51 protein-coding genes and 1 pseudogene are annotated in these 57,671 nt (G+C 42.0%); 32 read left to right on the top strand and 20 right to left on the bottom strand.

Going from position 1 to position 57,671, the window contains the following annotated elements:
• The first annotated feature begins 37 nt into the window (after positions 1-37).
• The 3 genes from HMPREF9447_RS02650 to HMPREF9447_RS02640 all read left to right on the top strand — a co-directional run bounded on the left by HMPREF9447_RS02650 (position 38) and on the right by HMPREF9447_RS02640 (position 2,847).
• Positions 38-736 carry a dihydrofolate reductase family protein gene (locus tag HMPREF9447_RS02650; RefSeq protein WP_009127815.1) on the top strand — a complete coding sequence of 233 codons (699 nt, stop codon included), beginning with the start codon at positions 38-40 and terminating at the stop codon, positions 734-736.
• A 792-nt stretch (positions 737-1,528) separates the two neighbouring features.
• Positions 1,529-2,389: a phage integrase SAM-like domain-containing protein gene (locus HMPREF9447_RS02645; RefSeq protein WP_009127813.1), complete on the top strand. Its 861-nt coding sequence runs from the start codon at positions 1,529-1,531 to the stop codon at positions 2,387-2,389.
• Positions 2,362-2,847, top strand: a complete 486-nt coding sequence (locus HMPREF9447_RS02640) for a site-specific integrase (protein WP_009127812.1) — start codon at positions 2,362-2,364, stop codon at positions 2,845-2,847. Before HMPREF9447_RS02645 ends, HMPREF9447_RS02640 begins: the two co-directional genes overlap by 28 nt.
• A 100-nt stretch (positions 2,848-2,947) precedes the next feature.
• On the opposite strand, the gene HMPREF9447_RS02635 is transcribed toward HMPREF9447_RS02640, so the two are convergent.
• Positions 2,948-3,805 carry a helix-turn-helix domain-containing protein gene (locus HMPREF9447_RS02635; RefSeq protein ID WP_044137354.1) on the bottom strand — a complete coding sequence of 286 codons (858 nt, stop codon included), beginning with the start codon at positions 3,803-3,805 and terminating at the stop codon, positions 2,948-2,950.
• 293 nt (positions 3,806-4,098) lie between these two features.
• On the opposite strand from HMPREF9447_RS02635, the gene HMPREF9447_RS02630 reads away from it, so the two are divergent.
• On the top strand, positions 4,099-4,986 hold the full coding sequence (locus tag HMPREF9447_RS02630; RefSeq protein WP_244267571.1) for a hypothetical protein: 888 nt from the start codon (positions 4,099-4,101) through the stop codon (positions 4,984-4,986).
• An 8-nt stretch (positions 4,987-4,994) separates the two neighbouring features.
• The gene (locus tag HMPREF9447_RS02625) at positions 4,995-5,258 is read left to right on the top strand and encodes an HU family DNA-binding protein (RefSeq protein WP_009127807.1); all 264 of its coding nucleotides are present in this window, start codon (positions 4,995-4,997) and stop codon (positions 5,256-5,258) included.
• 17 nt (positions 5,259-5,275) lie between these two features.
• Here the strand turns inward: HMPREF9447_RS02625 and HMPREF9447_RS02620 are convergent, their stop codons facing one another.
• A complete protein-coding gene (locus tag HMPREF9447_RS02620; protein WP_009127805.1) occupies positions 5,276-6,142 on the bottom strand; it encodes a helix-turn-helix domain-containing protein in 867 nt (288 codons plus the stop codon).
• Positions 6,143-7,016: 874 nt separating this feature from the next.
• On the opposite strand from HMPREF9447_RS02620, the gene HMPREF9447_RS02610 reads away from it, so the two are divergent.
• The 5 genes from HMPREF9447_RS02610 (at position 7,017) to HMPREF9447_RS02590 (ending at position 9,987) form a co-directional block, all read left to right on the top strand.
• Positions 7,017-7,394, top strand: coding sequence for a hypothetical protein (locus HMPREF9447_RS02610; protein ID WP_009127800.1), 378 nt, complete (start codon positions 7,017-7,019; stop codon positions 7,392-7,394).
• A gap of 99 nt (positions 7,395-7,493) precedes the next feature.
• The gene (locus HMPREF9447_RS02605) at positions 7,494-7,670 is read left to right on the top strand and encodes a hypothetical protein (RefSeq protein WP_009127799.1); all 177 of its coding nucleotides are present in this window, start codon (positions 7,494-7,496) and stop codon (positions 7,668-7,670) included.
• Between the two features lie 93 nt (positions 7,671-7,763).
• Positions 7,764-8,090 (top strand): YbaK/EbsC family protein, encoded by a 327-nt coding sequence (locus HMPREF9447_RS02600; protein WP_009127798.1) that lies wholly within the window; start codon positions 7,764-7,766, stop codon positions 8,088-8,090.
• A gap of 493 nt (positions 8,091-8,583) precedes the next feature.
• Positions 8,584-9,006 carry a GNAT family N-acetyltransferase gene (locus HMPREF9447_RS02595; RefSeq protein WP_044137654.1) on the top strand — a complete coding sequence of 141 codons (423 nt, stop codon included), beginning with the start codon at positions 8,584-8,586 and terminating at the stop codon, positions 9,004-9,006.
• A gap of 249 nt (positions 9,007-9,255) precedes the next feature.
• Positions 9,256-9,987, top strand: coding sequence for a DUF5036 family protein (locus HMPREF9447_RS02590; protein WP_009127795.1), 732 nt, complete (start codon positions 9,256-9,258; stop codon positions 9,985-9,987).
• A 97-nt stretch (positions 9,988-10,084) separates the two neighbouring features.
• On the opposite strand, the gene HMPREF9447_RS02585 is transcribed toward HMPREF9447_RS02590, so the two are convergent.
• Both HMPREF9447_RS02585 and HMPREF9447_RS02580 read right to left on the bottom strand, forming a co-directional pair.
• Complete coding sequence (locus HMPREF9447_RS02585; RefSeq protein ID WP_009127794.1) at positions 10,085-10,405, bottom strand: hypothetical protein; 321 nt, start codon at positions 10,403-10,405, stop codon at positions 10,085-10,087.
• Positions 10,406-10,548: 143 nt separating this feature from the next.
• Positions 10,549-11,406, bottom strand: a complete 858-nt coding sequence (locus tag HMPREF9447_RS02580; protein ID WP_009127792.1) for an alpha/beta hydrolase — start codon at positions 11,404-11,406, stop codon at positions 10,549-10,551.
• 222 nt (positions 11,407-11,628) lie between these two features.
• Here HMPREF9447_RS02580 and HMPREF9447_RS02575 point away from each other — a divergent pair, with 222 nt between their 5' ends.
• From HMPREF9447_RS02575 to HMPREF9447_RS02560, 4 genes are read left to right on the top strand one after another with little or no spacing between them, the layout of a single operon-like run.
• Positions 11,629-12,465 carry a hypothetical protein gene (locus HMPREF9447_RS02575; RefSeq protein ID WP_244267570.1) on the top strand — a complete coding sequence of 279 codons (837 nt, stop codon included), beginning with the start codon at positions 11,629-11,631 and terminating at the stop codon, positions 12,463-12,465.
• A gap of 44 nt (positions 12,466-12,509) precedes the next feature.
• Positions 12,510-13,595 carry a FimB/Mfa2 family fimbrial subunit gene (locus HMPREF9447_RS02570; protein ID WP_009127789.1) on the top strand — a complete coding sequence of 362 codons (1,086 nt, stop codon included), beginning with the start codon at positions 12,510-12,512 and terminating at the stop codon, positions 13,593-13,595.
• 27 nt (positions 13,596-13,622) lie between these two features.
• On the top strand, positions 13,623-14,654 hold the full coding sequence (locus HMPREF9447_RS02565) for a hypothetical protein (RefSeq protein WP_081589740.1): 1,032 nt from the start codon (positions 13,623-13,625) through the stop codon (positions 14,652-14,654).
• Positions 14,655-14,667: 13 nt separating this feature from the next.
• On the top strand, positions 14,668-16,200 hold the full coding sequence (locus HMPREF9447_RS02560) for a FimB/Mfa2 family fimbrial subunit (protein WP_044137652.1): 1,533 nt from the start codon (positions 14,668-14,670) through the stop codon (positions 16,198-16,200).
• Between the two features lie 132 nt (positions 16,201-16,332).
• Here HMPREF9447_RS02560 and HMPREF9447_RS02555 read toward each other — a convergent pair whose 3' ends face one another.
• Genes HMPREF9447_RS02555 through HMPREF9447_RS02525 form a run of 7 tightly spaced genes read right to left on the bottom strand, consistent with a single transcriptional unit; the run spans position 16,333 to position 26,111 of the window.
• Complete coding sequence (locus HMPREF9447_RS02555; RefSeq protein ID WP_009127780.1) at positions 16,333-17,775, bottom strand: DUF3868 domain-containing protein; 1,443 nt, start codon at positions 17,773-17,775, stop codon at positions 16,333-16,335.
• A 7-nt stretch (positions 17,776-17,782) separates the two neighbouring features.
• Entirely contained in the window at positions 17,783-18,364 is a 582-nt protein-coding gene (locus HMPREF9447_RS02550; protein ID WP_009127779.1) for a DUF3575 domain-containing protein, read from the bottom strand.
• A gap of 16 nt (positions 18,365-18,380) precedes the next feature.
• Positions 18,381-20,534: a hypothetical protein gene (locus HMPREF9447_RS02545; protein ID WP_009127777.1), complete on the bottom strand. Its 2,154-nt coding sequence runs from the start codon at positions 20,532-20,534 to the stop codon at positions 18,381-18,383.
• 30 nt (positions 20,535-20,564) lie between these two features.
• Positions 20,565-22,532 carry a fimbrial tip adhesin FimD gene (gene fimD, locus HMPREF9447_RS02540; RefSeq protein WP_009127775.1) on the bottom strand — a complete coding sequence of 656 codons (1,968 nt, stop codon included), beginning with the start codon at positions 22,530-22,532 and terminating at the stop codon, positions 20,565-20,567.
• Between the two features lie 8 nt (positions 22,533-22,540).
• Entirely contained in the window at positions 22,541-23,992 is a 1,452-nt protein-coding gene (locus HMPREF9447_RS02535; protein WP_009127773.1) for a DUF4906 domain-containing protein, read from the bottom strand.
• Between the two features lie 13 nt (positions 23,993-24,005).
• Positions 24,006-24,881, bottom strand: a complete 876-nt coding sequence (locus tag HMPREF9447_RS02530; RefSeq protein WP_044137650.1) for a FimB/Mfa2 family fimbrial subunit — start codon at positions 24,879-24,881, stop codon at positions 24,006-24,008.
• A 27-nt stretch (positions 24,882-24,908) separates the two neighbouring features.
• On the bottom strand, positions 24,909-26,111 hold the full coding sequence (locus tag HMPREF9447_RS02525) for a hypothetical protein (RefSeq protein WP_009127768.1): 1,203 nt from the start codon (positions 26,109-26,111) through the stop codon (positions 24,909-24,911).
• Positions 26,112-27,025: 914 nt separating this feature from the next.
• Between HMPREF9447_RS02525 and HMPREF9447_RS02520 the strand changes: the two genes are divergently transcribed.
• The 5 genes from HMPREF9447_RS02520 to HMPREF9447_RS02500 all read left to right on the top strand — a co-directional run bounded on the left by HMPREF9447_RS02520 (position 27,026) and on the right by HMPREF9447_RS02500 (position 31,513).
• A complete protein-coding gene (locus HMPREF9447_RS02520; RefSeq protein WP_009127767.1) occupies positions 27,026-27,421 on the top strand; it encodes a hypothetical protein in 396 nt (131 codons plus the stop codon).
• 2 nt (positions 27,422-27,423) lie between these two features.
• Positions 27,424-28,716, top strand: coding sequence for a DUF3440 domain-containing protein (locus HMPREF9447_RS02515; RefSeq protein ID WP_009127765.1), 1,293 nt, complete (start codon positions 27,424-27,426; stop codon positions 28,714-28,716).
• Positions 28,713-29,246: an IbrB-like domain-containing protein gene (locus HMPREF9447_RS02510; protein ID WP_009127763.1), complete on the top strand. Its 534-nt coding sequence runs from the start codon at positions 28,713-28,715 to the stop codon at positions 29,244-29,246. The genes HMPREF9447_RS02515 and HMPREF9447_RS02510 overlap by 4 nt, the downstream gene beginning before the upstream one ends.
• Before the next feature lie 163 nt (positions 29,247-29,409).
• Complete coding sequence (locus HMPREF9447_RS02505; RefSeq protein WP_009127760.1) at positions 29,410-30,354, top strand: UDP-glucuronic acid decarboxylase family protein; 945 nt, start codon at positions 29,410-29,412, stop codon at positions 30,352-30,354.
• Between the two features lie 31 nt (positions 30,355-30,385).
• Complete coding sequence (locus tag HMPREF9447_RS02500) at positions 30,386-31,513, top strand: ATP-binding response regulator (protein WP_009127759.1); 1,128 nt, start codon at positions 30,386-30,388, stop codon at positions 31,511-31,513.
• Positions 31,514-31,612: 99 nt separating this feature from the next.
• On the opposite strand, the gene HMPREF9447_RS02495 is transcribed toward HMPREF9447_RS02500, so the two are convergent.
• From HMPREF9447_RS02495 to uvrB, 3 genes are all read right to left on the bottom strand, one after another.
• Positions 31,613-34,516, bottom strand: a complete 2,904-nt coding sequence (locus HMPREF9447_RS02495; protein WP_009127758.1) for a PD-(D/E)XK nuclease family protein — start codon at positions 34,514-34,516, stop codon at positions 31,613-31,615.
• A 44-nt stretch (positions 34,517-34,560) separates the two neighbouring features.
• A complete protein-coding gene (locus HMPREF9447_RS02490; RefSeq protein ID WP_009127757.1) occupies positions 34,561-37,785 on the bottom strand; it encodes a UvrD-helicase domain-containing protein in 3,225 nt (1,074 codons plus the stop codon).
• Between the two features lie 424 nt (positions 37,786-38,209).
• Positions 38,210-40,258 carry an excinuclease ABC subunit UvrB gene (uvrB, locus tag HMPREF9447_RS02485; RefSeq protein ID WP_009127756.1) on the bottom strand — a complete coding sequence of 683 codons (2,049 nt, stop codon included), beginning with the start codon at positions 40,256-40,258 and terminating at the stop codon, positions 38,210-38,212.
• 115 nt (positions 40,259-40,373) lie between these two features.
• On the opposite strand from uvrB, the gene HMPREF9447_RS02480 reads away from it, so the two are divergent.
• From HMPREF9447_RS02480 to HMPREF9447_RS02460, 5 genes are all read left to right on the top strand, one after another.
• Positions 40,374-41,672, top strand: coding sequence for a phenylacetate--CoA ligase family protein (locus tag HMPREF9447_RS02480; RefSeq protein WP_009127755.1), 1,299 nt, complete (start codon positions 40,374-40,376; stop codon positions 41,670-41,672).
• Positions 41,673-41,789: 117 nt separating this feature from the next.
• On the top strand, positions 41,790-42,215 hold the full coding sequence (locus tag HMPREF9447_RS02475) for an amino acid-binding protein (RefSeq protein ID WP_007663046.1): 426 nt from the start codon (positions 41,790-41,792) through the stop codon (positions 42,213-42,215).
• A 150-nt stretch (positions 42,216-42,365) separates the two neighbouring features.
• The gene (locus HMPREF9447_RS02470; protein ID WP_044137348.1) at positions 42,366-43,196 is read left to right on the top strand and encodes an outer membrane protein assembly factor BamD; all 831 of its coding nucleotides are present in this window, start codon (positions 42,366-42,368) and stop codon (positions 43,194-43,196) included.
• Between the two features lie 22 nt (positions 43,197-43,218).
• Positions 43,219-43,554, top strand: a complete 336-nt coding sequence (locus tag HMPREF9447_RS02465; protein WP_009127753.1) for a DNA-directed RNA polymerase subunit omega — start codon at positions 43,219-43,221, stop codon at positions 43,552-43,554.
• Between the two features lie 77 nt (positions 43,555-43,631).
• Positions 43,632-44,099, top strand: a complete 468-nt coding sequence (locus tag HMPREF9447_RS02460) for a DUF4293 domain-containing protein (protein WP_009127752.1) — start codon at positions 43,632-43,634, stop codon at positions 44,097-44,099.
• A gap of 87 nt (positions 44,100-44,186) precedes the next feature.
• Here HMPREF9447_RS02460 and HMPREF9447_RS02455 read toward each other — a convergent pair whose 3' ends face one another.
• On the bottom strand, positions 44,187-44,873 hold the full coding sequence (locus HMPREF9447_RS02455; RefSeq protein ID WP_009127751.1) for a porin family protein: 687 nt from the start codon (positions 44,871-44,873) through the stop codon (positions 44,187-44,189).
• Positions 44,874-44,900: 27 nt separating this feature from the next.
• Positions 44,901-46,679, bottom strand: coding sequence for a muramidase family protein (locus HMPREF9447_RS02450; protein WP_009127750.1), 1,779 nt, complete (start codon positions 46,677-46,679; stop codon positions 44,901-44,903).
• A 98-nt stretch (positions 46,680-46,777) separates the two neighbouring features.
• Here HMPREF9447_RS02450 and HMPREF9447_RS02445 point away from each other — a divergent pair, with 98 nt between their 5' ends.
• From HMPREF9447_RS02445 to HMPREF9447_RS02430, 4 genes are all read left to right on the top strand, one after another.
• A complete protein-coding gene (locus HMPREF9447_RS02445) occupies positions 46,778-47,572 on the top strand; it encodes a gliding motility-associated C-terminal domain-containing protein (RefSeq protein WP_009127749.1) in 795 nt (264 codons plus the stop codon).
• Entirely contained in the window at positions 47,573-50,401 is a 2,829-nt protein-coding gene (uvrA, locus tag HMPREF9447_RS02440) for an excinuclease ABC subunit UvrA (protein WP_009127748.1), read from the top strand.
• Positions 50,402-50,404: 3 nt separating this feature from the next.
• Positions 50,405-50,884: a Cys-tRNA(Pro) deacylase gene (gene ybaK, locus HMPREF9447_RS02435; RefSeq protein ID WP_009127747.1), complete on the top strand. Its 480-nt coding sequence runs from the start codon at positions 50,405-50,407 to the stop codon at positions 50,882-50,884.
• A gap of 93 nt (positions 50,885-50,977) precedes the next feature.
• Positions 50,978-52,540: a peptide MFS transporter gene (locus HMPREF9447_RS02430; protein WP_009127746.1), complete on the top strand. Its 1,563-nt coding sequence runs from the start codon at positions 50,978-50,980 to the stop codon at positions 52,538-52,540.
• Between the two features lie 66 nt (positions 52,541-52,606).
• Here the strand turns inward: HMPREF9447_RS02430 and HMPREF9447_RS02425 are convergent, their stop codons facing one another.
• Positions 52,607-53,107: a GNAT family N-acetyltransferase gene (locus tag HMPREF9447_RS02425; protein WP_009127745.1), complete on the bottom strand. Its 501-nt coding sequence runs from the start codon at positions 53,105-53,107 to the stop codon at positions 52,607-52,609.
• A gap of 259 nt (positions 53,108-53,366) precedes the next feature.
• Here HMPREF9447_RS02425 and HMPREF9447_RS02420 point away from each other — a divergent pair, with 259 nt between their 5' ends.
• Genes HMPREF9447_RS02420 through HMPREF9447_RS02410 form a run of 3 tightly spaced genes read left to right on the top strand, consistent with a single transcriptional unit; the run spans position 53,367 to position 55,945 of the window.
• Entirely contained in the window at positions 53,367-53,693 is a 327-nt protein-coding gene (locus HMPREF9447_RS02420; RefSeq protein WP_007218263.1) for a PadR family transcriptional regulator, read from the top strand.
• A 51-nt stretch (positions 53,694-53,744) separates the two neighbouring features.
• Positions 53,745-54,851: a PspC domain-containing protein gene (locus tag HMPREF9447_RS02415; RefSeq protein WP_009127742.1), complete on the top strand. Its 1,107-nt coding sequence runs from the start codon at positions 53,745-53,747 to the stop codon at positions 54,849-54,851.
• A gap of 26 nt (positions 54,852-54,877) precedes the next feature.
• Positions 54,878-55,945, top strand: coding sequence for an acyltransferase family protein (locus tag HMPREF9447_RS02410; RefSeq protein ID WP_009127741.1), 1,068 nt, complete (start codon positions 54,878-54,880; stop codon positions 55,943-55,945).
• Positions 55,946-56,009: 64 nt separating this feature from the next.
• On the opposite strand, the gene HMPREF9447_RS28300 is transcribed toward HMPREF9447_RS02410, so the two are convergent.
• Together HMPREF9447_RS28300 and HMPREF9447_RS02405 are read right to left on the bottom strand one after the other, a co-directional pair.
• Positions 56,010-56,105 carry a smalltalk protein gene (locus HMPREF9447_RS28300; RefSeq protein ID WP_009127739.1) on the bottom strand — a complete coding sequence of 32 codons (96 nt, stop codon included), beginning with the start codon at positions 56,103-56,105 and terminating at the stop codon, positions 56,010-56,012.
• Positions 56,106-56,161: 56 nt separating this feature from the next.
• Positions 56,162-56,662, bottom strand: a complete 501-nt coding sequence (locus HMPREF9447_RS02405; RefSeq protein ID WP_009127737.1) for an HU family DNA-binding protein — start codon at positions 56,660-56,662, stop codon at positions 56,162-56,164.
• A 243-nt stretch (positions 56,663-56,905) separates the two neighbouring features.
• On the opposite strand from HMPREF9447_RS02405, the gene HMPREF9447_RS02400 reads away from it, so the two are divergent.
• On the top strand, positions 56,906-57,142 hold the full coding sequence (locus HMPREF9447_RS02400) for a DUF4248 domain-containing protein (RefSeq protein ID WP_009127735.1): 237 nt from the start codon (positions 56,906-56,908) through the stop codon (positions 57,140-57,142).
• Positions 57,143-57,255: 113 nt separating this feature from the next.
• Here HMPREF9447_RS02400 and HMPREF9447_RS02395 read toward each other — a convergent pair.
• Positions 57,256-57,671: pseudogene (locus HMPREF9447_RS02395) on the bottom strand (VapE domain-containing protein); the annotation flags it as partial.

The following is a 57,671-nucleotide window of genomic DNA, read 5'->3' as shown; positions in this document are numbered from 1 at the left end:
AATTAGAAATGACAAGTATGCTAATAACAATTATAAAATGAACAATATTAGAAAAATAAAACCAATTACCACACTCTTTATGTTGATGTCTGTTGATGGTAAAATCAGTACAGGTGCCGTAGATGAATTGGATGTTGACAGAGACTATCCTCGTATTGAAGGTGTGAAGGAAGGGTTATACCAATATTACGAAATAGAGAAAACCACTGACCTTTGGTCACTTAATTCTGGTCGTGTTCAGGAAAAAGTGGGTGTGAATCAATGCCCTTTACCGACAAAACGATCAATGGTCAGTTTTGTTCTTTTAGATAATAATCATCTGACTTTGCATGGGATTGAATACTTTGTCCAGTATTCTAAAAACTTTGTTCTTGTAACATCGAATAGTGAACATCCAGCTTTCTCAATGAATGCAGATAACTTGCATATTCTGTATTATGAGAATCTTGACTTGCATGAGATGATGAAAGATCTCTATCAAAAATTCGGATGCAATAGAATTACGATACAGACAGGTGGTACATTGAATGGAATGTTTCTTCGAGAAAAATTATTTGATTACGTTGATATTATTGTGGCTCCTATTCTTGTAGGAGGGGGTGATACGCCTACTCTTATTGATGGGGAATCCATCAGAACATCTGCCGACTTGTATAAACTAGGAGTGTTACAGTTGGAAAAGGCAGAAACACTAATGAACTCTTATATACGTTTGAGTTATAAAGTCATTAAGTAAAAGCATCTTTTATATATTATATTTCGTAATGGTGAATAATCGTCATTTTTTGTAGTCGAAATTGTTGTTGGGGTAAACGTGTAAATCAGAGTATTGAAAAGCCCGCTAAATCTTCTTGCTAACTGAACCAAAGTAACGGGATAGTAACGTAACTTTGGCTTCACTAGTTTTTTTATAGTTTTATCTGACCGTTTACTACTCAATCATTGCTTATCGCTTATTTATTACTTTATTTCTACATTTAGCATTCGGTCTCATTTTCATTTTCTATCTTTGTCATTTAGCAAACCGTTTTAATCACATAACGGCAATGAACAATTTATGAGAACTGTGATAGTTTTTCTTTGATAGATACTTATTTAGGCAATAGAGAATTATAAGCATATAAAATTGACACAACAAACTCTTATAATATGGAAATAAGATATAATAATTACCCAACTCTTCTTTTTACATCCTTTCTAAAAGATGGTGCCCTGTGATAGAACTACCTTTTGAAGTTGTATCTGAAGATGTAAGAAACTTCCTTGCAGGTTGCAAGGGGTTTTCTGATATGTTTGCTTTAATTGCGGTAATGAATACTGTGAAAAATAGTAATTCCGGACGATTTTCCAACTCCAATAAAGTCAAAATCCACATAGACTAAAACAACTACATATCAACAGGTTAATTGATTCGTCGGGTAACGGATTACTTCCGTTCCCACCCGAATACGGTGGATAGTTCTATTCTTATGTAGGCTCCCATGTAGGGAACCGGCAGGAATACATGAGCCACTAAAAAATTAACGATATGTATTGTTCGATCACATTCAAAGGTCGCAAAGGCCCCCAGGACCCCAAGATGGTCAAACTGGAAATGATTTTCTACAAGACCGGTTACACCCGCATTCCCCGGGTCGTCAGCATCACCGGAGCTTACAAATGCTGGAACAACGAAACCCAGAGTTTTGAATCCGCCTCCAGCGAGTACCTCAAGAAAAACCAGCTGTTGCTTGAACTCAAAGAGAAGTACATGTCCGTCGTCGAACGGTGGGAAAAGGAAGGCCGTAACTTCTCCGTGCTGCAATGGGCCGATTGCCTCAAACCCAAAGAAGAGGAAAAGGCAAAGCAGGAATCGAAAGTGCTGACCGTTCTCCAGCTCATCAACGCCAGAATTGAATACTTCGAGAACCACGAAAAATTCAAGAACGGCAAGCTCGTCAAGAGTGTCGGCACCGCCAGCATGTACAAGCAACTCCGTACTTCACTCTCGGCTTTCACCCAGAAGCAGTACAACAAAGACCTGTCCCGCTTTTACTTCACCGACATTACCCAGAAATTCCTTCTGGAATACATCGTCTATCTGGAGCGGCGCGGTATCGAAAACGGAAACCGTGCCGGCTTGCGCCAGCTCCTTCGCATCTTCCGTGCATTAGTAAACTACGCCAAAGACGAACTCCACATGTACGGAGCCAACCCCACAATCTTCGAGGCGGCTACGGAAAAGATGGCGTGGGGACAATTCGAGTCCAAAGCCGTCAATCCGAACATCATCCGCCGGATGGAGTTCATGGACCGCAGCCTCTTCTCCGAGCAGGAACAGCTCTGTCTCACCTTTTCCTATTCAGCTTTTACAGCGGTGGTATGGCTAACGTCGATGTCGTCAATCTGACATGGGACATGATTAACGAAAAGGAAGGCATGATTGTCTATGAGCGTACCAAATTCCCCAAGCTGGCCAAGCCCCTGCTTATCGACCGTCTCATCGTAATTCTGGAAAAATACAGAGGCAAGGGTGTCGGTGATTATGTTTTTCCGGTCTATACCGAGAAACACGTGACTGACAAACAGAAAATGGGACGTCGCAGCAGCTTCTCAACCCTCGTCAGCGAAACTCTGGACAAGGTTTGCGAGATTCTGGGAATCGACGAGAAAATGACATGGTACACGGCACGAGGTACATTTATTTCCAGCGAGCTTGATGCTGGCACACCGATCACCCACGTTGCTGAAATGGCTGGCAACAGTGCCCGAACCATCGAAAAGCACTACTACAAAAACACCAAGCAGGAGGAGCTGCGCCAGCGGATGAATGCCAGGTACGGGAGCTGGGGGCAACAGAGCATATAATTTTATTTGTTAATTCAAGAGTAAAGGATCGTTCGCAACCCAAGCCGGATTCATTTCGCATATTTCAATCTGCCGACCGCACAGTTGAATATCAATCGTCTTATTTATCCCTATATTCTTTGGGTGAAAACCCAGTCATTCTTTTGAAAAATTTCCCGAAGAATGACTGCGATGGGAAACCAAGTTCATGGCTTATTTGTTGCACGGTGAGGTTTGTGTTTTTTAATAAAGCACAAGCCTCTTTTGCTACAAAATCATCAATCCATTCCAATGGAGATTTTCCACTGACATTCTTAATTACAGTAGAAAGGTAACCGGTTGAAAAGTGTAAGCGGTCAGCATAGAACAACACCCTGCGTTGCGTGTGGTAGTGCTCTTTTACCTCGGTCATAAAACGTTTCATTATAAATTCTTCATTGGAGGGCGGCCTGCTTTCCGACATTTGGAAATAAGAACTGAAACCATAAAAGAATGCACAAGTCAGATGACGTAAGGTTTCCATTTGATATGGGCGTTCCTTGGCAAGTAACCTTTGTACCATCGAGCAGTAAGAAAGCATAGATTGGAGAATCGCCGGCTTTAGTTCCAATATCGGAGCATTACGAAGCATCCTATCCAGATAAAAGTTATAAGGAAGTCCGAGACTGCTGACAAATTCTCTGCTCATGGTGATGCCGATAGCCCGGAAATCTTTACTCATGGCGTATTGTTCCAACAATTGTCCCGGCACATTGACAGCCAAAGAAGAAGGCTTCAGACAGAACGGAGACAGGTCTATAGCACCTTTTGATTCACCTTCCAAACAAATATAACAGCTATACTCACTTATTTTGAACGGATATTCAAGCAGTGGATGATAAGAGATTTCGTATATGCAGAAGTCATCTCCGATATGATTCATGGCTCCTCCAGCCATCTTGTTTTGCTCTATTAAATTAAGGAGCTTGAAATTTTCCATATATGATACTTTGGCAACAAAGATAATGCTAAAAGGCAATAATCAGCAACAAAATATAAAAAATAGTCCAATACTCGCAAAGGGCAGACCTTGCATAATGAAACAGCACCTGTTATGTTTGCAACTTAAAAATTTGATTGAATAATATGTTTCTCGATACCATATTTACAGCCTCCATCTTTCATGGGATGTGTGTCCCTGATAAATTAAGATTAAAGAGTAGTATAACATTTCTCCTTTTGTTCTTTTGGGGAATAACCATACCTTGTAAAGCACAAACCGCAACCGATTCATTGGCAAATGACTTTCGTTCTGTTGTTGCCAAAAACTTTTCCCGCTACCGCACTGTCAATCTGTACTGGGAAATGAAAGGCAGCCACCATTATACCTTCGCTTCGGGAGGAACTGAAATGGAGAAAGCACGGAAAAGAGACCTGCATACTATCCGTTTTTCCACGATGATACCGGTAGTGAAGAAAAAACGGTTTTCATTGTATGGCAACCTGCAATATTCGAACTATCATTTTCAAATTCAGGGGGAACCGTCCGACATCTTCGGCCAGGACGATTACAGTCATTATCAAGGAGGATTAAGCGCGTCATACTTTGCCAGTTTGCTCGGTCGCCCGTTTCTTTTGTCGGCAGATGTGTCCGTAGACGGATGGAATGAAGGTTGGGGTAAATTGCAAGGGCGTTTTGTCGCCGCTATGATCTTCAAGAGAGGAAATAAAACAGGCATCAGTGTCGGACTTGCGGCCATGGCATTGGGGAAAATTCCGGTTATGCCGGTTTTCTCTTATTGGCATCGTTTCGACAATCCGGATTGGAGCGTGGATATAACTCTGCCAAGTCAACTGTATCTCCGTTACCAGATAAAAAATCAACGTATTTCAGTCGGCAGTTCGATGACAGGAGACAATTTTTACCTGCATACCGACTTATCTGAATTACCATCAGTCTGTTATTACAGCGAAGTCGTGATAAAGCCGGAGGTATTATATGAATACATCATCAACAAGCATTTTTATCTTTCGGCTCGAACCGGAATTTCCGTTCCTTTGAAAAGTGGACTTTATACAAAAGGCAGGAAAGAAATAAAACTGACAGGAGAACATTTAGAACAAGACCGTTCGCTGATACCGTTCTTCCATGTGGGAATCTCGTATAGTTTATTTCGATAAATGCGGGTATGAATAAGAAAGAACTGATACGCGCCATATCCCGGGAACTCAATCCGCCCATGTCTCAGGATAAAATTACCTTGATACTCGACAAAGCCGTCGAGATTACCAAGCGTACCCTTGCGACAGGCGAACCTGTGAAATGGGCCGGATTTGGTTCTTTTGTATTGAAGGACGTTCCGCCTCGATACTATTATTCAACAAAACAAAAGAAATATACTACATCCAAAGGCTCGAAACGAATTACTTTCGTGCCATCAAGAGCAAAATAATCAAGTCGAAAATTCATTCAACTGTTCCCTGTATTGAGTTGCTTTCTATATCTGGATGGCGACATCCCTATTATACTTGTAAAGACTCGCACGAAATGCGGCAGGTCGTTGAAGCCTACAAGATAGCATATCTCAGACACAGATTTTTGCGAATGTTTCAGCAAATCGCAAGCCGTGTTCAAACGATATTGGGTGACGAATTGCGAAAATGTCATTCCCTTGCACCGCTTGAAATAAGAGCAGAACGCCGAACGGTTCATGCCCACTTCTGCCGCAATATCATCCAGCGCAATGGAATGAACGTAATGCTTCATCACGTATGCGCAGATTTGCTGCATCCGCCGCACGTCCCGCTCGATGCGCATCGGTTTTCCAGCAAACGTGCGGTCGGACGTAGTATAAATAACCGGTAGCAGTCGGAACATCGCACTCAAACGCCCTAATTCGTCCATTCCGTTCATTTCTGACAATACTTTACGAATCGTCCGAGAACTTTCCGGACCGAATTTCAAGGCATCGGTCGGAAACGAAACTCCGAATAGGCGATTGCGTAATTCGGGAAATACTTCCATGCACCGCTCCACCAAAGAATGGCTGAAAGCCACCATCAGATAACGGACACAACCGTCCTCGTCCGCACTGTCGGCTACGTATTCCCAGCGATGAAGCATCGACGGAGGAATCAACGCCACATCGCCCGCCGCAAAAGGCTGTAATGTGTCGCCCGCCATCCGGTTGCCCCGTCCATGAACAACGTAGTACAGCTCCCACGCATCGTGCCGATGGAGCTTGGCTTCGAGACTCGGCTCCACCCGCTGGTCGATGAAGAAAAACGAATGATTCTCCACTTCGGGCAATTCGTATGGTATGGCGGTATCCTCCATAAATAATTGCTTAAATTTATATGATTGCAAATTTACAACAATTATATAAAACAATAAAACAAATGTAGAACAATAAAGCGGCATAACTTTGCAATCGTAAACAAGAACATAACTTAAAAACGTATTAATATGAAATTCTACGAAGTATTGGAGAAACGCCGCACTCAAAAAAGCGGAAATCTTTCTCAAAGCGATGGCCTCCGAAATCGACAAAATCGAAGTGCTCCACTGGGACAATTCCCTTTGGGGCGAGACGCCCGCTGATTTCGGCGAGAAATAACAATTCAACCTCCGTGACTTATGGCAAGACTCAAAAAAGACCTTCACAAATACGTCGAGATTCGGGAAGAAGACTACCTCCAATTAGTTGAAAACACGATGATAGTTGAGGCCATGAAACTGGCCGGAGTAGAAAAACTTCCCCTATGGAAAGCCGTCCGCCGAATCTTGGACGACAGACGTATCGAGATACACGTCAAACCCGTCAATCGCTGATACGCCGATTGACCCCAAACAACCGGTTCCCTTCAAAAATGGACAGGTCCGTAAAACATCAAAAGCCCTCGAAAACAACGTTTTTTCGGGGGCTTTTATCGTCCATGTATCTTGTAATGAATTCGATACTCCTTTCACTTTTGTCGGAAAGTGAAAACCGACACAAAAATCTGACAATTAACGTCTTATATTGAATAACTCTGTATATTTTTGTACTCGGAACAAATTCTAATATTAATCGGCTCATGTACGGCTGTATGTTAGGAATAGCACACCTCCACACAATTAACATCTGATAAACAGTGAGTTGATATTAAAGTTGAATAGTCTAATAGATATTATTATTTGAATGATAGTCTGTTTAAGGATGTAGACAGTAATGACTATTTTAGGAATAGGTACGTATTTTGCTGACTTCTTCACTGAAAATATAAAGCCGAAACATGGAGTTATTTTATTCAAAGACTCTGGTCAATATGTTTATATGCTTTTGGGAGGACATGAAACGAAGAAGTTAAAGGGAGTAAACGGCAGATATATAGCGGTTGCATTATTTCGTGAGAATATCTTTATCGGTTTCGAGGAAGGGTATATAAAAGAAGACGGCATTCAAGTTGAGTCTACTGGAAATTACGGAAATGGTATGGATGTAGGAGGATACATTTCTTTTATATTAATAGCACTTAGTTATGCTGGAGATAAATCTCATCCATTAGTTGAAACTAATACTAAAGAAGATATCTATCTGCTATCTTAATAAATAAATTATCTGAATACACTAAATTACAGAGTTTTGCTGATTGCATTTTATCTCAAATAATGTATATTTGCGGCGTTTTACAAAAAATAAATAAAGATGAAAGAACTAGTAGCAAAAATTCAGGAGTCTTTTCAAGCATTTGAGAAAGATGCAAAAGCTCAGATTGAGAGTGGAAACAAAGCAGCCGGTACTCGTGCTCGTAAAGTTTCATTAGAAATAGAAAAAGCAATGAAAGAGTTTAGAAAAGCATCGCTTGAAGAAAGTAAGAAGTGATTTTCTTTTCTATTCCTAAAAACTAAGAAGCTATCCATTATGGGTAGCTTCTATTGTTAAAAAGGGGATTTTTCTCTATAAAACGCTATTGATATGGATATAAATAAGAAAGAGTATATTTACGTTGTACTTAAAAAAATAGGGATCAGCTATGAAAGGTCATCGCATGCTTCCATTATGACAGTGGTAGAAGGAACTGAAATTGCAAAAGAGTTAGATGTAACTCCATGTAATAATTTATTTTTAGTGAACAAGCAAAAAGAATACTTTCTATATCTACTTCTTGGTGACAAAAAATTATCTGCCAAATTGCTTGCAGAACAAGTGGATAGTTCACACTTATCATTTACATCCCGTGAAGAGAGGAGTAGCTACTTTTCACTCCTCCTGATGCAGTTGTGTTCTTGGATTGATCAATGATAAGGAAAACAACGTTCAATTAGTCATACCAACTTTAAGGTCATATGTAATAGAGTTATTGAGGCTTAGCAGATTATTATATCTCTTGCATGCTATAGGTGATATCACTATTTAGGTATAGTTGAGTAGAGTATGCTTTTGGGAGGCATGTATTTTGCTTTCAAACCCTTAGAAGTGGTATACAGTGTAGGAAAAATAAAGGAAAAAAGAAACCTCAGGAATTTGTAATTTGAAGAAAAATAATTAATTTTGTACAGCCAAAATGAAGAACTGTTTGGCAAAGCGATGATATTGAAAGGTTGCCGATTCAGGGTCTTTTTAAAACCCATTTTGTAAATAATTGATAATCAGATAGTTGTCCGGTTAGTTCGAGTCCCGTACGCACCGCGAAAAAAGAAAATAAAATGAGGAGAAGCCTTTGATTATCAATATAATCAGAGGCTTTTTTATGTGTTATGCAGGGGAGGGTGTTGCCCGCTCTAAATTTACCATTATGATTAGAAAAATAAAAGAAACGGATTATCCGCGTTTGATAGAGATATGGGAGAGTGCAGTGCTGAATACGCATGGATTTCTAAAAGAAGAGGACTTCTTATATTTCAAAAAACAACTTCCTGTATATTTTAAATATGTTGCCCTGTTAGGGTTTGAGCAAGAGGGGGTCTTAGTAGGATTTATGGGAATTGCGGATGGAAACCTTGAAATGCTATTTGTTGATAATGATTGTCGGGGCACAGGAATAGGGAAAAAGCTAATTGCATATGCGATAGCTAATCTGCAAGTAACTAAAGTTGATGTGAATGAGCAAAATACTCAGGCTGTCGGCTTTTACAAATATATGGGATTCAACATAGTGGGAAGATCGGAATTGGACGCAGAAGGTAAGGAATACCCTATCTTACACATGCAGTTGTAGTTTGTTACTAATGGCAAGGATTTATCTTAAACTATAAAATGATCTCTGTTCTTGATAAACTGGCGTGTTAATTATCATATATATTAGCAATTCTATCTATTAAAATACTACTTTTGTCGTGAGACAAAAGTACAAGACCTGCCTGTGATATTCAGATTATAGAATCGGCTACTATTGGAGGTTTGAAGCACTTGGCGAAAGTATTGGATTAGACGAAACTTAAACTATATAATTAAATTTTAGTCAGTTATGAAAACAAAACAATTAATCGGAATACTACTATTCCTCTGTTCAATCGGCTTTGTAAGCTGTGGCGATGATGATGACAAAGACCCGGAAGGAAGCGTTACACTAAACATGATGAATGAAGGGAACGGGAAAACCTTGTTAGGCACATCGGATGTATATATCAATAACTCAAATAATTTTAAAACCTCTACTTGTTATATTGCCGATATGGGAGAGGCTTCCGGCCTTGGAGCACCCGTAAAACTTTCATTGGATAACCTTGCTAAAGAAATGGCTGCCGTCCCCGGACATTTATATCATATCTATGATAAAGATGTTTTCCTGGATTTCCCTTCGAGAAAAAGAGCTGTAATAATTGAGTCAGGTTATTATAAAGCCTATGTTATAGCTCCCATAACAGTGAATGGTACTACAACGGGAGTGACACTGAAATATGTATTAGCCTATCCCGAAACAAATGGCTTACCCGAATATGAAACCGTTATAGGAAATGTGGATAATGTTGGAGATGAGATAGAATATACATTACCGAAAGATGCAGAATTGCGTTTTAGCGATTATTTGGATGGGGAAAAAGAATCATTTGATATACAATTTGTAAACGGGAAACTGAAGGTTAAATTGCTGGAAAGTATCAATCATATCTCCGGCCCTTATGGAGATTATGGGATATTTGTCCGTTCGGGGGCTGCATATACTTATGTAATGTTTAAGGCGGGTCTGAAGAAATAAGATTATGCGTTTGGCGACGGAATATTGGAATAGATAAATAAAGCTCTGCAAATTTGTTTGCAGAGCTTTATTTCCATATCATTTAAAATGCTTGTTTCTATATATTCTTTTTCCAATGGATAAACGAACTCTTATCGACTTTATTCTTTCCTACCAATTGCAGGTTGTAGGAATTCAGACCGGCGTAGCGGTAGTCACCATAGTTAATATCCCCCAATAAGTCTATATTCAGAAATGCGCGGACAAGCATTAATCCGCATTTCTCTATTTTCTCGACAATGCATTTACCCCCTAAAAGGTTCATTAGCAGATAAGCTGAGACTTCGTAAGCACACCAGCCACATTCTTCCAGATACAGATTAATACAGCAATCATTGGATTGCTCTTTTGCAAATACTTCAGAAACTTCTTTTTTCATGATAATCAATTTTACTCGGTTTTAGGATTCGGGCAAAACTTATTCCCCCATACTTAAAACAAATGTTTTGGCGTTACTGTTTTACGCTACTATCAAACTATCTAGTTTATTAACAGTATAAAAGAGATCGTAACAAAGAGCACTCACTGACGGAGTTGGCGCCGAAATAAAGACTTTATTCCATCAAATATTCCGGGAAGTGCAACGGTGCCATGCATTTCTTCCGGGAACTTTTTATAAATGACATGCAAATGTTGTTTCTCCATGTCCGGGATAATTTTTGCCTTTAAACTATCCGCCAATGAGAATTGGTTTAATTTCACATTGGGGCGTTGTTGGGTGGCAAATGCAACATATAGCTGTTTGCCTGCAAAATCCTTTTTATGCATTTCTTGCTTCGCCTGTTTCAGATATATCCCTTGGTCCCACCACAGGCTGGGATCTATTGCCATGAATGTATCGAATGCCTCGGGATGATCGAGAAGGACCTGTAAAGTGAATAATCCTGCATATGAATGTCCTACTAAGAGGCTCTGACTACCGGTGGATACTCTTTTTCTTATTTCCGGGCGCAGTTCTTCTGTCAGAAAGCGGTAAAACTTCTCAGCACCTCCGCCTTGCGGTTTATCTTCGGAGTGAACGGTTCCATCTCGGTGGGCGGCAGAACAGCTTGGAGTAAAGTCTCTTGTGCGGTCTGTGTTCAATACGGCTACAACAATGCATGGAGGGAAAGCGGAAGCCCTGGACGAAGAAAAGAAACGGGTAAAACCTACTACGGAGTGAAAGAACACATCTCCGTCTAGCAGATAGAGAACAGGGTAATTCTTGTCAGCTTCTCCTGCCTGTTTCTCGGGCTGATAAATCCAATAAGCTCTTTCTTCATTTAATATTTGTGAGAACATGGTGTGACGGGTTCCTATATGAATGGAATCCTGTCCCGATGCAGGGATTGAAATAATCCCTCCCATTATAATAAGTAATAGTATATGAAGACTTTTCATTTTAATCTGGTTTTTACTGCAAAGTTCGGAGAAAATGTTGGATTGGTCAATCCCTACTTTTGGGTATTTATTTTCCTCTTTCTGATCTTTTCACTGATTTAACTATAAATAGACTCGCTGCGTGAAAACAAATTTGAAAATAGTTATGTTGATAAGATATTAATTCTATTTTCTCTCTAAACCTTGATAACTATGAATGTGCGGCTTATACACTACTTATATATGGTAGTCTTACTGGGATTTACCAGTTCCTGCATCTCCGATGATCTTTCAGATTGTCCTACTACCCAATATGTAGTGCAGATATCCGTAAAAGATAAAAATTACAAGAATATTGGTAGTTTCCCACAGCTTGAACCTAAAGAAGAGAATACGCCGTTCCGTAGTTTTGAAGGGACTATTTATTATACTTTAAGTGAGTCGACTACCCGTGCCCGTATCAGAGAATCTGCTGTGATGGTGGTAAATGGAGAAGATCAGATGTATTCCATTACCTTTAATAATATTCCGGAAGGAGAATATATCCTGACTGTATGGGGAAATATGACACAGGAATATCCTGTTGGTATCTTGCATCAGGATAATAAAGAGCATACAGATATTTATATGACTAGCCGTAAACTCCGGTTCGACAGTTCCTATCAGACCACGGAACTCTCATTAGAACGAACCAAAGGACTACTTTTACTACTCTGTTCCAATTTCCCGGCTGTAGTGACAAGTCTAAAGCAGAATATCAGTCATTTATATCAGTCGGTGGATGCAAATTTCAATTATACAGGTACTACGAATGTGGAAAAACGTGTACCATTGCAGGCAACTGTAACCACATTTCTTGCTCCAAATGCAGAAGAAGACTCAAGTTTGAAACTTAGTTTTTATACGGATGCTACGAAGTCGACCACTCCTTTCCTTGAGTTGCCTGATATAAATCTCACTATTAAACGTAATGAAATATCAGCTATAGCTATAGATTATAAAGCAACAGATGACGTATATGAAATTTGGATGTTTATTCAAGAACAATGGACTATGATACATCGTCTGGATATAAAATAAAGACTTTTTTCCCTTACTTATTTTTTAACTAAACTTTTACAATTATGAAAAAATGGATGTTTTTTGTTGTAGCAGGTCTGTTTGTATTTGCTGCATGTTCTAATGAAGATGATCCGTCAGTTCAATCTGAACCTAAGGATGGTACTGTTACTTTTGAGCTTTCAGCAGTGAACAAACTCAGTGATGGGATTTCTACTCGTACTCCGGTATATAGCCAGGAAGCTTCCCAGCATGTCACCCGGGTTAGTATCTATGCTTTTCAATATACCTCTGCCAGTTCCAGTTATTTGCATTATAAAACATATACAGTAACAGGTTGGAGTGATGGGACTACTTTTAAACGTTTTGCTATACCTGATGGTGACAAGCTTCCGGCTGGTACTTACAAATTCTTGGCTGTCGGGCGCGATGCTTCAGACCAATTTAGCGTGACGACTCCTACATCTTCTACTACTTATGGTGATATGTTGGCTACGATTATGAGTACAGGGCAAGAGTCTGAAATCTTCTCTGGTTCGGCTGATGCTACTGTTACCGACCAAGGCGCACGTGTGAGTATTGAAATGACCCGTAAAGTTGCGGGTATTCTCGGATATTTTAAGAATGTTCCTCAACAGTTGAATGGTAGCACTGTGCAATATTTACGCTTGACGGTAAGCAATTCTAATCAACAGGTGAATCTAACCACGGGGACAGGTATTAATACGGCTCCCGCTTCTTATAAAGTTATAGATATTGATTTGTCCGGACAAGCAGTTTCGGATGGTGTGTTTATAGGAAATGATCTTTCCTCACAGGGAGTTGTAAAAGTTGCTAATTCACAGTTGGGTGGTGCTTTCTATATGCCGGTTAGTGGAGTTACTATGACTCTCGGACTTTATGATTCTACTGGTACGGCCATTAAGGAGTGGATTGTGAAAGATAGTAGCAACGGTAATGCTACTACTTTTGATATTTTAGCTAATCATTTCTATTCTTTGGGGATAAAAGGAGTAGCTGGAAGTACGAATGGTGGCACTCCGGGTAATACAGGTGACGATGATAATCCGATTGATTTGTTGATTGACCAGAATATAGTGATTACTATCAGTCCGGCATGGGCGTTGATTCATAATCTTATTATCCAATAAAATACTTGAGTTGTAGATTTTGATATTATAAGTATGAAAATGGCGAACCATATAATAGGCTTGTTAACGGGAGTAGGTATGATTTTCTTGGGCGGATGTTCTGCAGAAGAGAACCGGGACCTATTCCCGGATGAAGGCATTGTTCCTGTGCATTTGGCAATAAGTGGGAATGATAGTTATACTCGTGCGCCTGGCGATGCTGCTCTCTCAGTTAACAGAGTACTGATTTTGCCTTTCCGTAAAACTAATGAAGCATTGGCAGATGATCCTGCAAATTTTGTACCTGAATATAGTTCAGCACGTCAACTGAATGTCAGTTCGTTCCCGGCAGTTACTACCATGCTGAGCCTGTCTCCTGCATCTACTTATCAATTAGCGATAATCGGTTATAATCAGAATGATTATGATTTTGCAAATCAGAGTAATGCTACACGAAGGTTTAGTATAACTTCTACCGTTACGCCTGCTACATTGGCTAACTTGTGCTTGCAACCTGTCAATGCATCAGTTGTTCCTGAATTCTTTTCTTGTATCGGGAGCGGATATTTGAAGACCGCCATAGTGGGACAAACATTCAAGCCCTCACAGGTGGACAATGTAAAAGGGACACTTACGCGATTGGTGAGTGGTTTGAGTTTGCAGGTGAATAATGTTCCAGGTTACGTGAACTCTGTGACTCTTGCCGCTGAACAACTTGTAACGGGAATCAGGATTACAGATGCTGCTCCTTTGTTATGGCAGACGACAGGTGATAGTGGCATAAAAACGTTGGGAACAAAAATGCCCGTTTCAGGCAGTGTGAATTTTAATCTTTATATGTTGCCAACCACCACATCTCGAAATACATTACTCTATCTGGATGTAGCTTATGGAATTGGCTTCACGGAACGCTACACTGTGAAAATTCCCGATAATGCAGGAGTCGTATCAGCAAACCGAATTACGTTCGATTCTAATCATTGGGTGAAAATTACAGGAGATTATTCTGCTATCAATTTGGGATTTACCTTGGCAGGTAACATCAATCTAGATGATAATGCATGGGATGGTATTCAATAATATAATTATAGAAATGAAAATAGCTCGTTTTGTAATAGCTGGTTTTTTCTTTTCATTTCTCTTTGCCGGTTGTGACAAGGAGGATGTAAATTTGCCGGAACCACCTTCGGGAAATCAATCTTTGGAGGAAGGTGCATCAGATATACCTGATGGGTATTTTGAAGTTGTGTTTTTACCAAAGGAATCTCCTGATACGCGTACTGCAATTTCGGGATCAGACTCCCGGGTACGTAGTATTCGCTATGTCATTTATAAGTCTACCGGTGAGTATGTGAAAGAAAAAGTAGTTTTGAAAACTACTGATGCTATACCAGTATGGCCTTTGGCTACATTGAGAGATACGCTCCCTAAAGGACAATATACGGCTGTATTCCTTGCGAATATGGATAAAATGCAGTTCCCAATACTGGGAACAGGAGGAATGGGTTATTCGGATATACTGATGAACTACCAGACTACCCGTGCCAATGCACGTATCAATCTGCCTGGTTCGGATTTCACCGATTCTTCAGAGTTCTATTTCGCAAGTGTTAATTTTTCGAATGCTTCTCCACAGCCTTCTGTTTTGTTACAACGTATTATTACAATGCTCAATCTTCGTCGTGTATTTGTAGATTCACAAACTGCGTTGAACTCGCTTACCAACAATATTGTGACTCAAATCGGATATAAGAATATTATAAAGACTACGGTACAAGGACTACTTCCAGGCTTACTAAAAACGGCTATGGACTTGGGGACAGTGGGTAATGCGGTATATGTAGTAGTGGGAGGATTGGACGCTGCTGTTAATTTGGTGGTTGGTGTATTGGTTCAGCCGGTGACTGATGCGCTATATAATTTGTTACTGCAACAATTAGTGAATGAAATAGGTAGGACGCTTTCCGGTAATGCTACACAGGATGGTGCACTGGGAGCTTTGGGAAATTTGTTGAATCCTTGGCGTGGTAGTGATGCGGCCTATGCTTTGGTTACAATTAACAATTTTCCAAAGACTATGGATTTGGATTTAAACGTGACGGATACTTATTCCGGCGATCATCGTTTCCGCTATAGTTTTACACCTACTCCCGGAACTACCAATAGTGAAAAAGATATTCTTATCAGGGGATTTCACGGTGTGTTTAATGTACGGGAGGTTCATGTGGCTAAGCCTGGGTTGATTTCAGGTTTATTAGTTGATGAAGTAATAGATGGTAATCTATTGTTGAATGGTGCACTTGTGAACATAACTGACCCTATTCAAGCGACCGTAGAGACCAATTATCGCTATCGATCTGATTATTCTTTCGTCAGTTTAGGGTTGAAATCGTATGCGCAACAGACAGATGGTAATCATTCGCTGACTCTTTCGGTGAAGTTATCCAATATAGCTAATCTGGATGGTGTCTTGGGTGGAATTCCTCTCCTCGGTCCTGTGCTGAATGCTACAATTAAAGGATTGATAGGAAATGTGACGGTTAGTGTACCTGTCAATCTTCCATTGTTGGGGGCTGATAATCTGAGTTTGTCTGGTAGTTGGAAGACACCACCTGTGAAATATTAGATTGTTTATTATAATTTTTATATTGGGCTAAGTGGTACCCAATTATAAAGTAGCTGCTATACTTTTGATGGTTTCTATAATAAAATTGAGAAGCCCCAGAACTTCAGTTTCCGGGGCTTCTTGAATATTCTCTTATTCTCTTTTCATATTCATCACCTTTTCTATTTCTGCCAGATTATGTCGGGCATCTTCATTGCCATTCTGGGCGGCTTTGGTGAATTCGCTAATGGCTTGTGCCGTGTTGCCACTCAACAGATTATAGACACCATTATTATTGGCATATTCAGCTGTTTGCTTATTCGACTTATCCAGATATTTTCGTGCATCAGTCAGGTCCTTTTTAGATAGGGCTACGGCTGCTGCATTTAGATTGGCTACTTCGTCATTTGGATACATACGCACGGCAATGTCGAAGACACTGATAAAGTCGTCACTACCTTTAGGATAACTATTAGCTACCAGGTACATCTCGTTCAGACTGAGGTATTGGGGTTGTGTTTTGATAATCTCCTTTCCTTCGTCTACCTTAAAATTGGCAATTGTATAGTCAATGCGGCAATTTACTTTACGAAGTGCCGGATACAATTCTTTTAGCATCGTACGATAAGGTATACCACCACCTACACGTTTTATTTCCTCTTTCCGGAGGGCAATGTCACTGGTATTGCGGATGATATGAAGGAATTCTGTTTTCTCTTTCAGGTTGGAAATCTCCAGCGCTTGTACCAATCCTTCCCAGTTTTCCCCACCAAAAGAAACGTTGTAGAGCTTGGTAGGAATCTGTTCTTGTGTGGAAAGATACTTTTTCAAAGCTTCGGCTCTGCTCTTTGATAGTTGTTCATTGAGTTTAAGAGGACCTTCGGGTGAGGCGAATCCATCAATGTAAACTCCTGTGACGGTCAATTTTTTATCATTCTGTATTTTGTTGAACATCTCCCGGATATTTCGTAATTCAGTTTGATTGTTCATGAAATCCGGTAGAATGACAGACTTGCCGACAGGGAAATCAAGATGTGCTTCGTACTGCTCACTGCGTGCTTTTACCACTTCAGCTTTGGGCTGTATGAAAGAAGAAGTGGGGCGCAAGGCTGCCAGTCGTTTTGCCTCGGTAGAAACTCCATTCATAATCATTTCCTGTGTCAGCACTTCCTGATGACCGCCACAGCCGCACAAATTCTCTTCCAAATCCAAATGGGCATTTTCCATCCACGATTCATAAGGGACGATTTGCGTATAGGTCAATACTTCTTCCGTATTGTAAGGTATTTCCATGTTGGTTGTCTTGTCCAAAGCCATGGCGCGGAGATAAGCCTTCTGTCTTCTACGTCCGTTGATGACGATTTCCGGTAAGGCTACATTATTATTGGGACCTGCCAGTACGGGAGTGAGTGTCAGAGTGCGGTCGTTGCTGACTTTCAGGTTCCGCATGTCTATCTGCATATTTATGTAGAGTGATTCTCCTTGTTGCCACAGGGAGGCATTGGTGATGTTGATGGCATCTTTATAGAATTTCTGTGCGCTGACCGGGAGTACGGCAATGAAGCACAGAATGGAGTATATCAGTATATTTTTCATGACTATATTATTTTATAACGTATATAATGTTTAATGCTACTTTGGTAGGACCAAAGTAATTTTTGTGTCCGTCGTCAAGCTTGGTTCCACATTTACCACAATTGTACTTGTCATAGTCAATGCGGGCATAGCCTACACCGATTTCAGCTTCCATACTCCAGCGTTTGTTCAGTATCCATTGGTAACCGTAAGAGATACCGGCGCCATATATGTTGCCTTGGTAACGTTCGTGACCTAAACCTAATATGTTCAGGTTGCTTACATTAGCCTCTGCATAGTGGGCATGTACACCGAAGAAGTGTCCGTAGAAACGTTCGCACAACCAGTAACGGAGTTCCGGTTGCACCAGCCAGTGCTTAATCTGTTTGTGGTCAGAGAACTTCCAGGGATTATAGTTGCCGGATATATCAAGAGTGAGTTTCTTGGAAAGTCCGACTTCAAATCCAAGGTTAGCAGTAGTTGTGGCCCAATATAATGCGTTTGTTTTAATAGCAAATTTGGGCATGTAGTGGCTCTTGTCCTGCCCATACGTACTGATAGTGTATGTGAGCATCAGGGCTGCCAATAAGAGAAATTTAATAGTTTTCATATTTTTCATTCATTTATTATTGTAAAACGATGGCCGGACTTTGTAGCAATTCTTCTACTTTGTATGCGGCAGAATAGCCATAACCACTCAAGGTGAAAGTTACTACATCATTTATTTGCGCACCGGCATGTAGCGTTGTTGAATAAGTGCTCGTTCGGCTTGTTGTAAAACCGGATGCAATACCAGAATCCGAAGACGTTACAGCATAGCGGGGAATACTGAGCAATCCATTATTTTGGTACACCCGTATCGTATTGCTAATGGTGACAGAACTCCCCAGGATATTCCCGACATCAATAGTCGTAGGACTAAATCCCGGCGCAGAAATAACTACTTTCTCACTGCTAACTGCTTCTTTGGCGGTAAACGTTACTGTTTGAAGTCCTGAAGGTTGTGAGGCGTATGTATACTGATAACCGCCGGGTACTGCCGTCCATCCGCTTTGAGTGGTTTGCAGTTTTTTGGTTGCAACAAATACCGTCAGCGGGTATGTGGGCGGATAATCCGGATAGGATGAAATAGTAAACATCAGGCTTGCTGTATTGTTCACGCCATAGTTGATGAAGTTGTTACTGTTTATGGATACATTGGTGAATTGCCGTGATTTAACTTCTACACTTTTTGTCTGGAAGATTTCATTGGCAATCAGAACCGTTTCGTCACTGTTTTCAAGGCTTGTGCGGAAGTTCAGCGTTTTGGTTCCGGGACCGTCAGCCCAGTAGACATACTGATACCCGCCATCCGTATATTCTATTTGTAGATTCTTATTCGGTTCTACCGGATACAGATTGGCTGTGGTGATAGCACACTTCAGCGGATACAGGTAGTAGGGTATTGTGGAAGGAATGTTGAAACTCAACGTTACGTCCTGATCACGGGCGGTATATATTTCCGGTGATAAAGAAGCAGGGTCGAACTGATACAATGCGCTGGACACAACTGTTACCGTACGGGATAATACTCCGGCTTTGACGGTGATTGTCGCTTCGTATTGTCCTGCAATGATGCGGGATATATCGGCGGTAATGTTGCCGTTGCCGTCATATTTCAAGTTATGGAGTATGCTTCCTTGATCTTCTGCAATGGAGACGCTGATTTTTGAATTATCGGTTACTCCATTTGCCGTATATTGTGCGGATACATTCAGAGTGCCTTCCTTGGTGAAAAGGAAATGCAGTCTGTTTACCGTCAATACATTGTTATTGTTGTCTGATATGGAAGGAGATTCCTTGAATATTTCAGCATAAATGTTATTGGAAGGTTCTGACGTTTTGGCATCACTAAAAGCTGTACTTCCGTTGGCACTTTCACTGAAAGATTTAATCACCACTTTATAGTGATAATTTCTCATAATGGGATAAGGTTTCTTATCGCTGTCAAGAAGTTGTATCTTATAGTATAGCTCTTCTGTCTTTCCTTCCAGTCTGCCTTTGATGATGATATATGCTTGGTCATTGGAGTAGTTTTCATTCTCGAACATATACTTGGGCTCCATGTTGCAGTCGGCACTCTTTTGATCTGTTTTGACCATAGAGCTATTTAGCAAGGTGGGCTTGCCATCTATCAGGATGAATGGAGTAGGGGAGGCGTCCGGATTGAAGGGAGCCACTGTTCCACTATTTATATAGTTACAAAGTGCATACCCTGTTACTTCAAAATTAGTTGTTTCATTCTCAACTGTCACCTTTGCCAGATTACGGTAAAGTGTGACATTGGGAGTATCACCGGCTGAAGAAATGGCTTGTCTTCCCCAGAATGCGAGTTGGTTGCTGGCTAATGAAGGGATTATTTCCCTTTCATCTTTTTGCATAGCAGCACGCTCGTCGAAATTATTCCATTGGTTATAGTTGGCAATGAGGTGAATGATTCTTGTGTCATCAGGTATGTCAGCCCGGAATGTTCCGGTACCGTTGCTGTTGCTGGTCAGGAGAGAGGCATGTGCCCGTCCGATGAAAAGCCCGTTGGCATCGAAAGTCATTAGCCACAAGTCATTAACTGCATTCTCATCAACCACGGCACGGGTGTGTACGGGCTGATAGTCAGGCATATTTACCGAAAACTGAAAAGCGGTTCTGCTGTTCTCGGTCTGCGGATTATCAAATTGGTCTTCATCTGTGCACGAGGCCAGGAGAAGACTGAGGAGTGCTATAAGGTAGGTTGATCGTTTCATACATTTCTATTTTTAATCTATCTATAATTGTTACCGGACGTCACGAACACATCGCACGGATGCATTTATGGGACTAAACTTACCGCCTTGTCCCACACGTGGGTCCATGAAGTTGATGGCACCGTTGGCGTTTGAACTCCAGTAGTAGTTTCCTTCAAGAATTCCCTTCACTTCACATACCTTAATATTCTGCAAAATGTCTATCATATAAAGTTCTGCCTGTGTAGGCATTCGCCAGTCGGAATAGGTTTCCCCGGTGGTGGCATCACGTTCTACATAATCCCGGCATTTGATTCTTGATGCTGAGTAGGAACCTGCTGTTGTCGTTCCATGTTGCGAAGCAAGCATGAAACTGGGGGATACTCTCCGGTTGTTTTCTTCCGTATCTATGGTGGCATGCTCACCATCTACCAGTGGATAGCCAAGCACGGCATTATCGCGTATATAGCCAGCATAGGATGCACCTAACACAGGATTGGCGGCATAGTGGGAGTATCCGGTGCCGAAGTCTTCATCAAACTCATCCGGATTGGGAAGCGTGGAGAAGTCGGCAACAAACGAGCTCATGATATACATTTTCGTATTATCCTGTCCCTGGCTTCCGCCGGGGGCGTCGGCAGAAATATCAGATCCGATATACAAAGCCGGGTATTGGGATACGGTGACTGTCTGAGTGCGATTAGTACTATTCTGCACCAGGAAAGTGACTTCTTTGGCTAAGAAGTTTTCCGGGAGGGGGCTTGTGATGGTAATCGTTCCCGACTTGGCATTCGGGGTAGCTACGATATTTATTTCTTTGCCACCATTGCCGACCGATACTCCGTTTACAGTAATATTTCTGATTTCCACATCCGGTGTGGACGACTGGAATGTAGTCGTAAACTGAGTACTGTTGGGCATGGAAATTTTAGTATCTCTTACGTAGATAAAGTTTATTCCCTCCACAGAGACCAATACTTCATGAGTAGTCCAATCTTGTATGGTATAACCTGCATCCAGCGTAACTGCGGAATGTGGATCGGTATCTCCTTTTTGATCTATATTCACACGAATATCGTACAGATGGTTACGTTCCAGCTTATAAATACTCTCTGCCTGGTCTGTACTTCCGTCCGGTAGGCGATAGTTCACGGGAATTCTGTAATAGTTCTGGGTGTGGGTATTGTTACCTGCATCCTTTATCGGTACATTGATGAGCACATATGTTTCTTTGTTCGTATCCTTCGTCCAGTCATTGGCATACGAATAAAGGATGAATTGGTTGTTATAACCTGCACCTGTATTCTGCTCCGTAAATCTACTCATGCTCTGTAGTGTAGCAGTACTGACATTTCCATCTGCAATAGACGAACCATCAGCGGCATAATTCACTATCTTTTTGGAGGGCATGTTACCATCCATCGGTGAATACCCGTTCACATAGTTCAGGCTAACTCTTATTTTAGCGGCAGCACGTCTGAGTATAACGGGAATCTCTTTGTTGACAACTATCCCATCATTCAACACCATGGTCTGCTTTCCATCCATAATGAAAGTGTCTTGTTTCTTGTCTGTATCCAGGGTAGGAGCGGCAAGTGTTTTCAAGGCTGTGAGTGATAAACCATCGGATGGAATTGTGGTAGTGTTATTGGCTACGACATAAACGGTATGATTAATATTCAAGCCGAACTTTTCTTGCGCCACACTCAGTTTTTCCAAATGTTCGCCGGTTCCGGTCAGCTCCGGTGATAGTGCGAAATGCTGGTAGAACAAACACTCGTCTGCCCCTTCCTGATAAATAAAAACATCCAGTGTCTTTATCGTATTTTCATTGAGTGCATCTTCTCCGGGCTCCTCCACGGCGCGTGAGGTTGCCGGACGCGGCATAGAGAGTTTTAAGATGATTCCGTTTGCTGGTTTTGTATTCGTTGGCTCTATCAGAGAGTCATTCTCACATGAGATGAATCCCCAGAACAATGAGAATATCAACGGGATGATGTATAGTCTATTTCGTTTCATAATTCATTCTATTTATATTCAGTTTGACGGATTAAGATGTCCGTGTCGTTATCACCCGGAAACTGACGGGCATCGTTACTTTGTTTCGGGTTAATCTTTAGTTTGACGCCTCCCACTGTAATATAGAAATAGGTGCTTTTGGAAGTACCACTCCAAGGTTTGGTTGCCCCGATCTTTATTTCATAGGGTTCTTTACGGGCTATTCCTTTTGAAACAGTCTGTGTTCCATCAACGGAGCCATTTGATCCGAAAGTGAAGTCGAGGCCATTGGTTAGTGTGGCTGTCCATACGGCACCGGCGGGGGCTGTCAGGCTAAAGTTGTAGCTGGCATATGAAGTTTCATCTCGAGCTTCTCCATTCTTTATATATGGAAACTGTACAATGCCTGTGGTAGCTCCTGTGTCGCTTCCATTATAAGGTTGCAGCTGATAGTCACCATCTGTCACCGCTTGTCCGATTTCTGAATAGGCAACTTCCCATGGATAAGGGGTTGTCTTTATAGTCAAGTAATTATCCGGATGATCGAGCATAGCTATGACGCGATATACTGTGTTATGCAATAAGCTATACTTGTTGATGGTTTGTCCCTGATCCGTCAGATAACCCTTATATGTGCGATTTGTCCCATCTAATGAAGCTGTTATCAGAAGATAAGGAGCACTGGCATCCTCTTTACCGTTAGGAGCCATATTCCGGTAAGTATAGAATGAAGCGTGCGCCTTATCCGGGGTTATTCCAGATAAATCGGATGGCATGAGTTGCAAACCATCTCCTCCTAGAATTAAATGATTGGCATTTCTCAGGGTTATAGGTGCAGGCATTGATACGTCTTCCAGCACACAATTAGTATTAAGTACCTGATTTATCAACTTGATGGAGGTTACGACTACATTTGAACTTGCCAATTCCTGATTCTTGAACATATAAATATCTACTCGTGCAACCAGCCGTTCCAGAGGAACTTCTGCAACGACATTTGCACTATTAACTTGGACTTCCTTTTTTCCAATCATCAAAAGGTTGCTGTCGGTCAAAGTATTGCTGGTGGCAGTCAGATTTTCGAGTTGCTGCAAAGTAAGATCGGTAGTGACAGGAGTAGAAAACACCTTGTCCGGATCATTGTAATTGGCAATCGCATAAATTATTTTGGTCTGCGGAGACACGTTGACAGAACGTGAATACTCTTGCAGCTTCTGCGGAGTGAACTCCGGAATAAGTTCCGAATATTCACGCTGCTGGCTCTCTTTATTGAATATATAAAGCGCCAGACTGGAAAAACTACCTTCATCTCCGGTTACCAGGACCTTGTCTGCCGAGGCTGTTTTGATTAGAAAACTTAACCGGGCTTGGTCGTTGGTTGTTTCTGATATCGGTGTCTCGTTTTCACTACAAGAATACAGCAAGAATGACGCGACAAATAATTGTAAACAATAGAACCGATATTTTATATTTAGCTTCATAATACATTAGGGGTTATAGCCCCGGTCTGATCACTTCTTCGTCCCAGGGTTTCACTGTGATGGCAGTTCCATTAAAACGAATACGGATACCTATCGTTGCTTCGTTAATGCCGTCCACAGCAATGTTATTTTCTTTCATGAAGTCCTTCAGTTGCATGGTGTATAGCTCCTTATTTGCCAGATTGTCATGCAATCGCAGATATACTTCATTATCATTATTAAATCGTAGCACGTTGAACTTTGCTCCAAACTTTTGTATGCCGGAATCAAAGTTGACTAACGGGAAATATGAGATGCGCTCATTCGAAAACGTTTTGGTAAAGTCTACGGTTGAGCTCAGATTTCCCACCTCTATACTGATGGGTGAAACTGCTGCGCGCGTATTGTTAACTGCGTCCAATCCTTCCAGCTCTATCCGCATTTTTATATGCGCACTGCTGAAATGAACGGTGTCAGTTCTATAGCTTTCATTGGTGATTGTAATCTCTCTTTCTCCAAAATAGAGACTGTCATTAGTCGTTATCAGTTCTTTCGTAAAATAATGGGGGGCTCCGACTATATTGTTTTTCAGAGAAGACCCTTCATTTATTCTTGTATCATTGAGGGAATTCCCCCAGCACACTACATGATATTGACCGCTTGGCAAATTCAAGGTAGTTCCGCGTTGGCGGTCGAGTTCTTTCCGGTTGAGAACTGCTTTCTGCACACACACATTGTTTTGATTGTATATATACATATCTACCTTTTCTATTTTCTGAGGAAAGATTTCCTTTGTCTCGTCGCCCAGGTAGCTGAAGTACAAAGTTGTCTCACAATCATCCAGATTTTCTTTAATACACCCTGTCACTGTTACCAGTAACAGGATGTATAGAATTATTGCCTTTTTCATATCCATTGTTTTGATTATTGCCGAAACTTATTGTTCCAGATCAAATCCCGGAGTGATTGTTTCTTCATTCCACGGAGCGATAGTGACTTTTACGAGCACATTGTATTGCACATTTCCCAAGTCGTTGTCCAGCATTGGAATTAGCTCTATTTCCATATTATAAAGTGTACCTGGCTTGAAATCAGCTGCTGTCATCTCTGTATTAATATCTTTATAATATTTTACTATATTGGCAAAACGGGCACTGTTTGCTAATTCGGGGTTAAATACCTCTGTGTTGCTTGATTTAAGATCTGTAATTTGCAAATCGGCAAGATCCAGATGCAACTGTGGTATTACTGTACCGGGGAAGAAGTTGAAAGCATAACATTTACCTGCTAAGTTTAGTGGCAGATTACCATATGTACCATCTGCATTATAGATGGAGTAACTTGCAAATGAAGCTGCATCTATTACCGGGTTAGTACCAAAAGTCCACATGCCATTCTGGATATGTCCGTCAAATGTAGGATTAAGGAACAGGTTTTCCATTGTTCCCGGATGCTTGTAGTCATTATAGAAGTTGTTCATATATAGACCTTTTACATTTCCGGTGAATCCCGTCCAACTAATAGTTGCTTTTTTGTCCACTCCATCAATATTTCGGGTAAAATCGAAATTACCTGCATTTTTGAATGAGATTTTCGTGATTTGCAGACGGGCCACGATAGGAGCTATAGTTACTACCGCCGTATATGTTTTCCCGGATGTCGGGGTTGGGTTAATCGGTTCGTTTTGTATAGGCGTCAAATCGTCATCCATACCGTAATAAAGTACTCCACTGCCTTGTTGGTCTGCGAGTTTGGTGTTGATTACATTGTTGTTTACTGCGTTTCCCGGATTTCCGTAAATATATACTTTAGAAACTGCCCGAGGTATATTTATAAATTTCAATCCTTTTGCCGGATCAGTAAGTTTATTCCATTCAGAGTCCATAACTTCATCTTTGGTAACTGATTTGGAAGTTATTATTTTTCCATTGATGTCGGTTAGGTTGATTAATACACTACTCACATTCTTAATGTCTGATGTGATGATGTCCGATGGAGTAGAAGCTCTTGTCTCAACTCCACCCAAGGATACTGAAAGAGATTTTATTTCGTCCTGTGAAACGGAAATATCTTCTTTATCGCTGCAAGAGAATAATGTCATGCTTGCAACTCCTGCTAATAATAACTGTTTAATTTTCATATCTTCAAAAAATAGATGTTTATAAATTTTTCCATAACCAATAGTTTACGTACGTCTAGTTGGAATCATTACAACATTAGTTGCTTAAGAAAGTTTTTAGTTATTGTCATATTTTCTAAGAGAAATTATCCTAAGGGGCACATTTTTATGATTTTTATCCAATTTTGTATTGATTACAATATTTATTAAGTTTTCCATTGGGTTGATTTCCCTTTTACAATTGGGAGGTTATGGCTTGTTGGAGTAACTAATAGAGTAATCCCATGCCCCTCACCGTACCAAGTCCAAGCGTAAGGATACGGAGCTAATACGGTTTTGATATTGTTCGGGTGGGGAGAGACAGGAAAAACAGAACAAAAAGAGTATAACAACCTGTTGGCGGAATTAGCTGTTGGCGTGGCTTTAGTCAGGAATATATCAAATAGATATCTGGTCCGTATCTGCTCCGTAGCAAATTCGGTTAAAGGTACCTCAAACCGAATTTGCTACGGAGCAGGTACGGACCAGATACGGGGCAGGTGTGGATAGAACCCGGTCTTGAGTCCTTACAGACACGAGGAAGAAAACATTAATTATGCCAACGGGTTATAACAAAACTATTTTATCAGTGTATGTTTCTGCAGATAATCGAAAATTAGTTACTATAACCATCTGTTACATTTTTAGGCTAAGCTTGACGCAATGATTATAGATGCGCTATTATCAGACTACGCTTTTATAGGATTTTTCGACAATGTTATAGTAACCATATTTAGGAATCTATACTGTAGTTTAAGAGAACGATAGTTTTCTATTTATAATTTTATCTATTTTTTATTTCAATAGTAGTTGTCCATATTCTTTTTTTATTTACTTTTGTCTGCACTATTTTATTTGGGAATATGAACTCAAACCATAATAAATAATAATCGGCTATGACACAAATAGTAGAATTAAAAGGTACGGAGAAACGGTTATACCAACTTGTTGCTCCCTTGGTTATGAATCCTGAAGTATTGAAACAGAACTATAATTATCCTTTTCGTACGTCGGAAAGTTTTGTATGGTTTGTTGCAGTAGATGGGAAAGATGTGGTAGGTTTTCTTCCGTTGGAATATAGGAAGCGGGAGGTAGTTATTAATAACTACTATATAAAGGAGAATAATGCTGAGGTGTTGAAAACTCTTTTAGAGAAGGTTATTGCCAGCATAGATGAAGACAAACAATTAAGTTCAGTTACGTTTATCGAACATCAAACTACATTTCAGGAGCTGGGGTTTTCTGTAGAGAAGACATGGCGGCGCTATGTGAAAATGAATAAGGAGAAGTAGAAATGGCAGAACCTCAGAAGAATGTATATGAGTTAGCAGAAGAACGCTTGGATATTATTTTCAAAGAGTTTGATAATATTTGCGTCTCTTTTTCAGGCGGAAAAGATAGTGGTGTATTGCTGAACTTGTGTATCGATTATATCCGGCGCAATAATTTGAAACGGAAACTCTGTGTCTACCATATGGATTATGAAATTCAATATAGCATGACTATTGACTATGTGGACCGTATTTTGGAAGCTAATAAGGATATAGTAGATGTGTATCGAGTATGTGTCCCTTTTAAAGTAACTACGTGCACATCCATGCATCAGAGTTATTGGCGTCCTTGGGATCCGGAAATGAGAGACATATGGGTGCGGAAAATGTCGGCGGGGTGCATGACTGTAGATGACTTTCCTTTCTATACCGATGCAATGTGGGATTATGAATTCCAGATGCATTTTGCCAAGTGGCTGCATCAGAAGAAAGATGCAGTCCGTTCCTGTTTTCTTATAGGTATTCGTACGCAAGAGAGTTTTAACCGCTGGCGTAGTATCCACCTTGCCCGGAAATATCAGATGTACCATAATTATCGGTGGACTTCTAAAATCGGGAATGATATCTTCAATGCTTATCCTATTTATGACTGGAAAACAACGGATATTTGGACAGCCAATGGAAAGTTCGGTTGGGATTATAATCATTTATATGATTTATACTATAAAGCCGGTGTAAACATTGAACGTCAGCGTGTGGCAAGTCCTTTTCTTTGTGAAGCTCAAGAGAGCCTCCGTCTTTATAAAGTGATCGATCCCTCAACTTGGGGTAAAATGGTGGGGCGCGTCAACGGAGTGAACTTTACCGGCATCTATGGCGGAACGCATGCCATGGGGTGGCAGAGTGTTCGTTTACCGAAAGGCTATACTTGGAAGGAGTTTATGCAATTCCTGCTATCTACGTTGCCAGAAGACACCCGACGTAATTACCTGAAAAAACTAACTGTTAGCATTGAATTCTGGCGTACTAAAGGTGGTTGTCTTAGTGAGGAGACAATTCAGAAACTCTTAAAAGCCGGTGTGTCATTGGAAGTGGTGAACACTACCAATTACAAAACGCATAAGAAACCGGTAAAAATGGATTATCTGGATGACATTGAAATCTCTGAATTCCGTGAGATTCCAACTTACAAGAGAATGTGTGTGTGTATCTTGAAGAACGATCATGCCTGTAAATACATGGGCTTTGCCCTGAATAAGGAAGAAGCCTATAAGAGAGATAAAATAATGGAACAATTCAAAAATATGATGTTATGAGTGTAGATTTAAGTCCGGTATATGCTGTGAAGGCTGTGCCGGTGGAGAAAATCGTGGCGAATGATTATAATCCCAACATTGTGGCGCCACCAGAGATGAAACTACTGGAACTTTCTATTTGGGAGGACGGCTTTACGATGCCTTGCGTATGCTATTATGATAATGAAACGGACCGCTATATACTGGTGGACGGCTATCATCGCTATAGTGTATTGAGAAGTTCCAAGCGTATCTATCAACGGGAAAACGGTCTGTTGCCTGTTGTGGTGATCGATAAGGAATTGTCCAACCGCATGGCATCCACCATCCGACATAACCGTGCACGAGGTTCGCATAATATTGAGTTGATGTGCCACATTGTGGCTGAGTTGGATAAAGCGGGGATGTCTGACCAGTGGATAATGAAAAATATTGGCATGGACAAGGACGAACTACTTCGCCTGAAGCAGATTTCCGGTTTGGCAGATTTATTTTCGGATAAGAATTTTAGTATCCCAAATCCGATTGAAACACCGGTTCCGGAAGAATAAAAAGACCATTTGAGGCGTTTTTATTTCTATTATATTCATTTGTTCTCGTTAACAAGTGAAATATCTTGTTACAAACTTGCATAAGTTAACCAAATCTCCTACTTTTGCCAACATAAACAAATGAACAGGTTTCTTAAGTCTTTGGACATTATAAAATACTTACATGAAAAATATATTGGTAAGCGGAGGTGCCGGTTTTATAGGGTCACACCTATGCACACGGTTGGTTAACGAAGGGCATCATGTTATTTGCCTGGACAATCTATTTACCGGTGCAGAGGCGAACATAGAACATCTGAAAGGCAATGCTCATTTTGAGTTTGTAAATCATGATGTGGAGTTCCCCTATCATGCTGAATCGCTTGATGAGATTTATAATTTGGCTTGTCCTGCATCACCTATACATTACCAATATGATGCAATCAAAACGATTAAGACTTCCGTATTGGGAGCTATTAATATGTTAGGATTGGCTAAGAAAACAAATGCTAAGATTTTGCAAGCCTCGACAAGTGAGATATACGGAGATCCGGTAGTGCATCCTCAGGTAGAAAGTTATTGGGGGAATGTAAATCCAATCGGCCCCCGGTCTTGTTATGATGAAGGGAAGCGTTGTGCAGAAACTTTGTTTATGGATTATCATCGGCAAAATAACATTCGAATTAAAATTATTCGTATCTTTAACACCTATGGTTCGCGAATGTTGCCGAATGATGGAAGAGTGGTTTCTAATTTTGTTGTTCAGGCATTGAAGAACCGTGATATAACAATCTATGGAACCGGAGATCAGACGCGCAGCTTTCAGTATATTGATGATTTGATAGAAGGTATGGTGCGGATGATGAATACGGAAGACGAATTTATCGGTCCGGTGAACCTTGGAAATCCAAATGAATTTTCCATCCTTGAGTTGGCAGAAAAAGTGATTCAGTTGACGGGCTCTAAGTCGAAGTTGGTATTCAAACCACTTCCGCATGATGACCCTAAACAACGGCAGCCGGATATTACGTTGGCAAAGAAAAAGCTAAATTGGCAGCCAACTATTGAACTGGAAGACGGTTTACACCGGATAGTTGAATATTTTAGAGATTATCGTTATATAGATTAAGTAGATAAACGGGAAAACAATATAGTATAAGATGAATATGGAAATAAACCCTTCTGAGTACAAAATTCTCATCGTTGACGATGTGATGTCCAACGTATTATTGTTGAAGGTACTCTTGACAAATGAAAAATTTGCGATCGCTACGGCAAGTAACGGACGGCAAGCATTGGAGCAGGTAGATAAGGAGAACCCGGATTTGGTGTTGCTGGACGTGATGATGCCGGATATGAGTGGTTTTGAGGTGGCACAGCATTTGAAAGCTAACCCAAAAACGGCGGAAATTCCTATTATCTTTCTGACTGCACTGAACAGTACGACGGATATTGTAAAAGGTTTTCAGGTGGGGGCAAATGACTTTATCTCCAAACCTTTCAATAAAGAAGAACTGATTATCCGTGTTACCCACCAGATTTCTTTGGTAGCTGCCAAGCGTATCATTCTGAACAAGACTGAAGAATTGCAGCGTACCATTGCCGGACGTGACAAGCTCTATTCGGTGATTGCTCATGATTTGCGTTCGCCTATGGGCTCCATCAAGATGGTGCTGAACATGTTGATACTGAACCTACCATCAGAAAAGATCGGTGCTGAGATGTATGAACTTTTGACGATGGCCAACCAAACGACGGAAGATGTATTCTCTCTGCTGGACAATCTGCTGAAGTGGACAAAGAGCCAGATTGGCAAGTTGAATGTGGTATATCAGGATATCGATGTGGTGGAAGTGGTAGATGGCGTAATTGATATCTTCAACATGGTAGCCGGCCTGAAAAAGATTACGATTCGCGAAGTGAAGCCTGAAAAACTGGCTGTCTATGCGGACATCGATATGTTGAAGACGGTGGTGCGCAATTTGATAAGCAATGCCATTAAGTTCAGCAACGAAGGTTCTGAAGTACTGGTGAAACTGGAAGAAAAAGAGGGTATGGTAGTAGTCAGTGTGCAAGATCATGGTTGCGGTATTGATGAAGAAGGACAAAAGAAACTGTTGCATACGGATACCCATTTCAGTACATTCGGTACGAACAATGAGGAAGGTTCCGGTTTGGGATTGCTCTTATGTCAGGACTTCGTGGTGAAGAATGGTGGTACACTGTGGTTTAGTTCCAAGAAAGGTGAAGGTTCCATATTCAGCTTCTCAGTCCCGTTGAAAAAGTAATTGTATTCAATAAAAACAGACCGTCTGTTGAGGTGAAATAGACGATCTGTTCGAGTTATATAGACCGTCTGTTTACTCTAAACAGACGGTCTGTTTTTATTATCGCTTGCAGAGGTCCTTGAAATCGCAGAATTCACACTTCTTGGTATCTTCTGTTTGGGTGAAAGGTTCCTCTGGATTGTATATTTCTTGCAGAAGATTTTTCAGACGTTCGCGGAACTCATCTTCGTAGAAGGCAAAGTTGTTGACTGGTATCTTAGGTTGACGTGGTTCTCCCATTTCGATGACGGGAGAGTATGTCTCTGATGCCGCACGGTGAATATAGAGTAGGGAAGGTGCAACCTTCAATGACTGCTGACTGCACATGATGGATGCATACAGAAAAGTCTGGAAAATGTAATTCGGGCGTCCTTCAGCAGGAGTGAACAACTGTTTAATGTTTTCGGGTGTTTTCGGAGTGCCACCGGTTTTGTAATCTACAATGCGCAGAGTATCTCCTTTGCTGTCCATGCGGTCGATAGTGCCGCCGATATTCAATGTCAGCTTTCCTTGCAGGGTTTCTATTTCCATGATTTCGTTTACCGGCTCTTCCATACCTTCCATGAAGAAAGGGGCGTATTGTAAATCATTGCGTAACAACTGTCGGAGATAGGATGCAATAACTTTGGCGTTAATAAGTTGTGTACCGTTATATTCCGGCTTTTCGGTGGGACTAATGTGGAAGAACTCTTCTTTGAATGCAGTATCCACATAATTTTGCAGTTTGACATCGTTGCGCAATAGTTGTTCCAGATCTTCTTTGCGTATTTCTTTTCCGTTAGCGGTCAGGTCCTTATATACCAGTTCGGCCGAGCGATGGAAAATGGTGCCGAACAGTGCGGAGTCTATTTCTGCACTTACTTCATCAGGAGCTTTCAATCCGGCCACATAGCGATAATAGAACCTCAACCGGCAGTCGAGATAGGCATTGAGAGCCGAAGGAGAAAATAGAGCTTTCGGATGGCGGGTGACGTCATATCTGTTATACATCCTGGCAATGATTTCCGGTGTTTTTTCAATGCAGATTTCTCTGCCGCTTTGGGGAGATTGTCCGGCCTCGAGGTATTCGCGCGAAATATCGTGTGGTGATTCGACGAGGAATTGCAACATGAAACGGGACATCTCTCCACGGTTCAGTCCGTTTGAAGAAATGTTATATAATAAGGTGATGTTTTCGGCACGCTGTATCAGTCGGTAGAAGTAGTATGCATAGACAGCATTCTTATGTTCGATGGTGGTCATGCCGAAAGCCTTCCGTAGGTTGTAGGGGATGAAGGAAGATTCACCGCCTCCTTTGGGCAACTGGCCTTCGTTGAGGGAAAGCATGATGAGGTTGCGGAAATCGAGGTTACGTGTCTCCAATACTCCCATAACCTGCATGCCGATGGCTGGTTCGCCGTGGAAAGGGATATTCGAAGTGGCGAGCAATCGACATAACAGACGCTTCAACGTATCTACCTGCAACGTCAACTCTCCGTTATTGATAAGGCTGAGCAAACGGTTGATGAGTGTATAGCTCTTAAATAAGGATTCCCGGTAGAGCTGGTTGAAGATATCATCTGTTTTTGTTTCTGTTTCCTGTCGATAGAGGACAGAGACTTCGCGCAACATATCCGTGAGGTACTGGCAAATAGCTGAGATACCTCTTTGCGGGGTAAATACCTGTTCCAGGAAACCATCTTGTTTCAGTTCGGAAGGCAGGGGATAGAAACGGTTGTCTTTCGTCAATTGCTTTTCCAGATTTTCGGCGGAGTCGGATAGTTGCCGGGTATATGGATGCTTCAGTATGGTTTGTACGGCTTCGTATAGATAGCGTCCGGTATCTGTTCGGTATCCGCTGGTTTGCAATTCTATCAATGCAGTGATGAAACTATATACAGGTGTCTGTGCCAGCGGAAATCCCATGGTGATATTTACATTCTTCACTTCCGACGGGATGGAATGTAACACGGGCAATAACAGTGCCTCATTACAAAGCACTATGGCATTTTCTTTTTCCCTGACAGGGACTCCTGTCTCATCATTTCTTAGTACGGAACGAACCCATTCCGGCAGATAACGCGCCTGTGCATTTTCTGTAGGGGCAGAGATGAAGCGTACTTTCTTGGGATTTCTCAATACATCGAATGCTGTTTCGGGCAGTTCATTGGGAAAGGTCTTCATGTTGCGGAGGATAAACTCTCCCGCTTCGTGGGTATAGGGTGGGGTCTTCTCGCGGGGCAACCGGGTATAGAATATGTCATAATCCCAGTAGAACAATGCTTTCCCTGCATCGTGCAAGCGTTCGAAGAATTTGGTTTCCACCTTATTCAGCACATTGAAGCCGACAAATACATAATGGTCATATTTCAGCTTGTCCGGTTGTAGCTCTTCCATCACCTGGCGATACATCATACCTTCGTAAGCAATGCCGAGTTCTGTAAGATTGTTGTGGTAATGGTGATAAATGTCGCCGAGTTTGTCCCATAGGGAAATGAACTTCTCTTTGAGTTGCGTCCTCTTTTCGATGGAGAAATTCTGAAAGAACTGGCGGATGGCTTCCTCTTGTTCGGAGTCGAGGAACTCATAATCATCCATTATATTTTTTAGGTCTTGCAGGTTAGAGAAAAGACGGTCGGCGTCTACAAGATTCTTATCTACATCATCAAAATCGCTGATGAGCAGTTCTCCCCAGAAATAAAAATCATCCAGTGTCTCTTCGCTGCGGGTTTCCTCACGGAATACTTTATAGAGTTCGCATACCAGGCGGATAGGGTCACCCAGTTTCCAGGGAGAGAGTTGTCGGAACAATTCGCTGATGCTGACGTATGCAGGCGACCATAAGGGACGGTTGCTCTGTGCGGCCAGATATTCATTGAAGAACAGGCTGGCACGTTTGTTGGGGAAGACGATTGCCACTCGTGACAAGTCGTTTCCTATCTTTTGGTGTAGGTCTTGGGCAACTAATTGAAGAAAGGTTTGCATCTTGATCTTTGGGTTTTGATAATTATTCTAATCCTGTTCTGAGGTTATACATTCTCTATTAAATCTTCTTCCACATACCACAGGTAGCCTTTGATATTCTCTCTCGGATACCCCATGCGGACAAGCAATTGCATATATCCTTTCACTTGCTTGTTATATTTTTTATTCTGCTTTCCGAATTTGAAGTCTACGATGACAATCTCGTCACCACGCATCATTACGCGGTCGGGGCGGCGGGTGTGCAGCTCTCCATTCTCTTGCCAGATGATGTCACATTCGTTGAATAACTGCCAGGTTCCCGAATACCAGTCCTGTACTTGGGGGAGGGAGAAGGCACGGTGAGTCAGCTCCCGTATTTCTTCTTCTGTTTCCGGTTTACTGATGATACCTTCGAATATGAGTTGTGTAATGGCGTTGTCGATATCTTCTTCCGTTTCGATGGCGGAGAAAAGTGTATGTAATAATCGTCCCCGGTTTATGAAACGGCTGTCAGACTCTTCTTCATCCACTCCCTGAATGAAATCGGCAGAACGGTTCGATTGCCGGAACTCAATATCGTGCCTCATGCTTTCCATATGCACGGGGAGCTTATCCGGTTTTTGAGCGAGGCGGTTGAGGGAAGAGTCACGTGTGGCGGGCTCTACTACAGATGGACAGAGTTCTCCGCTTTCATAAGGTTCTTCTTCGTCCCAGCCTTCTTTGCCTTCCTTGGCAGCCACTTGCGGCAGTGCATTGGTGAGCAGCTCGGACATGGTTCCTTTCTGGCCTTTTTTACTCCAGAGAATCAGATTCTTTCCGGCACGGGTAAATGCTACGTAAAGCAGGTTCAGGTTATCTACCCACAGTTGCAGGCGCTCATCCTGATAATCCTGTCGATACACGGATTCGGCCATAGTAGATGAGTAATTCACCGGGACGATGTCGAGTGCGCTGAATGGCGTCTCGGTGGGAGAGCACCATATTAGCTGATTATTGGTTTCGTTCTCCAATTTCCAGTCACAGAAGGGAATAAGCACGGTGTGAAACTCTAAACCTTTTGATTTATGGATAGAAAGAATACGGATGCCATCCATCTCACCACTGGGAATGGTTTTGTTGCACAATGTCTCGTCCCAGAAACGGATGAAGGTATCCAAATCTGAGGAATTGCTTTGCAGATATTCCGTTACAGCATCAAAGAAAGAGAACAGGTAAGCATCCTGTTTTTCAATCCGGTTCATTCCGAACAGACTGAAAAGCTCTTCCAGTAATTCGTATAGCGGCATTAACCGGAGAGTTTCCATGCAGGAAACAAACTTCTCCGGGAGTACGTCCTGTGGCTTGGCAGTCAGCAAATCGTCCCAATCGGGATTTGCGCTTCCGTTTTCTTCTTTATTGATTTGCAGCTTGTAATTAGTAATCAGTGAAGCTCGGGCCACTTTGTTTTCCGGATTTGAAAGATAACGCAAGGCATCTATCAGCATGCAGAGTGCTAGAGAGGCATCCAGGCGAAATGCTTCGTCGGAAACGATAGGCAAATGCATGGTCTTGTCGAAATAGTCGGCAATGGGAGGGATATTCTTGTTTTTACGTACCAGAATGGTGATGTCACTCAGCTTCACACCGGCTTCCAATAATCGTTTTACTTCCTCTCCCAATGCGATAAGCGTCAGTTCCACATAGTCATGCTCTTCATCCGGTTCCAGGAAATCTACTTTGACATAGCCTTTGGTTTCTGTACGCGGTGATTCTTGTGCAACGTCTGCATAAGCTCGTTGCAATGGCTGGCAATCTTCCTGCAACTCTTTCAGATGAAGCATATTTAAATATTCTACTGCGGCAGCAAACAGGAAATTGTTGAACCGGATGATATTGGTTTCACTCCGACGATTGGTTTTTAATGTCTCCACACGCACAGGGAAGTTGTTAAGTTGAGAGTTGGCGGAGTTTCCCAGACCGTTTAATATTCTCCAGTCTCCGTTGCGCCAACGATAGATGGATTGCTTTACATCGCCTACAATCAAACTGTCGGCTCCCTGCGAAAGACCTTCCAGTAACAGGATTTTGAAATTATCCCATTGCATCCGACTGGTGTCCTGAAATTCATCAATCATCACATTCCGGATGTTGGCTCCAATTTTTTCGAATACAAATGAGGAATCTCCGTCTCGCACCAGGTTATGGAGTAGGGCGTTGGTATCTGACAACAGGAAACGATTATGCTCCCGGTTCAACTCGCGCACTTCCTCATCAATGTGTGCAAGTAATTGCAATTTGTTCAAGTGTTGTAGTGACAACCGGCAACTGTTTACTTGTTTATTGTTCCTTGGCCTGAATGTTTCCGCATCCTGCAGCAAGGGGAGTAAACTCGTTTCGGCCAGATGAATGATGTCGTTTTTACGCGTTGAAGTCTTGGTTGCCCAGTTCTTTGCGTCGTCCAGACTATTTTTCAATGTGGCATTCAGTACATCTTTGTCTGATAATCGTCCGTCCCGCAACTTGCGGAAATAGCTGCCTATTCCTCGTGCTCCGCCTTTCAGGTCTTCTGCGGTCAGCGCGTGGGCTTCCAGTTCTCCTATGAATTGCTCGTAGAAGCCTTTCATTTGTTCTAGGGCTTCCGTTTCCATTTCCCGCAACAGGCTGCGGTATAGCTTGATGGTATCCGGGTGTTTCAGTTGTTGACGCAGTCCTTCGCCGCGTTCTATGTATCCTTCGTCGAAGATATTCCATCCGAACCGTTTGATTTCATTAGAGACATTCCAGCGTTTGTCATCAGCAATACGTTCGTTGATGTAGTCCAATAACCATGCCAGTACGGGAGACGAAGGTGTCAGCTTCTCAATGAGACTATCTACGGCGTCGCTCAATACTTCGGTATTGTTCAGTTCTATGTTCAGGTTGGGGCTTAAATCCAGTTCCCGCGCCAGGTTGCGCATCACTGACTGGAAAAAAGAGTCAATGGTTTCTACGCGAAAACGGCTATAGTCATGCAGCATATATTGCAATGCCGTTCCTGCCGTCCGGCGGATGTCGGAGTCGGATAGATTTTTCCGCTGCAAGTCTTCGCGGATACGGTTCAGATAGGGTTCCGATGCCGGGTCATTTACCCAGATGCCGTAAAGTTGCTGCAAGATACGTTCCTTCATTTCTGCCGTAGCCTTATTGGTAAAGGTTACGGCAAGAATTTGTCGGTAAGCTCTTGGATTCAGAATCAGGTGTTTAATGTATTCTACGGCAAGGGTGAACGTCTTTCCGGAGCCGGCTGAGGCTTTATATACTAATAATTCCATGTTGATTTGCGGGATTGAACTTTGCTACAAACATACGCAAAAAACATGAAACTATGAGTATATCTGTTGGCGGAATTACTTCGTCTTTGTACAGAAATGAACTAATTCTGCTTTATGCGTAAACTATTTCTGTTCTTGCAAGAATAATATTAGTTTATCGTAGTAACGGAATAAGTAGATTGTAATGTTGAAATCCAATATAGTGCCTGAGTAGCTTTAGCAGAGGTATGAGCATAAAAAAAAAGGAGTACCGCTGTACTCCAACCTTTGTTAACCTTAAATCTAATACTATGAAAAACACATTGCAAAGATACGGACTATTGGAATATTTGCAAATTATCCAAAGAAAAAAGTATGTTTTATAACACTTATTAGTAGAAGTAATCCGTTCTTCTATTTATTTTAAGAAAAAAGTATTTTATTCCTACTTTTCTTTTAGTAAATCCTCCATCTTCAGCAACTCGTCGCGATACTGTGCAGCTTCGATAAAGTCGAGTTTCTTGGCTGCTTCTTGCATGAGCTTTCTCGTACGTTCGATACTCTTTTCCAACTGCGGACGGGACATATATTGTACAATTGGGTCGGCAGCAATGCTGGCAGAACTCTCTTGCTCGATGTAGGGGCGGGGAGCAAGAGTTGCTCCTTTTCCAGCAGGACCTTCTTCTGTTATAGTATTCGTGGCAAATACATTGAGGTTCTTTGCTTTTTTTATTTGTTGAGGCGTGATGCCATTTTCTTCATTGTATTTTAATTGCTTTTCACGGCGGCGGTTAGTTTCATCAATTGTCAGCCGCATACTGTCGGTCATGCGGTCGGCATACATGATAACCATACCATTTACATTACGTGCTGCACGTCCGGCGGTCTGTGTCAGTGAACGGTGCGAACGTAGGAAACCTTCTTTATCTGCATCGAGGATGGCGACGAGCGATACTTCCGGGAGGTCCAATCCTTCACGTAACAGATTGACGCCGACCAGTACATCATACAATCCTTCACGGAGGTCACTCATGATTCTCACACGTTCCAGTGTATCTACGTCACTATGGATATAGTTGCACTTTACATTATTATTCAAAAGGAATTCCGTCAACTCTTCCGCCATGCGTTTGGTAAGCGTGGTAACAAGCGTACGTTCATTGCGTTCTATGCGTATCTGGATTTCTTCCATGAGATCGTCTATCTGGTTGTGGCTGGGACGTACTTCAATTATCGGATCCAACAACCCGGTAGGACGAATAACCTGTTCCACGACAATACCTTCCGACTGAATCAATTCATAATCCGCAGGCGTTGCACTGACATAAATCACTTGTTTTGCCATTTCCTCGAATTCTTCGAACTTCAACGGACGATTGTCCATGGCAGCCGGCAGTCGGAAACCATATTCTACAAGGTTTATTTTACGGGCGCGGTCACCACCATACATTGCACGTATCTGAGGTACACTCACATGACTTTCATCTATAACAATCAGAAAATCTTCCGGAAAGAAGTCTAACAGACAATAAGGACGAGTGCCGGCAGCACGGCCGTCAAAATAGCGCGAATAGTTTTCTATGCCTGAGCAGTGTCCCAATTCGCGTATCATTTCCATGTCATATGTAACTCGTTCCTGAAGGCGTTTTGCTTCAAAAGGACGTCCCTCGCTTTCAAACCATTGTACTTGCTTGTGCAGATCGTCTTCTATTTCGTGGATAGCCCGTAGTGTAGCTTCTTTGGTTGTCATGAATAGATTAGCGGGATATATCTTGTAAGCATCAAAGCGGGCAATGGTCACACCACTAATCGGGTCCACTTCCTCAATGCTGTCCACTTCGTCTCCCCAGAAAATGATACGCAGCAAATTATCGGCATATGCCAGATAAATATCTACCGTGTCTCCTTTTACGCGGAAATTTCCACGATTCAAGTCTATGTCGTTGCGTACGTAAAGGCTGTCCACCAGGCGACGTAAGAATACATTCCGGCTGAATGCTTTGCCTTGCTGTACTTCTATTACATTACTATAGAAATCCGATGGATTGCCCATACCATATATGCAGGATACGGAAGAGACGACCACTACATCTTTTCGTCCTGAGAGCAGGGAAGAGGTAGCAGCCAACCGTAGCTTGTCGATTTCATCATTGATGGCAAGATCCTTCTCTATATATGTATCGGAAGATGGAAGATAGGCTTCCGGCTGATAATAGTCGTAATAGGAAACATAATACTCTACAGCATTATTGGGGAAGAAACCCTTGAATTCACTGTAGAGCTGAGCCGCCAATGTTTTATTATGGCTTAATATTAACGTTGGTTTATTGATATTGGCAATTACATTGGCTATGGTGAATGTCTTTCCCGAACCGGTGACACCAAGTAATGTTTGCGCAGGAACTCCCTGAATCACGCCGTCAGTGAGCTGTGCAATGGCCTCCGGTTGGTCGCCGGTCGGCTTATAAGCGGATGTTAATTCAAATTTATTCATTTTCTCTCCTTATGGACGGCAATATTCGGGAAAATGCTTGAGATAAACAAATTTTTTTTATTCCTTTGCAGGAAATAAGTATTAATAATAACCATCAATGTAATACAACGAAGACATGATTTGGAATGAAAGTATCGAATGCATGGATCGCGAAAGCCTTCGTAAAATCCAGAGCATCCGCCTCAAGAAGATTGTGGAGCATGTTTATCACAACACTCCTTTCTACCGCAAAAAAATGCAGGAACTGGGAATCACTCCGGACGATATCAATAGTATAGACGATATCGTGAAGCTACCTTTTACTACTAAATACGACCTGCGCGATAATTATCCTTTCGGACTTTGTGCCGTTCCCATGAGTCAGATAGTACGTATCCATGCCTCGTCAGGTACGACGGGTAAGCCTACTGTGGTAGGGTATACACGTAAGGATCTCTCATCCTGGACAGAATGTCTCTCACGTGCATTTACAGCTTACGGTGCGGATAGTTCCGACTTCTTCCATGTGGCTTACGGATATGGTTTGTTCACCGGTGGATTGGGTGCGCATGCAGGTGCTGAGAATATCGGCGCTTCGGTTATACCGATGTCAAGTGGTAACACAGAAAAGCAGATCACTCTGATGCATGATTTTGGTTCTACAGTATTATGCTGTACGCCTTCTTATGCGCTTTATCTGGCAGATGCCATTAAAGATTCCGGTTTTCCCCGTGAAGAATTCAAATTAAAAATAGGAGCTTTCGGTGCAGAGCCTTGGACGGAGAATATGCGCCATGAGATTGAAGAGAAGTTAGGCATTAAAGCCTATGATATATATGGATTAAGTGAAATAGCAGGTCCGGGTGTGGGCTACGAATGTGAGTGTCAGCATGGTACTCATCTTAATGAAGACCATTACTTCCCCGAAATTATTAATCCGAATACATTGGAACCGGTTGCTCCCGGTGAAACGGGTGAGCTTGTCTTTACGCATCTGACTAAAGAAGGCATGCCTTTGCTGCGTTACCGTACCAAGGATCTCACCGCTCTGCATTATGATAAATGTCCATGTGGACGTACGCTTACCCGTATGGATCGTATCCTCGGTCGTAGTGATGACATGCTTATTATCCGTGGGGTCAATGTATTCCCGACGCAGATAGAATCCGTCATTCTCGAGATGCAGGAATTCGAACCGCATTATCTCTTGATAGTAGACCGCAAAAACAATACGGATATTATGGAATTGCAGGTTGAAGTCCGTCCGGAGTATTATTCGGATGAGATTAACAAGATGCTGGCCTTGAAGAAGAAACTGGCAGCCCGTCTGCAAAGCGTACTTGGTCTGGGCGTGGATGTTCGTCTGGTAGAGCCTCGCAGCATTGAACGCAGTGTGGGTAAGGCTAAACGAGTAATTGATAATCGTAAACTTTGATTAATTATTAATTATTAAATATGAATTATTAATTGCCTGTGGGATGTCCCTAATTAATAATTCATAGCTAATAGTTGATAATTAATAATTAATAATTCATAGTTAATAATTAAGATCATGGTAGCAAAACAACTTTCTATTTTCCTGGAGAATAAGTCCGGTCGTCTGACTGAAGTGACTGAAGTGCTTGCAAAAGAAGGTGTCAACCTTTCCGCTCTCTGTATTGCTGAGAATGCTGATTTCGGTATTCTTCGCGGCATCGTATCTGAACCGGATAAGGCATATAAAGCTTTAAAAGATAATCATTTTGCTGTGAATGTGACGGATGTGGTAGGCATCAGTTGCCCCAATATTCCGGGTTCATTGTCAAAAGTCCTGCGTTTCTTATCTGACGAGGGCGTTTTCATTGAATATATGTATTCATTTGCCAACGGTAATACGGCCAATGTCATTATTCGTCCTAATGATATGGAAAACTGCATCCGTGTGCTGACTGAGAAGAAAGTCGATTTGCTTGCGGCGAGTGATTTGTATAAATTATAATGACCATTTTTTAGACCGCTTATTATCCTAGTTCGTCGTGAATAGACTGGCGTTTATCGGTCATTTTCTGGTTTTTGAAAAATTAAGGTTCGTATCGTTGCTTTATTCGATGCGAACCTTTATCTTTGCACATTATTTGAAAAGCTAAGAATGAAGAAGAACATCTTAATAACTTTGCTTGCAGCAATGTTACTCTCCTCGTGTGGAGAATATAATAAGCTGTTAAAAAGCACCGACTATGAGTATAAGTATGAGGCGGCAAAGAACTACTTCGCAAAAGGGCAGTACAATCGTGCAGCAACGTTGCTTAATGAGTTAATTGCTATCCTTAAGGGTACAGACAAAGCAGAGGAATCCCTCTATATGCTGGGTATGAGCTACTACAACCAGAAAGACTATCAGACGGCAGCTCAGACTTTTGTCCAATATTATAATGTATATCCTCGTGGAACGTTTACCGAACTGGCACGTTTCCATGCCGGAAAAGCGTTATATCTGGATACTCCGGAACCCCGTCTTGATCAGTCCGGCACATATAGTGCTATACAGCAGTTGCAGATGTTCATGGAATATTTTCCGCAAAGCTCAAAGAAAGAAGAAGCTCAGGACATGATATTCAAGTTGCAGGATAAATTGGTGATGAAGGAGTTTCTTTCAGCCAGACTTTACTATAACTTGGGTAACTATTTGGGAAATAATTATCAATCCTGTGTGATCACTGCACAGAATGCTTTGAAGGATTATCCTTATACGAACCTTCGCGAAGATTTGTCTATTCTTATTCTGCGTGCCAAATACGAAATGGCCATCTATAGTGTAGAAGATAAGAGGGCAGAACGTTATCGCGAAACGGTGGATGAATATTACGCTTTCAAGAATGAGTTTCCTGAAAGTAAATATCTGAAAGAAGCTGATAGGATATTCAAAGATTCAGAGAAGATATTGAATGAGGATAAATCAAGTGACGATAAACAGATTTAGGATAATATTAATTTAGATACTTATGGATTACAAGAAAACAAATGCTCCTGGCAGTACAGTTACACGTGACATGATGGAGTTGTGTGCGGATACCGGTAATGTATATGAAACCGTATCTATCATCGGTAAGCGTGCAAACCAGATCAGTGTGGAAATCAAGAATGACCTTTCAAAGAAATTGGCAGAGTTTGCTTCCTATAATGATAACTTGGAAGAAGTATTCGAGAACCGGGAGCAGATTGAAATTTCACGCTATTATGAGAAATTGCCGAAACCGACGTTGATTGCAACACAAGAATACGTTGAGGGTAAGATTTACTATCGTAACCCGGCAAAAGAGAAAGAGAAATTACAGTAAATGAAATTACTATAAAGGTGTGCCCGAGTGAGATTTACTCAGGCACACCTTTGTTGTTTTAACAAAGAAAAGAGGATATGATACAACGAATTCAATCTGTTTATTTATTGATTGTGACAGGTTTGCTGATAGCTGCCATGTGCTTGCCTGTAGGGCAGTTTATAGCTGCGGACGGAGTTACTGAATATGTTTTCAAACCGTTGGGCGTGACACTGGTGAATAATGCTTTTCAATCTACGTGGGGATTGTTTGGAATACTATTTTTAAGTACCGTCGTGGCATTCTGTACTATTTTTCTGTTTCGTAACCGAATGTTGCAGGTGCGTATGACAATATTCAACAGTATTCTTTTGATAGGATACTATGCGGCATTTTTCGTGTTTATGTTTATGCTGAAAGATGATTTGGATGCAATGTCTTTCCAGTTGGGTTGGGCGCTTTGTCTTCCGGCTGTCTCTATAATATTGAATTATTTGTCTTTTCGGGCTATTTATCGTGACGAGGTGATGGTGAAAGCTGCGGACAGCTTTCGGTTGAGAAAATAAAAGAGATACATATAAAGAAAGCGTCCCGGAACTTTTTCATAGAAGTTCCGGGACGCTTTCTTTATATGTATGTGAATTTCTTTAAGATTACTTCTTGAGGTCAAACAGATAAGTCATTTTCACTACTATGGCACCATGTGCCGAACGGGAGAAATAGTCTTTCTTGGTGCTCTTATAAAAGTCGGATAAAGCGTAGTAGTATCTGCCCTCTACAAGGAAATTTCCGGCTTTGGTGCGTAATTCTAATCCTGCCCCCCCTGTGATACCGTAGTCGAATTTGTTTTCTACATTTTTATCATGTTGCTCAGTAGTGGCATTGGTAACACTTTCCCATGCATCATTTTTTGTTCGTGTATCACTGAGAAAGAATCCTATTTGCGGGCCTGCATGGATGAAAAACTGCACTCCCCGGTCTCTGCCAAATGCCAGATGCGCTAAGAGAGGTATTTCTACATAATTCATCTTGCGTGTATATTGCAAATCGGGGAAATCTTCATAAAATTCATCCCAACCATGCTGAGAGAAGTTCAACTCAACTTGTGCGCCGCAAATCATACTGAAATATTTCTCCGAAATATAGCGCGCCGTCAGACCACCATTAATACCCATCAGGTTTTTCTGCCGGACGGTAGGAGAAAAGCTGACGCTATTGAGATTGATACCGCCATTGAATCCTACTGCAAAGTTCTGGCGTTGCTCGCCTATTTGCGCACGACCGGGCAATACCCATACAGTAAGTAGCAGGGCGGCTCCTATGATGTTTTTTATCTTCATTGTTTTCGGGTTTAAAAACTTCTGTTATCAATCATAATCCAACTTTATCAACTCGTAGTTCTTGGTGAAGCGCACAAAGAATACCTTCTTGTTGATGAGCCCCCCCCAATTGTTTACGCGTTGGAATTTGAATCCGGTTTGGATAGGCGTCAGATCCATACGTTGCATATTCTTCTCCAACTCGGAGCCATAGCGTGACAGGCCTTTGAGAAAGAAATAACCTGTATCGAAGCCCAGCATTCCGAATTTCGGATAACGTTCTTCCATATCCTTGCCATACCATCTGCGATAACTCTTAGTGAAATTAATAGCTGCTGGCAACAGGTTGTTGGTGTAGAATGATGAATAGAAATAGGTATCTAATTCAAAAAATGCTTCCAAATGATCTTTAGTGTAAGTCTGCCATTCCGGATAACCGAACAAATGGATGTTGCTTTCCGGATTATCGCGAACCAACAAAGTCAGTTGGGGAAGTATCTTTATCAAGGTTACATTGCTTCCTGATGTAGGAATGAATATGTTTTCCCGGTCGGCACGCAGCACTGTTTTCAGAGACTCCACCGTTGCGTCTTCTTTCAAAGATTTCATAGGGATAGAACGGTTTTTCAGTTCATCTTTCAGTCCTTTGATGAATTCTACTTTATCCTTTGTACCTGTGCTGGCTTCTATGAAGATGACGTTGGCATTCGGGAATTGGCGGACAAAGTGGTCATACACTTCGGAGTAAAGGTATGACTGAGGAGTATTAATCTGATAAATAGCCGGATTACGGAATACGCTGTTGTCCTTTGATGTGAACGGTATCACCAGGCGGATATCATTCTTCTGGGCAAAATCTGCCAAAGGTTTGATATGCTGTTGATGTAGCGGACCGAAAATAATATCCATATCTTTCATTTCCTTTTTGGAGAGGATGCTATTCAGGGAAGTACTTTCAGAACCGGAATTATAAGTGTATAAATCAACGGAAACTCCGCTACGCTTCAAGCTATCTACAGCCATGAGGAAACCTTCGTAATATTCCACCATACGTGCCGCATCGTTCTTGGATACATCCAGGAAAGGCAGGATAATAGCAGCTTTGATTGTACTGAAACGCTCTGTAACCTTCTGATTTTCGCTGAACAGTTCGCTGTTGCTGGGAGCTACCTGTGGTTGAGTAGCGGTTGCCACTTGTGCGGTAGGGAAGGGAATACAAAGGAATGTGCCTTTCTTTATATTGTTTTCACCTTTAAGTTCGGGGTTGGCGGCTATTAGTTCAGCTTCTGAAATTCCATATTCGCGGCTGATACTGTATACTGTTTCTTTTCGTTTCACTTTGTGCATCTCTTTGCAACGGGATTCCACAGGCCCTTGGATGGGAGGAATAACGGACTCTGTAACTGTTTCCGTAGTAACTACACCAGCCTCGCTGGCAGAAGGAATGCGTATCACCTGACCGATGCGGAAGTTCTCTGCGCTAAGTCCGGGGTTGGCATCGCAAATCGCCTTGGCCGATACACCGTATTTGATGGTTAGCCGATAGAGGGTTTCGCCTTGCGCTATGGTATGGAAAGTTTCCGTCTGAGTATTGGCGGCTGTACGTGGAATGCGAAGTGTACGTCCCACGAAGATTTTTTCGTCGCTTCCTGGATTCAACTTTACAATGTCCGACTGTGCGACACCATACATACTGGATATAGAATAAAGGCTTTGCCCTTTTTCAATGGTATGCAGAAAATATGACTGATTCTCTTGTGCAAATGCGCCCAGACTGCATGCACCGGCAAGCAGTAAGGAGCAGAAAATCCGGTTAATCGTTCTCATTCGATATCGTTGGTTTATGTTTACAATTTCCCAAAGTAGCTGCAAAGGTAAGAATTTTGCCTAAAATTAACGAACGGAATGAGTTAAGAAATAATATTGTGCATTTTAAAACTGAAAAATCTTGTGTATGCGCTGATATTCGCTTGGAAACCGTTATTTTTGCAGGTATTATGCGATGCGGATTGTTTTTATATATCGGTTGTGTGGCGATGCTGCTGCTCGGATATTTACCGGTGTGGGCTGGCGGGGGAAAGACGGTATTGTTGGATATGTCTCCCGTAGCAATCTTGCTTTCTGAAAATGGGGCGATGCCCGAGGAAAGCGTTTCCGTTTATCCGGGTGATATGTACACCGGTGCCGCTCCTCTTGAGTTCCGTTTTCTGTGGAGAGAATCTGCGGATACCGGAGATTCATCGGATGAAACCGTAGATTATCGTTATGAATGGAATTTCTCCCGTGATGCAGCTTTCAACGATATTTTCCTGACACGTTTCGATGCTGAGACTATCTATAGTTTCCAGGAGTCCGGCGTGTTCTATGTTCGTCTGATTACAACAAATACCGAGACGGGGAAAACTGATTCTTCCGATGCTTTCATAATCCGCATTGCTGAATCGGAGCTCAAAGTGCCGAATGCTTTCTCTCCCAATGGAGACGGAGTAAATGATGTGTTTCGCGTAAAGCATAAATCGCTGGTCCGCTTCAACGCATATGTCTTCAACCGTTGGGGGCAAGAACTTTATCGCTGGGGTTTGCAAAACATAGACGCCGGATGGGATGGAACGGCTCATGGGAAAAATGTTCCTGAGGGCGTCTATTTCATAGTAGTGGAAGCGGAAGGAGCGGATGGAGTTAATTATAAGATTAAAAGTGATATTAATATATTAAGATAAATGACAGAAGAAACAGAATACATCAATGTATATGGTGCGCGCGTGCACAATCTGAAAAATATCGATGCTGAAATTCCCCGTAACAGTCTTACTGTGATTACGGGGCTGAGTGGAAGCGGCAAGTCATCCTTGGCGTTCGACACGCTTTTTGCTGAGGGACAGCGTCGCTATATCGAAACTTTTTCTGCGTACGCCCGCAATTTCCTGGGAAATTTGGAGCGTCCTGATGTTGATAAGATTACAGGATTGAGTCCGGTTATTTCCATTGAGCAAAAGACGACGAATAAGAATCCCCGTTCTACAGTAGGTACGACGACGGAAATTTACGACTATTTACGTCTGCTTTATGCCCGTGCCGGTGTGGCATACTCTTATCTTTCGGGTGAAAAAATGGTGAAATACACCGAAGAGCAAATTCTCGATCTTATTCTGAAAGATTATAAAGGCAAGAAGATTTATATTCTTGCTCCGTTGGTGCGTACCCGTAAAGGACACTATAAGGAGTTGTTTGAACAAGTTCGGAAGAAAGGGTATCTTTATGTTCGTGTAGACGGCGAGGTGCGCGAGGCACTGCCCGGTATGAAACTGGACCGTTATAAGAATCATGACATCGAAGTTGTTATCGATAAACTGGTTGTGACGGATAAGGATGATGTCCGCCTGAAAAACAGTGTGGCTACTGCTATGCTTCAAGGAGATGGCCTGCTGATGATACTCGATTTGCAATCTGAAAGTGTACGTCATTACAGTAAACGGTTGATGTGTCCCGTCACCGGATTATCCTATCGTGAACCGGCGCCTCACAACTTCTCATTCAATTCTCCGCAAGGTGCGTGCCCCAAGTGTAAGGGTTTGGGAGTTGTCAATCAGATTGATGTGGAGAAAGTCATCCCCGACCGGGAACTTTCCATCTATGAAGGTGCTGTTATTCCGTTAGGGAAATATAAAAATAGTATGATCTTCTGGCAGATAGCCGCTTTACTGGAAAAATATGAGGCTACGTTGAAAACTTCTGTTAAGGAACTGCCGGATGAAGCTATTGATGAAATCCTTTATGGTTCGGATGAACGCATCAAAATTAAGAGTTCCCTTATCGGAACTTCATCCGATTACTTTGTTACATTTGAAGGTGTGGTGAAATACATTCAGATGTTGCAGGAGAAAGATGCTTCCGCCACAGCGCAGAAGTGGGCGGAGCAGTTTGCTAAAACTGCGGTTTGTCCGGAATGTAAGGGAGCAAGGCTAAATAAGGAAGCTTTGCATTTCCGTATCCATGATAAGAATATTTACGAACTATCCTGCATGGACATCAATGAACTTTATGATTGGTTGATGACTGTGGATGAACATCTTGATAGTAAACAACAGCAGATTGCTGCTGAGATACTTAAAGAAATCCGTACCCGCCTGAAATTCCTTTTGGATGTCGGATTGGACTATCTGGCTCTCGACCGTGGCTCTGTAACCCTTTCCGGTGGTGAGAGCCAGCGTATCCGCCTGGCTACGCAAATCGGTTCGCAACTAGTGAATGTGCTCTACATTCTCGATGAGCCGAGTATCGGTTTGCACCAGCGGGATAACCAGCGGCTTATCCACTCTCTGAAAGAATTGAGAGACATAGGCAACTCCGTTATTGTTGTGGAGCATGACAAGGATATGATGATGGCAGCTGACTATGTGATAGATATGGGACCGAAAGCCGGTCGCCTGGGCGGTGAAGTCGTCTTCTCCGGAACTCCGAATGAGATGCTGAAAACACATACACTAACTTCGCAGTACCTCAATGGTGAGCGTGAGATTGAAATACCTGCCAAACGGCGTGAAGGTAATGGACATAGTCTGTGGCTTCGTGGTGCACGCGGAAATAATCTGAAAGGAGTGGATGTAGAGTTCCCTCTGGGCAAGCTGATTTGTGTGACTGGTGTATCTGGCAGTGGAAAATCTACGCTTATCAACGAGACGTTGCAGCCTATTCTTTCGCAGAAATTCTACCGTTCGCTTCAAGATCCTTTGGAATATGATAGTATCGAAGGACTGGAAAATATTGATAAAGTGGTGAATGTAGACCAGTCTCCATTGGGACGTACACCACGTTCCAACCCGGCAACATATACGGGAGTTTTCTCTGATATCCGTAACCTGTTTGTTGGATTGCCGGAAGCTAAGATACGCGGTTATAAACCGGGCCGTTTTTCTTTCAATGTCAGTGGCGGACGCTGTGAAGCCTGTCAGGGTAACGGTTACAAAACCATTGAAATGAACTTCCTGCCGGATGTGTATGTACCCTGTGAGGTATGTCATGGCAAACGCTATAACCGCGAAACATTGGAAGTGCGTTTCAAAGGAAAATCTATTGCCGATGTGCTGGATATGACTATCAACCGTGCCGTAGAATTCTTTGAAAATGTACCGCAAATTCTGAATAAGATTAAAGTGATACAGGAGGTCGGTTTGGGATATATCAAATTGGGACAATCTTCTACCACGCTTTCCGGTGGCGAAAGCCAACGCGTGAAGCTGGCGACCGAACTTTCCAAACGAGATACGGGCAAGACGCTTTATATCCTCGATGAACCCACTACCGGGCTTCACTTTGAAGATATCCGTGTACTGATGAATGTACTTAATAAATTAGTGGATAAAGGCAATACGGTTATTGTCATCGAGCATAATCTTGATGTCATCAAAATGGCGGATTACATCATAGATATGGGACCTGACGGTGGTAAGGGTGGGGGGCAACTCCTTAGCTTCGGTACACCGGAAGAAGTGGCGAAAAGCAAGAAAGGATATACTCCCAAATTCCTGAAAGAAGAATTGAAAGGATAAATTATGAAAATCAATAAAACGAATGCAGCGAGGCTTTTAGATAAAGCCAAAATCGCATACGAACTGATTCCCTATGAAGTGGACGAAAACGATTTAAGCGCCATTCATGTGGCGAACAGTTTGGGTGAGGATATCGAACAGGTATTCAAAACCCTTGTTCTGCATGGCGATAAGAACGGCTATTTCGTATGTGTCATTCCCGGTGAGCATGAAGTGGATTTAAAACTGGCGGCTAAAGCTTCCGGCAACAAGAAGTGCGACCTTATTCCGATGAAAGAATTGCTTCCCCTGACAGGATATATTCGTGGCGGATGTACGCCTATCGGCATGAAGAAGCCTTTCCCTACTTATATTCATGAGTCCTGCTTGAACTATCCATCTATTTATATAAGTGCCGGTCAACGTGGATTGCAGCTAAAACTTGATCCAAATGATTTAATTAAGGAGGTTCATGCTGAAGTTTGTGCTCTTTTTCATGACTAATTTTACTTTTTTACACGATATTTCAGCAAAATGTATATATTTGCATTTAATAAACAAAAATCAATCTAATTACTAATTTAAAAACTTATATCTATGTTCAAGAATCATCCTAAAGGTCTGCTGGCGGCTGCTATCTCCAATATGGGCGAACGGTTCGGCTACTACATCATGAACGCCGTGCTGGTATTGTTCCTCTGCTCCAAGTTTGGCCTGAGCGACGAAACCAGTTCCATTATTTATTCGGTCTTCTATTGCGGAATTTATGTACTAAGCCTGGTAGGCGGTATCATTGCCGATAAGACACAAAACTATAAAGGAACTATCATGTCGGGACTGATAGTGATGTCGTTGGGCTACGTCATTCTGTCAATTCCCGTCTTGTCCACAGCCGATAATATTGATTGGCTGCTTCCCCTGACTTGTGTTTCCCTGTTCTTTATTGCTTTCGGTAACGGACTTTTCAAAGGAAACCTGCAAGCTATTGTAGGTCAGATGTATGACAATTTGGAAAAAGAAGCTGAGAAAAAAGGACCCGAAGCGCTGAAATTGGCTAAGAGCCGTCGTGATTCAGGTTTTCAGATTTTCTATGTATTTATCAATATCGGTGGTCTGATTGCGCCTTTTGTTGCTCCTATGCTCAGAGAATGGTGGCTGAAAGTTCACAGCATGATGTACAACGCTGATCTACCTGCATTGTGCCATCAGTATATTAAGGAAGGTGCCAATATGGCTTCTGACAATCTCTCTAATCTGAATGAGCTGGTTGCCAAAGTGGGTGGTACGGTGACAAATGATTTGGCTCCGTTCTGTACTCAGTATCTTGATGTGTTTAATACAGGTATCCACTATTCATTCATAGCTTCGGTAGTGGCTATGCTTATTTCTCTCTTTATTTTTATTGCGTGCAGGAAAGTATTCCCTACACCGGGTAAGAAGGAAAAGCAAGAATCGGTTAGTTATACTGCTGAAGAGAAAGCCGCTATGGCAAAGGAGATAAAACAACGTCTGTATGCATTGTTTGCAGTGTTGGGTATCGTAATTTTCTTCTGGTTCTCGTTCCATCAGAACGGACAGTCGCTTTCACTCTTTGCCCGCGACTTCGTAGTAACCGATAGCATTGCGCCCGAAATCTGGCAAGCTGTGAATCCGTTCTTTGTAATCGTACTTACTCCGCTCATCATGCTCTTCTTTGGCTCGCTCGCCCGTCGTGGTCAGCAGATTTCCACCCCAAAGAAGATTGCTATCGGTATGGGTATTGCAGGACTTGCTTTCTTGTTCCTTACTATTTATTCAGCAATGCAAGGCTATCCTTCAGGTACTGAGTTCAAGGCGATGGCAGACTCTGCTAAAGCCGGACTGAAAGCTGGACCGTGGGTATTGATTGTGGTTTATTTCTTCTTGACTGTAGCCGAACTTTTCATTTCACCGCTTGGTCTTTCATTCGTTTCTAAGGTAGCTCCTAAGCATATTCAGGGCTTGTGTCAAGGCTTGTGGCTGGGTGCAACGGCGATAGGTAACCTCTTCTTGTTCCTGGGGCCTATGATGTATAATAAGATTCCTATCTGGCAGTGCTGGACTGTATTCTTTGTTATTTGCCTTGTCTCAATGGGCGTTATGTTTGCTATGGTGAAGTGGCTGGAAAGAGTAACGAAGTAAATTAAAAATTGAGAATTAAAAAATAAGGCTGCGCAGTTCAATATTGCGCAGCCTATTTTTTAATTCTCAATTTATCTCAATTCCCATTATATAGTCATTCATATAATATCCGTTTCCTATCGGAAAATCTCCCTCTCTCAGCTTCTTCATTCCCATGTGTTCATAAAATTTCAAAGCCTTGTTGTTACGGTTCACATTTAATTCCATCAGACAGGTGCCGGGATGTACTTCTTTGATGTATTTGACGGCTTCGCGGAATAGGAAACTGCCACAGTGCGCTCCCTGAAAAGAGGGGAGTACATATATCTTTTGCAGATGGAACAAGTCCTTACCTTGTTGCTGTACGGATACATAGCCGCATACCTCATTATCATGGTATGCTATAAAATAAACATGCCCTTCCTCTTCCATTTGCTTGCGGATATTTTCTATGGAATACATCCATTCCATCATGTATTCATTCTGCTCCGGAGAAAGAATTTCTTTATACGTCTCGGGGAATATCTGCCACGCAAGCTTATGAATCAGCTCGCAATCGGCTGTTGTTGCCTTTCTGATAGTTAACATAGTCATTGTATTTATATCTTTTTCCGCAAAGATACATTTTTCTCTTATACGTTATTCTCTCTCTTTATTTATTCTTTTCCTGTATTATTAATAAGGTGTAAAGGATATGGTGTGTTAATTAAATAAAATGTAGAGTACTATGTATTGCATAGTACTGATGTAATACATATATTTGTGTCATACAAAGAGATGCTCTATTTCAGTTAGTTGCTGTTTCTACTGTAAAATAGGAAATTGTCAAATCGTAAATCAATAAGAGATGGACGTAAATAATGTAAAGTCGCAAATGCGTAAGGGCATGTTAGAATATTGCATCATGCTGCTACTGCACAAGGAACCGGCCTACGCTTCTGATATAATTCAGAAACTAAAAGAAGCCAAGCTGATTGTGGTGGAAGGAACGCTTTACCCGTTGCTTACTCGTCTGAAGAATGACGATCTGCTAAGTTACGAATGGATAGAGTCTACACAAGGGCCACCTCGTAAGTACTATAAGCTCACGCCCAAAGGAGAAGTCTTTCTCGGAGAGTTGGAAGTCTCGTGGCGGGAGCTGAATGAAACAGTCAATCATATAGCCAATTACTAGGCTCAACATTTGAATTACCTCGTATCAGTATAATTTAAAAAACGAATAGCAATGAAAAAGACATTAATAGTAAATTTGGGCGGAACTGTTTTCCACATTGATGAAGACGCCTACCGCCTTTTGGATAACTATCTTTCCAATTTGAAGTTGCACTTCAGAAGACAAGCAGGTGCCGATGAGATTGTGAATGATATCGAACTCCGTATCTCTGAACTCTTTTCCGAGAAACTGATAGCAGGTTCTCAGGTTATCACTATAGCCGATGTGGAAGAAGTGATTGTACGTATGGGCAAACCGGAGGAGATGGAAACCGGTACGGAAGAGGAAAAAGCGTCTGCCGGAACTTCCGGTGCAGGTTATGGTGCCGGTTCATGGAATAGCGATAGCGGTTCCTCTTATACCACTACCCGTCGCCGTCTCTACCGCAATCCTGATGATAGAATGCTGGGTGGTGTAATCGGTGGTCTCAGTGTCTATCTGGGATGGGATACTACTTGGTTTCGTCTGATTTTCATCTTCTGTGCCATTTTTGGTTTCAAGTTATTGATTCCTCTTTATATCATTTGCTGGATTGTGATTCCAGAGGCTCGCACGGCTGCTGAAAAACTGAATATGCGCGGTGAAGCCGTCACAGTGGAGAATATCGGAAAGACTGTGACTGACGGTTTTGAGAGAGTGGCGAATAACGTGAACGATTATGTGAAGTCTGATAAGCCTCGCACTTCTATGCAACGAACAGGAGATACGCTGTTGATGGTTGTCGGCTGGTTCCTGAAGATTTGCCTGGTGATCTTTGCAATTGTTTGCAGTCCGGTGCTGTTTGTGTTCGGTATCGTGTTTGTGGCTTTGCTTTTTGCAGCGATTGTAGTTGCCATCAGTGGGGGTGCAGCATTGATTTCCTTATTCCCCGCTATTGATTTTGTATTGCCCACCTCTCCCTTGTCGGCCATTGTGATGTATATTGCAGGTATCCTCGTGGTAGGCATTCCTTTGGTAAGCATAATATTCGCTATTTTCCGTCCGGTATTCAATTGGCAGCCGATGGTTTCCGGTCTGAAATGGACTTTATTTATTCTGTGGATTGTCAGCGCAACAATCTTTTTTATTTGCTTCACAATGCAAGGATTTACATTCCCGGAATTGCTGATGCGAGGGTAACTTATTAACCATAAATTATATATACCATGAGCCGGACACGTTTTTATTACCTCGATTTATTGCGCGTTTTCCTGACTATGCTGGTGTTTTATCATCATTCTGCCGTCGCTTTCGGTGCTTCAGGTGGTTGGTATTACATTGCACAGGAAACAACTACCGGACTGACTCAAGGATTGCTTTCGGCATCTATGGGTATTGACCAGTCTTATTTTATGAGTCTTTTCTTTTTCATTTCTGCCTATCTGATGCCCTTTTCTTTCGACCGCAAAGGAATGAAATCTTTTATATACGACCGTCTTAACCGCTTGGGCATTCCTCTCTTGATTTATAGTTTCCTGATTAATCCTCTTTTGGTGTATTGGATATATGGCGGATGGGGGCGACCGGGCTTTGGACCCATGTGGTTTGTATGTACGCTGTTGATTTTTGAACTGAGTTATGCTGTGTATCGTCATTTCAGTGCAAAGCGATTAATGTTGAATTGGAAACGCCCTACGGTGGCAGGTATTCTTATATTTATGGTGATAACCGGTGTGTCTGCATTTCTTATTCGGCTTTATGTCCCTGTAGGAAGTGAGGTGTTGGGGTTGCAACTGGGCTTTTTCCCCTTATATGTAGGTATGTATTTGCTGGGGATTATAGCACATCGCAATCATTGGTTAGATAAAATTCGTGTGAAGAATGCACTTCCCTGGTTTCTGATTGCTATTGTTGTCGGGATTCCTACTCTACTATATGTAATGAGCAGTTTCTCAGAGAAAATGAATCTGTTTTCCGGTGGCTGGAATTTGCAGGCTTTGTTCTATGCTCTTTGGGAGCCGGTCATGTGTGTGGGTATATGCTATTTTTTGTTGGCGTATGGGAAAGCCCATTGGAATAAACCGATTCCTTTGGTTCAGAGACTATCAACTGATAGCTATGCTGCTTATTTCATTCATCCTGTTATTGTGGTCGGTTGTATATTCGTTATGGAACTTTTACCGGTTTCTCCATTGATGCGATTGGCATTGGTTTGCGTGGTGGGCATCCCGTGTTGCTTCATTGTGGCAAGAGGAGTGCGAGTGGTGCTGGGAAAGGTAGGAGTGAAGATGTGACGCGTAATGTAGAGTTAAGCTAAAGAAGTTTCCTCTTCCCTAAGAGGAAACTTCTTTGACTTTTTTACACATTCATTGCATTAGCACTCAGTGCCCCTACAATAGCCGAAGCTACCGCAATTACTACTTTGAGTATTTTATCCCAGATTGATTTTTTCATGCTCTTTCATTTTTAATTCTTTCATTTTTAATTTCCAAAGCCAAAGGCTTTGGATTCTATCCCAGTGGGTCTTCTTCCAGTCCTCCCTCTCCTGAGCCACCTCCTCCCGAAGGCTTGTCTTCCCCTGAGCCCGGCTTGCCTTCCAGAGCCACTTTTATATCAAGGAATTCGATTCTCTCTCCGGCGCGTGTCGAAGTCAGATTGGGTTTTACACTGGTGGATGGGCGGAAGTTGATCCGTACGCTTTTGATATTCTTTGCCGTACATTCCTTCTCTGTCTCCACCCCTGCGGTGCGTGCCGAAAGGCTGAACACCCCGAAGTCCTGTATATTCACGGAATGTCCGTTATACAAAGCTGTCCTCATCGCTTCCACAAAATTCGTCAATACACTCTTGATGTCTCCCAACGACAACGAACTCTTCTCTTTCATCTCATACGCAATGCTTTCCAGGTTTGCGCTCTGCCCCATGGTCACCAGACGCGGGTAATACATCATCGGCGACTGCTTGTCCCTCAGGTCCTTTCTGTGAACCGTCTTTTTAAATGGTACTGCCATAGTTTTTTAATTATTAATTATTAAATTTTAAATATTAATTCTCCCTTCCTGCAGGTTGGTGATACAAAGATACGTTATCCGTATCTGTGGTTTTGTCGTACATTGTTGTCCTTGTGCTTGTATGATAAATATATGTATTCCAGATGATTATATTGTGACAGTCCTTTCTGTATATGGCTGTAAATTTGTACCTTTGAGTGGTAAAACAATTCCTATTTTATAATTCATAAATCATTCACTGACATGGAAAATCATTGTATCGAAGAACCCTTCGTCATTCGTTCCTACAGCAAGTCCGAACTTGCCCATTTGTATAATCCCGACATGCCCATTGTTCCCGCCATGCGCAAGATGCGTTACTGGATCAGCCGTAACCCTGACCTTCACAAGGCCATGTATCAGGCTGCTGAGTCTCCCGGCGACCATCGCTATACCCGCCGGCAGGTCCGCCTGATTGTGAATACGCTGGGGGAACCCTAATGACTGATACCCTCTTCTGAATTTGATTATAATGAAAATCCCGTATGATTGATACCATACGGGATTTTCATTATAATGCTATTTATCTTCCCTTTTCTACTCCTAAAAGAGCCTTAAAAAGGTAGTTGTCCTTCTTCCTCTTTTCCCCTTTCTTTTCCTTTTTCCTCCTTCTTTTCTTTGAACCCATTGTTTATTTCATCTTCCATCAGGTCCACCACTTCATACTCCGTGCTTCCCTGTTCGTTTCTTCTTGTCCGGAATCCATACTTTTCCAGGGACAGCACCAACGTCTGTGTCGTCTGCCTGTTCACCTGTATCTTCCCGTAGGTTGAAATCTTGCTGAGTATGGCTGCCGCCGGCATCCACTTCACATGCAGGTCTTCGGGTTCCGGCTTGCGGAAGTATACGAACAAGTCTTCCTCCACCGGGTCTTTCATGCGGTGCAGCTCATTGTGTCGGTTCAGCTCGTCTATTTCTCCGCCCTCATACCAATATTGGTATCCTTGCTGCAACAATGCGTAAGCCTGCG

This window comes from Bacteroides oleiciplenus YIT 12058 (assembly GCF_000315485.1).
Taxonomy (GTDB): Bacteria; Bacteroidota; Bacteroidia; order Bacteroidales; family Bacteroidaceae; genus Bacteroides; species Bacteroides oleiciplenus.
This window is presented reverse-complemented; position numbering and strand designations above follow the sequence as displayed.

What these genes read in the sequence shown, in the direction of transcription:
- HMPREF9447_RS02560 (WP_044137652.1), top strand. Translation starts at nt 14,668, where the DNA reads ATGAAAATAGCTCGTTTTGTAATAGCTGGTTTTTTCTTTTCATTTCTC.
- HMPREF9447_RS02640 (WP_009127812.1), top strand. Translation starts at nt 2,362, where the DNA reads ATGGCTAACGTCGATGTCGTCAATCTGACATGGGACATGATTAACGAA.
- HMPREF9447_RS02500 (WP_009127759.1), top strand. Translation starts at nt 30,386, where the DNA reads ATGAATATGGAAATAAACCCTTCTGAGTACAAAATTCTCATCGTTGAC.
- HMPREF9447_RS02645 (WP_009127813.1), top strand. Translation starts at nt 1,529, where the DNA reads ATGTATTGTTCGATCACATTCAAAGGTCGCAAAGGCCCCCAGGACCCC.
- HMPREF9447_RS02430 (WP_009127746.1), top strand. Translation starts at nt 50,978, where the DNA reads ATGTTCAAGAATCATCCTAAAGGTCTGCTGGCGGCTGCTATCTCCAAT.
- HMPREF9447_RS02585 (WP_009127794.1), bottom strand. Translation starts at nt 10,405, where the DNA reads ATGAAAAAAGAAGTTTCTGAAGTATTTGCAAAAGAGCAATCCAATGAT.
- HMPREF9447_RS02635 (WP_044137354.1), bottom strand. Translation starts at nt 3,805, where the DNA reads ATGGAAAATTTCAAGCTCCTTAATTTAATAGAGCAAAACAAGATGGCT.
- HMPREF9447_RS02480 (WP_009127755.1), top strand. Translation starts at nt 40,374, where the DNA reads ATGATTTGGAATGAAAGTATCGAATGCATGGATCGCGAAAGCCTTCGT.
- uvrB (WP_009127756.1), bottom strand. Translation starts at nt 40,258, where the DNA reads ATGAATAAATTTGAATTAACATCCGCTTATAAGCCGACCGGCGACCAA.
- HMPREF9447_RS02580 (WP_009127792.1), bottom strand. Translation starts at nt 11,406, where the DNA reads ATGAAAAGTCTTCATATACTATTACTTATTATAATGGGAGGGATTATT.
- uvrA (WP_009127748.1), top strand. Translation starts at nt 47,573, where the DNA reads ATGACAGAAGAAACAGAATACATCAATGTATATGGTGCGCGCGTGCAC.
- HMPREF9447_RS02505 (WP_009127760.1), top strand. Translation starts at nt 29,410, where the DNA reads ATGAAAAATATATTGGTAAGCGGAGGTGCCGGTTTTATAGGGTCACAC.
- HMPREF9447_RS02535 (WP_009127773.1), bottom strand. Translation starts at nt 23,992, where the DNA reads ATGAAGCTAAATATAAAATATCGGTTCTATTGTTTACAATTATTTGTC.
- HMPREF9447_RS02475 (WP_007663046.1), top strand. Translation starts at nt 41,790, where the DNA reads ATGGTAGCAAAACAACTTTCTATTTTCCTGGAGAATAAGTCCGGTCGT.
- HMPREF9447_RS02465 (WP_009127753.1), top strand. Translation starts at nt 43,219, where the DNA reads ATGGATTACAAGAAAACAAATGCTCCTGGCAGTACAGTTACACGTGAC.
- HMPREF9447_RS02425 (WP_009127745.1), bottom strand. Translation starts at nt 53,107, where the DNA reads ATGTTAACTATCAGAAAGGCAACAACAGCCGATTGCGAGCTGATTCAT.
- HMPREF9447_RS02520 (WP_009127767.1), top strand. Translation starts at nt 27,026, where the DNA reads ATGACACAAATAGTAGAATTAAAAGGTACGGAGAAACGGTTATACCAA.
- HMPREF9447_RS02450 (WP_009127750.1), bottom strand. Translation starts at nt 46,679, where the DNA reads ATGAGAACGATTAACCGGATTTTCTGCTCCTTACTGCTTGCCGGTGCA.
- HMPREF9447_RS02400 (WP_009127735.1), top strand. Translation starts at nt 56,906, where the DNA reads ATGGAAAATCATTGTATCGAAGAACCCTTCGTCATTCGTTCCTACAGC.
- HMPREF9447_RS02600 (WP_009127798.1), top strand. Translation starts at nt 7,764, where the DNA reads ATGGATATAAATAAGAAAGAGTATATTTACGTTGTACTTAAAAAAATA.
- HMPREF9447_RS02490 (WP_009127757.1), bottom strand. Translation starts at nt 37,785, where the DNA reads ATGGAATTATTAGTATATAAAGCCTCAGCCGGCTCCGGAAAGACGTTC.
- HMPREF9447_RS02420 (WP_007218263.1), top strand. Translation starts at nt 53,367, where the DNA reads ATGGACGTAAATAATGTAAAGTCGCAAATGCGTAAGGGCATGTTAGAA.
- HMPREF9447_RS02410 (WP_009127741.1), top strand. Translation starts at nt 54,878, where the DNA reads ATGAGCCGGACACGTTTTTATTACCTCGATTTATTGCGCGTTTTCCTG.
- HMPREF9447_RS02625 (WP_009127807.1), top strand. Translation starts at nt 4,995, where the DNA reads ATGAATAAGAAAGAACTGATACGCGCCATATCCCGGGAACTCAATCCG.
- HMPREF9447_RS02575 (WP_244267570.1), top strand. Translation starts at nt 11,629, where the DNA reads ATGGTAGTCTTACTGGGATTTACCAGTTCCTGCATCTCCGATGATCTT.
- HMPREF9447_RS02415 (WP_009127742.1), top strand. Translation starts at nt 53,745, where the DNA reads ATGAAAAAGACATTAATAGTAAATTTGGGCGGAACTGTTTTCCACATT.
- HMPREF9447_RS02510 (WP_009127763.1), top strand. Translation starts at nt 28,713, where the DNA reads ATGAGTGTAGATTTAAGTCCGGTATATGCTGTGAAGGCTGTGCCGGTG.
- fimD (WP_009127775.1), bottom strand. Translation starts at nt 22,532, where the DNA reads ATGAAACGAAATAGACTATACATCATCCCGTTGATATTCTCATTGTTC.
- HMPREF9447_RS02595 (WP_044137654.1), top strand. Translation starts at nt 8,584, where the DNA reads ATGATTAGAAAAATAAAAGAAACGGATTATCCGCGTTTGATAGAGATA.
- HMPREF9447_RS02455 (WP_009127751.1), bottom strand. Translation starts at nt 44,873, where the DNA reads ATGAAGATAAAAAACATCATAGGAGCCGCCCTGCTACTTACTGTATGG.
- HMPREF9447_RS02555 (WP_009127780.1), bottom strand. Translation starts at nt 17,775, where the DNA reads ATGAAAAATATACTGATATACTCCATTCTGTGCTTCATTGCCGTACTC.
- HMPREF9447_RS02620 (WP_009127805.1), bottom strand. Translation starts at nt 6,142, where the DNA reads ATGGAGGATACCGCCATACCATACGAATTGCCCGAAGTGGAGAATCAT.
- HMPREF9447_RS02545 (WP_009127777.1), bottom strand. Translation starts at nt 20,534, where the DNA reads ATGAAACGATCAACCTACCTTATAGCACTCCTCAGTCTTCTCCTGGCC.
- HMPREF9447_RS02530 (WP_044137650.1), bottom strand. Translation starts at nt 24,881, where the DNA reads ATGAAAAAGGCAATAATTCTATACATCCTGTTACTGGTAACAGTGACA.
- HMPREF9447_RS02650 (WP_009127815.1), top strand. Translation starts at nt 38, where the DNA reads ATGAACAATATTAGAAAAATAAAACCAATTACCACACTCTTTATGTTG.
- HMPREF9447_RS02460 (WP_009127752.1), top strand. Translation starts at nt 43,632, where the DNA reads ATGATACAACGAATTCAATCTGTTTATTTATTGATTGTGACAGGTTTG.
- HMPREF9447_RS02570 (WP_009127789.1), top strand. Translation starts at nt 12,510, where the DNA reads ATGAAAAAATGGATGTTTTTTGTTGTAGCAGGTCTGTTTGTATTTGCT.
- HMPREF9447_RS02405 (WP_009127737.1), bottom strand. Translation starts at nt 56,662, where the DNA reads ATGGCAGTACCATTTAAAAAGACGGTTCACAGAAAGGACCTGAGGGAC.
- HMPREF9447_RS02525 (WP_009127768.1), bottom strand. Translation starts at nt 26,111, where the DNA reads ATGAAAATTAAACAGTTATTATTAGCAGGAGTTGCAAGCATGACATTA.
- HMPREF9447_RS02515 (WP_009127765.1), top strand. Translation starts at nt 27,424, where the DNA reads ATGGCAGAACCTCAGAAGAATGTATATGAGTTAGCAGAAGAACGCTTG.
- HMPREF9447_RS02470 (WP_044137348.1), top strand. Translation starts at nt 42,366, where the DNA reads ATGAAGAAGAACATCTTAATAACTTTGCTTGCAGCAATGTTACTCTCC.
- HMPREF9447_RS02550 (WP_009127779.1), bottom strand. Translation starts at nt 18,364, where the DNA reads ATGAAAACTATTAAATTTCTCTTATTGGCAGCCCTGATGCTCACATAC.
- HMPREF9447_RS28300 (WP_009127739.1), bottom strand. Translation starts at nt 56,105, where the DNA reads ATGAAAAAATCAATCTGGGATAAAATACTCAAAGTAGTAATTGCGGTA.
- ybaK (WP_009127747.1), top strand. Translation starts at nt 50,405, where the DNA reads ATGAAAATCAATAAAACGAATGCAGCGAGGCTTTTAGATAAAGCCAAA.
- HMPREF9447_RS02605 (WP_009127799.1), top strand. Translation starts at nt 7,494, where the DNA reads ATGAAAGAACTAGTAGCAAAAATTCAGGAGTCTTTTCAAGCATTTGAG.
- HMPREF9447_RS02495 (WP_009127758.1), bottom strand. Translation starts at nt 34,516, where the DNA reads ATGCAAACCTTTCTTCAATTAGTTGCCCAAGACCTACACCAAAAGATA.
- HMPREF9447_RS02590 (WP_009127795.1), top strand. Translation starts at nt 9,256, where the DNA reads ATGAAAACAAAACAATTAATCGGAATACTACTATTCCTCTGTTCAATC.
- HMPREF9447_RS02610 (WP_009127800.1), top strand. Translation starts at nt 7,017, where the DNA reads ATGACTATTTTAGGAATAGGTACGTATTTTGCTGACTTCTTCACTGAA.